Annotated in this window: 48 protein-coding genes and 1 pseudogene (2 of these 49 cut by a window edge); 25 read left to right on the top strand and 24 right to left on the bottom strand. The window is 71.2% G+C overall.

Annotated elements, in window-relative coordinates:
* A protein-coding gene (locus tag Acy02nite_RS15045; RefSeq protein ID WP_203741001.1) for an aminoacyl-tRNA deacylase crosses the window boundary here: on the top strand, positions 1 to 191 show its 3' portion. The gene continues 271 nt to the left of window position 1, outside the view; only the last 191 of its 462 coding nucleotides appear in the window; the start codon falls outside the window, past its left edge; it ends in the stop codon at positions 189 to 191.
* On the opposite strand, the gene Acy02nite_RS15040 is transcribed toward Acy02nite_RS15045, so the two are convergent.
* On the bottom strand, positions 175 to 1,032 hold the full coding sequence (locus Acy02nite_RS15040; protein WP_203740999.1) for an SDR family oxidoreductase: 858 nt from the start codon (positions 1,030 to 1,032) through the stop codon (positions 175 to 177). The genes Acy02nite_RS15045 and Acy02nite_RS15040 overlap by 17 nt on opposite strands.
* A gap of 125 nt (positions 1,033 to 1,157) precedes the next feature.
* On the opposite strand from Acy02nite_RS15040, the gene Acy02nite_RS15035 reads away from it, so the two are divergent.
* From Acy02nite_RS15035 to Acy02nite_RS15025, 3 genes are all read left to right on the top strand, one after another.
* The gene (locus Acy02nite_RS15035; protein WP_203740997.1) at positions 1,158 to 1,538 is read left to right on the top strand and encodes a winged helix-turn-helix transcriptional regulator; all 381 of its coding nucleotides are present in this window, start codon (positions 1,158 to 1,160) and stop codon (positions 1,536 to 1,538) included.
* A 10-nt stretch (positions 1,539 to 1,548) separates the two neighbouring features.
* On the top strand, positions 1,549 to 1,893 hold the full coding sequence (locus Acy02nite_RS15030) for a UBP-type zinc finger domain-containing protein (RefSeq protein WP_203740996.1): 345 nt from the start codon (positions 1,549 to 1,551) through the stop codon (positions 1,891 to 1,893).
* A gap of 116 nt (positions 1,894 to 2,009) precedes the next feature.
* Positions 2,010 to 3,590 carry a methyl-accepting chemotaxis protein gene (locus Acy02nite_RS15025; protein WP_275407296.1) on the top strand — a complete coding sequence of 527 codons (1,581 nt, stop codon included), beginning with the start codon at positions 2,010 to 2,012 and terminating at the stop codon, positions 3,588 to 3,590.
* 351 nt (positions 3,591 to 3,941) lie between these two features.
* On the opposite strand, the gene Acy02nite_RS15020 is transcribed toward Acy02nite_RS15025, so the two are convergent.
* From Acy02nite_RS15020 to Acy02nite_RS15005, 4 genes are read right to left on the bottom strand one after another with little or no spacing between them, the layout of a single operon-like run.
* A complete protein-coding gene (locus Acy02nite_RS15020) occupies positions 3,942 to 5,024 on the bottom strand; it encodes a CaiB/BaiF CoA transferase family protein (protein WP_203740994.1) in 1,083 nt (360 codons plus the stop codon).
* 46 nt (positions 5,025 to 5,070) lie between these two features.
* Positions 5,071 to 7,056: a 3-hydroxyacyl-CoA dehydrogenase NAD-binding domain-containing protein gene (locus Acy02nite_RS15015; RefSeq protein ID WP_239174824.1), complete on the bottom strand. Its 1,986-nt coding sequence runs from the start codon at positions 7,054 to 7,056 to the stop codon at positions 5,071 to 5,073.
* A 41-nt stretch (positions 7,057 to 7,097) separates the two neighbouring features.
* Entirely contained in the window at positions 7,098 to 8,327 is a 1,230-nt protein-coding gene (locus Acy02nite_RS15010) for an acetyl-CoA C-acetyltransferase (protein WP_203740990.1), read from the bottom strand.
* Positions 8,317 to 9,489 carry an acyl-CoA dehydrogenase family protein gene (locus Acy02nite_RS15005; protein ID WP_203740988.1) on the bottom strand — a complete coding sequence of 391 codons (1,173 nt, stop codon included), beginning with the start codon at positions 9,487 to 9,489 and terminating at the stop codon, positions 8,317 to 8,319. Before Acy02nite_RS15005 ends, Acy02nite_RS15010 begins: the two co-directional genes overlap by 11 nt.
* 140 nt (positions 9,490 to 9,629) lie before the next feature.
* On the opposite strand from Acy02nite_RS15005, the gene Acy02nite_RS15000 reads away from it, so the two are divergent.
* Complete coding sequence (locus tag Acy02nite_RS15000; protein ID WP_239174816.1) at positions 9,630 to 10,277, top strand: TetR/AcrR family transcriptional regulator; 648 nt, start codon at positions 9,630 to 9,632, stop codon at positions 10,275 to 10,277.
* Positions 10,278 to 10,296: 19 nt separating this feature from the next.
* On the opposite strand, the gene Acy02nite_RS14995 is transcribed toward Acy02nite_RS15000, so the two are convergent.
* The 3 genes from Acy02nite_RS14995 to Acy02nite_RS14985 all read right to left on the bottom strand — a co-directional run bounded on the left by Acy02nite_RS14995 (position 10,297) and on the right by Acy02nite_RS14985 (position 13,621).
* On the bottom strand, positions 10,297 to 11,766 hold the full coding sequence (locus Acy02nite_RS14995; protein WP_203740986.1) for an AF_0692 family protein: 1,470 nt from the start codon (positions 11,764 to 11,766) through the stop codon (positions 10,297 to 10,299).
* 66 nt (positions 11,767 to 11,832) lie between these two features.
* Positions 11,833 to 12,495 (bottom strand): response regulator, encoded by a 663-nt coding sequence (locus tag Acy02nite_RS14990; protein WP_203740984.1) that lies wholly within the window; start codon positions 12,493 to 12,495, stop codon positions 11,833 to 11,835.
* 16 nt (positions 12,496 to 12,511) lie between these two features.
* The gene (locus tag Acy02nite_RS14985) at positions 12,512 to 13,621 is read right to left on the bottom strand and encodes a sensor histidine kinase (RefSeq protein WP_203740982.1); all 1,110 of its coding nucleotides are present in this window, start codon (positions 13,619 to 13,621) and stop codon (positions 12,512 to 12,514) included.
* A 209-nt stretch (positions 13,622 to 13,830) separates the two neighbouring features.
* On the opposite strand from Acy02nite_RS14985, the gene Acy02nite_RS14980 reads away from it, so the two are divergent.
* Positions 13,831 to 15,816: a propionyl-CoA synthetase gene (locus Acy02nite_RS14980; RefSeq protein WP_203740980.1), complete on the top strand. Its 1,986-nt coding sequence runs from the start codon at positions 13,831 to 13,833 to the stop codon at positions 15,814 to 15,816.
* A 703-nt stretch (positions 15,817 to 16,519) separates the two neighbouring features.
* Here Acy02nite_RS14980 and Acy02nite_RS14975 read toward each other — a convergent pair.
* Positions 16,520 to 18,208: a sulfatase-like hydrolase/transferase gene (locus Acy02nite_RS14975; RefSeq protein WP_239174814.1), complete on the bottom strand. Its 1,689-nt coding sequence runs from the start codon at positions 18,206 to 18,208 to the stop codon at positions 16,520 to 16,522.
* A gap of 114 nt (positions 18,209 to 18,322) precedes the next feature.
* On the opposite strand from Acy02nite_RS14975, the gene Acy02nite_RS14970 reads away from it, so the two are divergent.
* The 9 genes from Acy02nite_RS14970 to Acy02nite_RS14930 all read left to right on the top strand — a co-directional run bounded on the left by Acy02nite_RS14970 (position 18,323) and on the right by Acy02nite_RS14930 (position 29,175).
* A complete protein-coding gene (locus Acy02nite_RS14970; RefSeq protein WP_203740978.1) occupies positions 18,323 to 19,951 on the top strand; it encodes an ABC transporter substrate-binding protein in 1,629 nt (542 codons plus the stop codon).
* Positions 19,948 to 20,847, top strand: a complete 900-nt coding sequence (locus tag Acy02nite_RS14965; protein ID WP_203740976.1) for an ABC transporter permease — start codon at positions 19,948 to 19,950, stop codon at positions 20,845 to 20,847. Before Acy02nite_RS14970 ends, Acy02nite_RS14965 begins: the two co-directional genes overlap by 4 nt.
* A 3-nt stretch (positions 20,848 to 20,850) precedes the next feature.
* On the top strand, positions 20,851 to 21,705 hold the full coding sequence (locus tag Acy02nite_RS14960) for an ABC transporter permease (RefSeq protein ID WP_203740974.1): 855 nt from the start codon (positions 20,851 to 20,853) through the stop codon (positions 21,703 to 21,705).
* Positions 21,702 to 23,246, top strand: coding sequence for a dipeptide ABC transporter ATP-binding protein (locus Acy02nite_RS14955; protein WP_239174812.1), 1,545 nt, complete (start codon positions 21,702 to 21,704; stop codon positions 23,244 to 23,246). The genes Acy02nite_RS14960 and Acy02nite_RS14955 overlap by 4 nt, the downstream gene beginning before the upstream one ends.
* Positions 23,243 to 24,241, top strand: coding sequence for an LLM class flavin-dependent oxidoreductase (locus Acy02nite_RS14950; RefSeq protein ID WP_203740972.1), 999 nt, complete (start codon positions 23,243 to 23,245; stop codon positions 24,239 to 24,241). Before Acy02nite_RS14955 ends, Acy02nite_RS14950 begins: the two co-directional genes overlap by 4 nt.
* Positions 24,234 to 25,502, top strand: coding sequence for an LLM class flavin-dependent oxidoreductase (locus Acy02nite_RS14945; RefSeq protein WP_203740971.1), 1,269 nt, complete (start codon positions 24,234 to 24,236; stop codon positions 25,500 to 25,502). Before Acy02nite_RS14950 ends, Acy02nite_RS14945 begins: the two co-directional genes overlap by 8 nt.
* On the top strand, positions 25,499 to 26,512 hold the full coding sequence (locus Acy02nite_RS14940; RefSeq protein WP_203740969.1) for an LLM class flavin-dependent oxidoreductase: 1,014 nt from the start codon (positions 25,499 to 25,501) through the stop codon (positions 26,510 to 26,512). The genes Acy02nite_RS14945 and Acy02nite_RS14940 overlap by 4 nt, the downstream gene beginning before the upstream one ends.
* A 5-nt stretch (positions 26,513 to 26,517) precedes the next feature.
* On the top strand, positions 26,518 to 27,633 hold the full coding sequence (locus Acy02nite_RS14935) for an LLM class flavin-dependent oxidoreductase (RefSeq protein ID WP_203740968.1): 1,116 nt from the start codon (positions 26,518 to 26,520) through the stop codon (positions 27,631 to 27,633).
* Positions 27,634 to 28,233: 600 nt separating this feature from the next.
* On the top strand, positions 28,234 to 29,175 hold the full coding sequence (locus tag Acy02nite_RS14930) for a LysR family transcriptional regulator (protein WP_203740967.1): 942 nt from the start codon (positions 28,234 to 28,236) through the stop codon (positions 29,173 to 29,175).
* Between the two features lie 130 nt (positions 29,176 to 29,305).
* Here Acy02nite_RS14930 and Acy02nite_RS14925 read toward each other — a convergent pair whose 3' ends face one another.
* The 4 genes from Acy02nite_RS14925 to Acy02nite_RS14910 are packed head-to-tail and all read right to left on the bottom strand — an operon-like array spanning position 29,306 to position 32,665.
* Complete coding sequence (locus Acy02nite_RS14925; RefSeq protein ID WP_203740966.1) at positions 29,306 to 29,998, bottom strand: GNAT family N-acetyltransferase; 693 nt, start codon at positions 29,996 to 29,998, stop codon at positions 29,306 to 29,308.
* Entirely contained in the window at positions 29,995 to 30,975 is a 981-nt protein-coding gene (locus tag Acy02nite_RS14920) for an ABC transporter substrate-binding protein (protein WP_203740965.1), read from the bottom strand. Before Acy02nite_RS14920 ends, Acy02nite_RS14925 begins: the two co-directional genes overlap by 4 nt.
* Before the next feature lie 23 nt (positions 30,976 to 30,998).
* Positions 30,999 to 31,754 carry an amino acid ABC transporter ATP-binding protein gene (locus tag Acy02nite_RS14915; RefSeq protein WP_203740964.1) on the bottom strand — a complete coding sequence of 252 codons (756 nt, stop codon included), beginning with the start codon at positions 31,752 to 31,754 and terminating at the stop codon, positions 30,999 to 31,001.
* Entirely contained in the window at positions 31,751 to 32,665 is a 915-nt protein-coding gene (locus Acy02nite_RS14910) for an amino acid ABC transporter permease (protein WP_203740963.1), read from the bottom strand. Before Acy02nite_RS14910 ends, Acy02nite_RS14915 begins: the two co-directional genes overlap by 4 nt.
* A gap of 166 nt (positions 32,666 to 32,831) precedes the next feature.
* On the opposite strand from Acy02nite_RS14910, the gene Acy02nite_RS14905 reads away from it, so the two are divergent.
* The 4 genes and pseudogenes from Acy02nite_RS14905 to Acy02nite_RS14890 all read left to right on the top strand — a co-directional run.
* Positions 32,832 to 33,686 (top strand): ABC transporter permease, encoded by an 855-nt coding sequence (locus Acy02nite_RS14905; protein WP_203740962.1) that lies wholly within the window; start codon positions 32,832 to 32,834, stop codon positions 33,684 to 33,686.
* Positions 33,687 to 33,697: 11 nt separating this feature from the next.
* Complete coding sequence (locus Acy02nite_RS14900) at positions 33,698 to 34,717, top strand: taurine ABC transporter substrate-binding protein (RefSeq protein WP_203740960.1); 1,020 nt, start codon at positions 33,698 to 33,700, stop codon at positions 34,715 to 34,717.
* Positions 34,704 to 35,462 (top strand): ABC transporter ATP-binding protein, encoded by a 759-nt coding sequence (locus tag Acy02nite_RS14895; RefSeq protein WP_203740958.1) that lies wholly within the window; start codon positions 34,704 to 34,706, stop codon positions 35,460 to 35,462. Before Acy02nite_RS14900 ends, Acy02nite_RS14895 begins: the two co-directional genes overlap by 14 nt.
* Positions 35,463 to 35,665: 203 nt before the next feature.
* Positions 35,666 to 36,913: pseudogene (locus Acy02nite_RS14890) on the top strand (M14 family metallopeptidase); the annotation flags it as partial.
* Here Acy02nite_RS14890 and Acy02nite_RS14885 read toward each other — a convergent pair.
* The 3 genes from Acy02nite_RS14885 to Acy02nite_RS14875 all read right to left on the bottom strand — a co-directional run bounded on the left by Acy02nite_RS14885 (position 36,907) and on the right by Acy02nite_RS14875 (position 42,267).
* Positions 36,907 to 39,180 (bottom strand): putative bifunctional diguanylate cyclase/phosphodiesterase, encoded by a 2,274-nt coding sequence (locus Acy02nite_RS14885; RefSeq protein ID WP_239174810.1) that lies wholly within the window; start codon positions 39,178 to 39,180, stop codon positions 36,907 to 36,909. The pseudogene Acy02nite_RS14890 and the gene Acy02nite_RS14885 sit on opposite strands and share 7 nt — an antisense overlap.
* Positions 39,181 to 39,382: 202 nt before the next feature.
* The gene (locus Acy02nite_RS14880) at positions 39,383 to 41,056 is read right to left on the bottom strand and encodes a glycoside hydrolase family 13 protein (protein ID WP_203740952.1); all 1,674 of its coding nucleotides are present in this window, start codon (positions 41,054 to 41,056) and stop codon (positions 39,383 to 39,385) included.
* An 83-nt stretch (positions 41,057 to 41,139) separates the two neighbouring features.
* Complete coding sequence (locus Acy02nite_RS14875; RefSeq protein WP_203740950.1) at positions 41,140 to 42,267, bottom strand: LacI family DNA-binding transcriptional regulator; 1,128 nt, start codon at positions 42,265 to 42,267, stop codon at positions 41,140 to 41,142.
* Between the two features lie 738 nt (positions 42,268 to 43,005).
* On the opposite strand from Acy02nite_RS14875, the gene Acy02nite_RS14870 reads away from it, so the two are divergent.
* Entirely contained in the window at positions 43,006 to 43,179 is a 174-nt protein-coding gene (locus Acy02nite_RS14870) for a CsbD family protein (protein ID WP_203740948.1), read from the top strand.
* A 46-nt stretch (positions 43,180 to 43,225) separates the two neighbouring features.
* Here the strand turns inward: Acy02nite_RS14870 and Acy02nite_RS14865 are convergent, their stop codons facing one another.
* Entirely contained in the window at positions 43,226 to 44,443 is a 1,218-nt protein-coding gene (locus Acy02nite_RS14865) for a sulfite oxidase (protein WP_203740947.1), read from the bottom strand.
* Between the two features lie 49 nt (positions 44,444 to 44,492).
* On the opposite strand from Acy02nite_RS14865, the gene Acy02nite_RS14860 reads away from it, so the two are divergent.
* Positions 44,493 to 45,638, top strand: a complete 1,146-nt coding sequence (locus Acy02nite_RS14860) for an LLM class flavin-dependent oxidoreductase (protein ID WP_239174806.1) — start codon at positions 44,493 to 44,495, stop codon at positions 45,636 to 45,638.
* Between the two features lie 75 nt (positions 45,639 to 45,713).
* Here the strand turns inward: Acy02nite_RS14860 and Acy02nite_RS14855 are convergent, their stop codons facing one another.
* Positions 45,714 to 47,711, bottom strand: coding sequence for an MMPL family transporter (locus Acy02nite_RS14855; RefSeq protein ID WP_203740943.1), 1,998 nt, complete (start codon positions 47,709 to 47,711; stop codon positions 45,714 to 45,716).
* A 73-nt stretch (positions 47,712 to 47,784) separates the two neighbouring features.
* Here Acy02nite_RS14855 and Acy02nite_RS14850 point away from each other — a divergent pair, with 73 nt between their 5' ends.
* A complete protein-coding gene (locus Acy02nite_RS14850; protein ID WP_203740941.1) occupies positions 47,785 to 48,288 on the top strand; it encodes a MarR family winged helix-turn-helix transcriptional regulator in 504 nt (167 codons plus the stop codon).
* 63 nt (positions 48,289 to 48,351) lie between these two features.
* A complete protein-coding gene (locus Acy02nite_RS14845; RefSeq protein ID WP_203740939.1) occupies positions 48,352 to 49,206 on the top strand; it encodes a tetratricopeptide repeat protein in 855 nt (284 codons plus the stop codon).
* A gap of 270 nt (positions 49,207 to 49,476) precedes the next feature.
* On the opposite strand, the gene Acy02nite_RS14840 is transcribed toward Acy02nite_RS14845, so the two are convergent.
* Positions 49,477 to 49,887, bottom strand: a complete 411-nt coding sequence (locus tag Acy02nite_RS14840) for a MarR family winged helix-turn-helix transcriptional regulator (protein WP_239174804.1) — start codon at positions 49,885 to 49,887, stop codon at positions 49,477 to 49,479.
* Between the two features lie 122 nt (positions 49,888 to 50,009).
* Between Acy02nite_RS14840 and Acy02nite_RS14835 the strand changes: the two genes are divergently transcribed.
* Positions 50,010 to 51,782: an ABC transporter ATP-binding protein gene (locus tag Acy02nite_RS14835; RefSeq protein WP_203741054.1), complete on the top strand. Its 1,773-nt coding sequence runs from the start codon at positions 50,010 to 50,012 to the stop codon at positions 51,780 to 51,782.
* Positions 51,783 to 51,843: 61 nt separating this feature from the next.
* On the opposite strand, the gene Acy02nite_RS14830 is transcribed toward Acy02nite_RS14835, so the two are convergent.
* Positions 51,844 to 52,950: a citrate synthase 2 gene (locus Acy02nite_RS14830; protein ID WP_203740937.1), complete on the bottom strand. Its 1,107-nt coding sequence runs from the start codon at positions 52,948 to 52,950 to the stop codon at positions 51,844 to 51,846.
* A 68-nt stretch (positions 52,951 to 53,018) separates the two neighbouring features.
* On the opposite strand from Acy02nite_RS14830, the gene Acy02nite_RS14825 reads away from it, so the two are divergent.
* Positions 53,019 to 54,299 carry a citrate synthase gene (locus tag Acy02nite_RS14825; protein ID WP_203740935.1) on the top strand — a complete coding sequence of 427 codons (1,281 nt, stop codon included), beginning with the start codon at positions 53,019 to 53,021 and terminating at the stop codon, positions 54,297 to 54,299.
* Positions 54,300 to 54,744: 445 nt separating this feature from the next.
* On the opposite strand, the gene Acy02nite_RS14820 is transcribed toward Acy02nite_RS14825, so the two are convergent.
* From Acy02nite_RS14820 to Acy02nite_RS14805, 4 genes are all read right to left on the bottom strand, one after another.
* Positions 54,745 to 55,383 carry a nitroreductase family protein gene (locus tag Acy02nite_RS14820; protein WP_203740933.1) on the bottom strand — a complete coding sequence of 213 codons (639 nt, stop codon included), beginning with the start codon at positions 55,381 to 55,383 and terminating at the stop codon, positions 54,745 to 54,747.
* 89 nt (positions 55,384 to 55,472) lie between these two features.
* Entirely contained in the window at positions 55,473 to 55,940 is a 468-nt protein-coding gene (locus Acy02nite_RS14815) for a hypothetical protein (RefSeq protein ID WP_203740931.1), read from the bottom strand.
* A 231-nt stretch (positions 55,941 to 56,171) separates the two neighbouring features.
* Complete coding sequence (locus tag Acy02nite_RS14810; RefSeq protein WP_203740929.1) at positions 56,172 to 57,011, bottom strand: alpha/beta fold hydrolase; 840 nt, start codon at positions 57,009 to 57,011, stop codon at positions 56,172 to 56,174.
* Positions 57,008 to 57,458, bottom strand: the 3' portion of a protein-coding gene (locus Acy02nite_RS14805) for an SDR family NAD(P)-dependent oxidoreductase (protein ID WP_203740927.1). The gene runs 416 nt beyond the window's last position; 451 of the gene's 867 nt are visible here — the last part of the coding sequence; the start codon falls outside the window, past its right edge; its stop codon occupies positions 57,008 to 57,010. The genes Acy02nite_RS14810 and Acy02nite_RS14805 overlap by 4 nt, the downstream gene beginning before the upstream one ends.

The following is a 57,458-nucleotide window of genomic DNA, read 5'->3' as shown; positions in this document are numbered from 1 at the left end:
CGGGATATGAGCGGGGCACGATCACCCCGTTCGGCTCGTCGACCGCCTGGCCGGTGATCGCCGACGAGCGCACCAAGGGCCGCACGATCAGCCTCGGCGCGGGCGAGCGCGGCGTCGGCCTGCGGGTCGCCGCCGACGACGCGGTCGCCGCGCTCAACGGCACCTTCGCCGACGTTACCGAGCCTGCTTGACGGCGTCGGCGAGCGAGGTCGTCGGGCGGCCGATCAGGTCGCGCAGGTCGGTGCCCGGGTTGTCGAGCGCGCCGTTCTCCCGCACGTGCACGTCCGTGTCCGCCAGGATCGCGGCGAAGCCCTCGGGCACGCCCGCGCCGGCGAGGATCTCGACCAGCTTCTCGGCCGGCAGGTCGGTGTAACCGATCTCCGTCCCGAGCTGCTTGCCGACCTCGGCGGCGAGCTCGGCCATCGTGAACGGCTGGTCGCCGCCCAGCTCGTACACGGCCCGCGGGTTCTCCAGCAGCAGCACCGCGGCGGCCGCCTCGGCGTAGTCGAGCCGGGTCGCGGCCGCGATCCGCCCCTCGCCGGCGCTGCCGATGAACCCGCCGGTCTGCTTCACGGTCGGGATCTGGCTCGTGTAGTTCTCGACATACCACCCGTTGCGCAGGAATGAGTGCCGCAGGCCGGAGGCCGCGAGCAGCTCCTCGGTCGCCTTGTGGTCGGCGGCGAGCAGGACGGGCGTGGTGCCGGCGCGCAGGATGCTGGTGTAGGCCACGAAGCCGACCCCGGCCGCCTTGGCGGCGTCGATCGCCGCGGTGTGCTGCGCGAGCCGGCTGCCCGGGTCGCTGGTCGAGATCAGGAGCAGCTTGTCGACGCCGGCGAACGCGGCCGGGAGGGTCTCCGGCTTGTCGAAGTCGGCCTCGCGCACCTGCACGCCGCGGGCGAGCAGGCCGGCCGCCTTCTCCGGGCTGCGCACCGCGGCGACGATCGAGCCGGGCTCGACGCCCCGGTCGATCAGGGCGTCCACGACGAGACGGCCGAGGTGTCCGGTGGCGCCGGTGACAGCGATGGTGGTCATGGGAACTCCTTGAAGGTTCAACGGCAAGTGCTGACTCAGAGAATGCACTAACTTTTAGAAAGTGCCAACCGCCAGTGTGCGCCGTCACTCCGGGAAGTACGGCGGAACTGGGTATTCTTCTTCGCATGACAGATCCCGCCGACGACCTGATCCCCAGCGTCTTCGCCCGGGACTGTGCCTCCCGCGGCGTGATGGCCGACGTCACCGGCAAATGGGGCGGTCTCGCCCTGGCCGCGCTGCTCGACGGCGCCTACCGCTTCAACGCCCTGCGCCGCCGCGTCGACGGCGTGAGCGAGAAGATGCTGGCCCAGACCCTGCAGGCGCTGGAGCGCGACGGCCTGGTCCGGCGCGAGGTGCAGGCCACCATCCCGCCAAGGGTGGAGTACAGCTTGACCCCGCTGGGCGAGCGCGTCGCGGGCAAGCTGAAGGAGCTGATCGACCTGCTCGAGAGTGAGATCGGTCAGATGCGGGCCGCGCAGGAGGATTACGACCGGGTCGTGAGGTAGGTTTCCTCGCGTGAGCGCGACGATTCAGCCCGATGTTCCGCCGTCCGGCACCGGTTGTGTGGAGTGCCTCGAGTCCCAGGGTTGGTGGGTCCACCTGCGCCGGTGCGCGCAGTGCGGGCACATCGGCTGCTGTGACACCTCCCCGTCGCAGCACGCCACGGCCCACTTCCGCGAGACCGGGCACCCGGTGATCCAGTCGTTCGAGCCCGGCGAGGACTGGTTCTGGAACTTCGAGACCGAAGAGGGCTTCGACGGCCCGGTCCTCGCCCCGGCGCACAGCCGCCCGGAGAGCCAGCCGACGCCCGGCCCGGCCGGCGCGGTCCCCGACGACTGGCGCTTCAAGATCCACCGCTAGGCCACGCGCGACTTCGGGCCGGCAGCCCGTTTGCAACCAGAAGGAAACCCAGCAAACGGGACGAACGACCTTCGTCCTCCTCAGGTGATCCAGCACACGGCCGAAAGTGTGTGCAGTTGGACAAACTTGGGGGGACGATGCTCGGCCTGGAAAACATCGGAACAGCCAAACGGCTGGGCATCATCGTCGCGACCGGGGCGATCGCCCTCAGCGGCCTGGGCGCGATCGCCCTGATCGGCCAGAACGACGTGGCCGACCAGGCGCGGACGGTCAGCAAGCTGCAGTGTGGCCTGGCCGCGCTGAATCACCTCAACAACCGCCAGAGCGAGCTCAAGGTCGACGGCTACCGCTCGGCGCTCGGCGACGACGTCAACCAGGACGTCGCCGACGACGTGCAGTCCTCGGTCGACGCGATCGCCGACATCTACGCCTGCGACCTGCCGGCCGGCATCGTCACGGAGCTCAACGGCTACAAGGGCGACTTCGACGACTTCAACACGTTCATCACGAACTTCGTCGCGGCGGGTGTCAAGGACCCGGCCTCGGTGAAAGGCAAGACCGACGGGATCGGCGAGGCGAACGGCAAGACCGACGACGAGCTCGACGCGCTCACCGAGTCGGTCACCAAGCAGATCGAGGTCGAGCAGGCCGCGATGGAGAGCACGGTCAAGAGCACCCGCTGGCTCGCCATCATCGTGGTGGTGGCCGGGCTGGTCCTGCTGATCGGCATGGCGGTCCCGATGGTCCGCTCGATCCTCGGCCCGATCCGCAAGATCGGTGCGGTGATCGACGCGCTGGACAAGGGCGACCTGACCGTGCGCAGCGGCATCACCAGCCGCGACGAGCTCGGCACCATGGCCCAGAGCCTCGACCGGACCCTCGACAAGCTGCGCGAGTCGATGAACACCATCGCGAAGGACTCCGACGCGCTGGCCACCGCCTCCACCGAGCTCGCCGCGGTCTCCGGCGAGATCGCCGCCGCCGTCGACAACACCGACCGGCAGAGCTCCTCGGCCGCCGCCGAGGCCGACGAGATCTCCCGCAACGTGCAGAGCGTCGCGGCCGGCTCGGAGGAGATGGGCCTGTCGATCCGGGAGATCTCACGCAACGCGGCCGACGCCGCCCAGGTCGCCTCGATCGCCGTCTCCGAGGCCGCCGCGGCCACCGAGACGATCCGCAAGCTCGGCGAGTCGTCGGCCGAGATCGGCAACGTGATCAAGCTGATCACCAGCATCGCCGAGCAGACCAACCTGCTCGCGCTGAACGCCACCATCGAGGCCGCGCGCGCCGGCGACGCCGGCAAGGGCTTCGCCGTGGTCGCCTCCGAGGTCAAGGACCTGGCCCAGGAGACCGCCCGCGCCACCGAGGACATCGGCGCCCGGGTCCTCGCGATCCAGCAGGACACCGGCGGCGCGGTCGAGGTCATCAACCGCATCTCCGAGGTCATCGCGCAGATCAACGACTTCCAGACCACCATCGCCTCGGCGGTGGAGGAGCAGACCGCCACGACTGGCGAGATGTCGCGCAGCATCGGTGAGGTGGCGGCCGGGTCGAGCCGGATCGCCGCGAACATCAACGACGTCTCGGCGGCCAGCGGCGCCACGGTCAGCGGCGTGAACCAGACCCGCGAGGCGAGCGAGGAGGTCTCCCGGACCGCCGAGGAGCTGCGCACGCTGGTCGGTAACTTCACGTTCTGATCCGACGTCAGGGAAGGGCCGGTCGCCGAGCGCGACCGGCCCTTTCCCCATGTCCGGGCGCCGATCGCGACCGGCCCTTCTCCCGCGTCCGGGCGTTGCGGGCCGACGGCGTGATGCACCATCTGACGTTCCGCGGCCGGGGCGTGCCGTTCCACCCCGGACGGCGTTGAGACCACGTACGCCGGTTGGAGTTCCTTGCGCACTTCGGCATGATTTGACCGAAAGCTGATTCTGACCGGAAACGGACACGCGGCTCGCGGCCGCGGTCAGACGCCGCCCAGTCGGGCCGGTCCGGCAAACAGTCCGGCTGGGCGGCCCCTCACCGAGCGGCCCTTGAACTCAACGCCAAGATCAGGACCACGACGCCAGGATCTCCGGTACGGTCGCGGCCCTGCTCGGTTCCGGGACGCTTGCCGGCGTACGGCCGAAGCGGGGCGCCGGAGCCGGTTGCACCGTCCCGCCCACCTCGACGAAGGTCGACCGCGCCCGGTTGTGCGGATGCCGCGGCGCCTCGGCCGGCGTGAGGACCGGGCTCACACAGGCGTCGAGTCCCGCGAAGATCTCCGCCCAGGCGTCCCGGGTCCTCGACGCGAACCGTTCGGTGAAGATCTGCCGCAGTTCCGGCCAGCGCCGGCGCTCGAACTGCGACGGCAGGTCCGGGTCGCCGTCGAGCCCGAGCCCGGTGAGCAGCGCCGCGTAGAACTGCGGTTCGAGCGCCCCGACCGCGAGGTAGCCGCCGTCCGCCGCCTGGTACGTGTCGTAGAACGGTGCCCCGCCGTCGAGCAGGTTCTCCCCGCGGCCGCCGCGCCACATCCCGTTGCCGATCATCCCGTGCAGGAACGTGGTGAGCAGCGCCGACCCGTCCACCATCGCCGCGTCGACGACCTGGCCGCGCCCGGACCGTTCCCGTTCCAGCAGCGCGGCGAGCACCCCGACGGCGAGCAGCATGCCGCCCCCGGCGAAGTCGGCGAGCAGGTTGATCGGGGCGTGCGGGCGGTCCCCGGCACGGCCCAGCGGCTCCAGCGCCCCGGCGACGGCCAGGTAGTCGATGTCGTGACCCGCCGCCGCGGCGAGCGGACCGTCCTGTCCCCAGCCGGTCATCCGTGCGTACACCAGCCGGGGGTTGATCTTCTCGCAGGTCTCCGGGCCGAAGCCGAGGCGTTCGGCGACCCCGGGACGGAAGCCCTCGACCAGGACGTCCGCCCGCTCGGCCAGCGACAGCAGACCGGCCAGTCCGTCCGGGGTCTTGAGGTCCAGGGCGACCGCCCGCCGGCCACGCTGCAGCGGACCGGGCGGCGGAACGAGCGGTCCCGCCCCGCCGGGCCGGTCGACGAGCACGACGTCGGCGCCGAGGTCGGCCAGCACCATGCAGCCGAACGGGCCGGGAGCGAGCCCGGCCAGCTCGACGACCCGGATGCCGTTCAGCGCGCCCATGCGGTGCCCTCCTCCGGCATGCGCTGCGGGTCCCCGGCGGCGGGGCTCATGCCGGGGCGAACCGCTCGCCGTATCGCGCCGCCAGCTCCGAGGCGCGGCCCTTGAAGTCGGGGTGCTGCTCGACGTACCGGATGACGCCGCCCGTCCAGGCCGGGAAGCCGATGCCGAGGATCGAGCCGATGTTGCCGTCCGCGTCGGTGCGCAGCACCCCCTCGGCCCGGCAGCGCAGCGCGTCCAGAGCCTCGCTGAACAGCAGACGTTCCTGCAGGTCGGCGAAGGGCACGGCGCGACCGGCGTCGGTGGCGAGCCCGGCCAGCCCGCTCCAGAGCCGGCCGCGGCGACCGTTCTCGTACGCGTAGAAGCCCTTCCCCGACGAGCGGCCCGCCCGCCCGTGGTTCTCCAGCAGGTCCTGCACCAGCGCGTGCGCCTTCTCGTAGCCCACGTTCACCCCGGCCGCCACGTACGCCTTGTGGATCTTGCCCATCAGCGTGAGCGTGACCTCGTCGGCCAGCGCGAGCGGCCCGGTCGGGTAGCCGGCCTGCAGCGCCGCCTGCTCGACCGACGCGGCCGGCACCCCCTCGGCGACCATGGTGACCGCCTCGTTGATGAACTGGCCGATCACCCGGCTGGTGAAGAACCCGCGCCCATCGTTGACCACGATCGGTGTCTTGCCGATCCGGCGGCCCAGGTCGAACGCGCGGGCGATCGCGGCGTCCGAGGTCTGCTCGCCGACCACGATCTCCAGCAGGGGCATCTTGCCGACCGGGGAGAAGAAGTGCATGCCGATGAAGTCGGCCGGCCGGGACACGCCGCCGGCGAGCCCGGTGATCGGCAGCGTCGACGTGTTCGAGGCGAGCAGCGCGCCCGGCGCGAGCACCGGCTCGACCTCGGCGAACACCTGGTGCTTGAGCTTCGGGTCCTCGAAGACCGCCTCGATCACCACGTCACAGCCGCGTAGGTCCTCGACGTCGGCGGTCGGCGTGATCCGGGCCAGCACCGCCGGGTCGCCCTCGGCCACCGCACGTGCCGCGGCCTCGGCGGAGACGTCCTTGACCACGACGGGCAGGCCCGCGCGGGCGCACGCGTACGCGATCCCGGCGCCCATCATCCCGGCGCCGAGCACCGCGACCTTCGTGGCCGGGGCGACCTCGGCGTCCGGGCGGGCCGCGCCGCCGTTGACCGCCTTCATGTCGAAGAAGAACGCGCCGATCATGTTCTTCGCGACCCGGCCGGTGAGCAGCGTGATCAGCCGCCGCGTCTCGATGGTGAACGCGGTCTCGAGGTCGACCTGCGCGCCCTCGACCGCCGTCTCCAGGATCGCCTCGGGCGCCGGCATCCGGTTGCCCTTGAGCTGCTTGCGCAGGGTGGCCGGGAACGCCGGCAGCTGCAGGGCGAGCTTCGGGGTGGCCGGGGTGCCGCCGGGCATCCGGTAGCCGGGCCGGTCCCACGGCTGGGCCGCGTCCGGGTTCGCCGCGATCCACTCCCGCGCGCGCGTGATCAGCTCGTCGGGCGTGGCGACGACCTCGTCGATCATGCCGGCGTCCCGGGCCGCGGCCGGCTTGAGCCGTTTGCCGGTGAGCAGCCAGGTCGTCAGTGCCGGGGCGATGCCGAGCATCCGGACCGTCCGGGTCACGCCGCCCGCCCCGGGCAGCAGACCCAGCGTGACCTCCGGGAACCCGACGCGCGTGCCGGGCGCGTCCAGGGCGATGCGGTGGTGGCAGGCGAGCGCGATCTCGAAGCCACCGCCCAGGGCCGCGCCGTTGATCGCGGCGACGACCGGCCGTCCGTACGTCTCCAGCCGTCGCAGATCCCGCTTGATCGTGCCGAGCAGCTCGAACAGCGCGGGCGCGTCCTCCGGCCGGGCCGTGCTCATCGTCGGCAGGTCACCGCCGGCGAAGAACGTGGTCTTGCCGCTCGCCACGATCACGCCGGTGACCTGCTCCTTCTCGGCCTCCAGGCGGTCGAGGGCGGCGGTCATGGCGGCCACGTAGGCGGCATTCATCGTGTTGGCCGATTGGTCCGGGTCATTCATCGTCAGCGTGACGATCCCGGCGTCGTCCTTCGAGTAGTCGATCACGCGAACTCCCCAACACGCTCGATGACGGTGGCGACGCCCATGCCGCCGCCGATGCAGAGGGTGACCACGGCCCGGTGCAGATCGCGGCGTTCCAGCTCGTCGACCACGGTGCCGACCAGCATGGCGCCGGTCGCGCCGAGCGGGTGGCCGAGCGCGATCGCGCCGCCGTTGACGTTGACGCGCTCCGGGTCGAGGCCGAGGTCGCGGATGTACTTGAGGACCACCGCGGCGAACGCCTCGTTGATCTCGAACAGGTCGATGTCGTCAGTGGTGAGGCCGGCCACCTCGAGCGCCTTGACCGTGGCCGGGGTCGGCCCGGTCAGCATCAGCGTCGGGTCGGCGCCGCTCACCGCCGCGCCGACGATCCTGGCGCGCGGGGTGAGGCCGAGCTCCTGGCCCGCCCGCTGCGAGCCGATCATGACGAGCGCCGCGCCGTCCACGATCCCGGACGAGTTCCCGGCGTGGTGGACGTGGTCGATCTCCTCCAGCCAGTGGTACTTCTGCAGCGCCACGGCGTCGAACCCGGCCTGCTCGCCGATCGTCGCGAACGACGGCTTGAGCTTGCCCAGGGCGGCGCGGGTGGTGTCGGGTCGCGGGTGCTCGTCGACGGTCAGCACGTCCAGGCCGTTCGGGTCGCGCACCGGCACGATCGAGCGGCTGAACGCGCCACCGGCGATCGCCTTGGCGGCACGCTCCTGCGACTGGATCGCATACCCGTCGACGTCGTCCCGGCTGAACCCCTCGATCGTCGCGATCAGGTCGGCGCTGATGCCCTGCGGCACGAAACTCGTGGCCAGCGCCGTCTCCGGGTCGAGGAACCAGGCGCCGCCGTCGGAGCCCATCGGGTTGCGCGACATCGACTCGACGCCGCCGGCCAGGATCAGGTGCTCCCACCCCGACCGGATCCGCGACGCGGCCTGGTTCACCGCCTCGAGACCAGAGGCACAGAAACGATTGAGTTGTACGCCGCCGGTGGTGTCCGGGAGCCCCGCGACGAGCGCCGCCGCCCGGGCCAGGTCGCCGCCCTGCTCGCCGATCGGCGTGACGATGCCCAGCACGACGTCCTCGACGCGCCGGGGGTCGAGACCGGGATTCCGTTTCCGCACGGCGTCGATCAGCCCGGTGACCAGGGTGATCGGCTTCGTGCCGTGCAGCGCGCCGTTGTCCTTGCCCCGCCCGCGCGGTGTGCGGACCGCGTCGTAGATGTAGGCCGTCTCAGAGGGCACGGGCGATCAGCTCCTTCATGATCTCGTTGGTGCCGCCGTAGATCTTCTGCACCCGGGCGTCGGCGTACATCCGGGCGATCGGGTACTCGGTGGTGTAGCCGTACCCGCCGAAGATCTGCAGGCAGCGGTCCACCACCTCGCACTGTCCCTCGGTCAGGTGGAGCTTGGCCATCGCGGCCGTCGCCACGTCCAGTTCACCCCGCTGGTGCCGGGCGATGCAATCGTCCAGGAAAACTCGTGACACCCGGGTCCGGGTCGCGCACTCGGCCAGCACCATGCGGGTGTTCTGGTGCCCCACGAGCGGCTTGCCGAAGGCGGTTCGCTCCTTCGCGTACGCCGTGGCGAGCCCGACCGCGCGCTGCATCGCGGCCACCGCGCCGACGCCGATCACCAGCCGTTCCTGCGGGAGCTGCCGCATGAGCTGGTAGAAGCCGGTGTTCTCGGCCTGCTCCCCGCCCAGCAGGTTCGCGGCCGGCACCCGGAACTCGTCGAAGAACAGCTCCGCGGTGTCGTTCGCGTGCAGCCCGATCTTCTCCAGGTTGCGTCCCCGCCGGAAACCGGGCGCGTCGTCGTCCAGCTCGCAGACCAGCAGCGAGATGCCGTGCGCCTTGGCGGACTGATCGGTCTTGACCGCCAGGACCAATAGGTCCGCCAGATACCCATTGGTGATGAAGGTTTTGGAGCCGGTCACGAGGTAGTCCTCGCCGGTCCGGACCGCACGGGTCCGTATCGCCTGGACGTCCGACCCGCCGGCCGGCTCGGTCATCGCGATCGCGCCGATCATCTCACCCGAGCAGAGCTTCGGGAGCCAGCGCCGCTTCTGCTCCTCGGTGCCGTACGCGTTCAGGTAGCCCGTCACGATCCCGCTGTGCACGGCCAGGCCCAGACTGCCCTCACCGGCCAGCTGCTGCTCGTGCAACATCACCGCCTCGTGGGTGAAGTCGCCGCCCCCGCCGCCGTACTCCTCCGGGACGGAAAGACCGAGCAGGCCGAGCTCGCCGGCCTTGAGGTAGTGCGCCCGGTCGGGGTGGCCCTGCTGTTCGAGGCGGGCCGTGTGCGGCACCACCTCCTTCAGGAAGAAGGCGCGGGCCATCTCGGCCAGGTCGTCGTGTTCCGGCTTGCGCCACGGCTCGGCGTAGCCGTCCAGTCCAGGCGTCGACATTGACACACCCTCGATCACTGTTGGCGCTCTGTCAACAAGCTCGCGATGAATTGGCGTCATCCATCTGTTCGCCCGATGAAAACATCGACGCACCACGCATCTCGGAGCCCGATGAATCGACGTGCCGTAAGGTCACGAACGTGTCGTCAGCAGGAACGCCGCCCGCCCCGGCCGCCGGGGCGCTGCGCCCGCCGGTGATCAGGGGACGCCGGCTGGAACCGGACGCCCGGCGCGAACAGATCCTCTCCGTCGCCGTGCGCCTGTTCGGCGAGCGGCCGTACCCGGAGGTCTCCACCACCGACGTGGCCCGTGACGCCGGAGTGGCCCGGGGGCTGGTCAACCACTACTTCGGGACGAAGAAGGAGCTCTACCTCGAAGTCGTACGGGTGATGCTGACCGTGCCCGAGGTGGCCCTCTCGCTCCTGCCCGACGGCGGCCCCGCCGAGCGCGCCGACGCGATCGTCGGCTGGTTCCTCGACGTGGTCTCCCGGCACAGCACCTCCTGGCTGGCCGCGATCACCGCCGGCGGGATGGCCGGGGACCCCGACGTCGACCAGGTCATCGCCGAGGCCGTCGACGTCGCCGCGGACAGCATCCTGACCGCGACCGGGCTCGGCGCCGACCCCGGCGAGGCGCTGCGGGGGATGGCCCGGGCCTACGTCGGGATGGCGACCTGCACGGCCCGGGAATGGTTGCAGCGGGGAGCGCTGACCCGGGAACAGGTGCACACGCTGCTGACCACCACGCTGCTGGCCATGGTCGAGAAGGTCTTCCCTCAGGCCACATGAGCCCGGACCGTTCCGTCCGTTAGCGCCGGTCCGTAACCGCTCGGTCCGTTACCGTCTGGTCCGGTACCGCCTGGTTCGGCACTGCCTGGTCCGGCCTCGTCCGGCGCAGCGCCATCGTTCCCAGAACCACGGTGAGTAGCGTCAACGTTCCCAGGAACAACCGGTCCGCGAGCGTCCCGGCGTTGGCCACCAGACCGAACACGGCGTGGCCGACGGTCGCTCCCAGGACGGCCCCGAACAGGTGGGCACGGGTCCAGGACCGGGCCGCCGTCCACCGGCGCAGGAGGAGACCCGTGCCGGCCGTGATCCCCGCCGCGGCGGCCATCGGGGCGAACGCCCAGGCGCCGTGGGTGAAGAACGACTGCTCGGAACCGGCGAACGGGAACAGCAGCGCGACGAACGCGAACGCGCCGGCGCCGGTCACGACGGCCGTCACGGCGGGGGAGAGGACCCTCGTGGCGGTGGCGGTGCGGCTGGCGGGCTCACGACGTACGCGCAAAGCAATGACCGTGACCAGCAGCGCGACGGCGAGAACGGCAGCGGCAGCGACCACCGGCATCGTGTAGCCGGGGTCCTCCGACGGCAGCACCGCGAACCGCACCAGCAGCGCGCCCAGCACCGCGACGACCCCGGTGGCGATCAGGCCGCCCCGGCGCAGGTACGGCAGCCGGCCGTGCCGCGCGAACAACAGCTCGGTCAGGACAATCGGGATCGTGATGCTGAAGACCGGGTGGTAGACCAGGTTCAGCTCGGTGTAGGCACTGTTCACGCACAGCAGCCGCGGCGCCCACTGCGCCGCGCGGTAGATCGTCGGGCTGGTCAGGCTCTGCAGGACCAGGCCCTCCTCGATCAGGCCGTAGGCGAGACCCAGCAGCAGCATCGTCGCAACGCCGCGTCCGGTGCGGCGGGTGACCTCGCGGATCAGCAGCGCCCCGGCGCCGTAGATCGGGATGAAGGCCGGGAACGCCCAGAGCTGACGCACCGGGATGTTGCCCAGCATGAGCTCGGCCACCACCGGCGCCAGCAGGACCAGGGTCCACGCCGCCCGCCGGTTTCGCGGGCGGGAGTCGGCCGGAATCGGGGCGTCGAACGCGGACCGGACGGCCCGCAGATTCACCGTGATCACCAGCGCGGCCAGGAGCAGCAGCTGGACGCCCTCGACGATCCGGAGCCAGGCCGGGTACTCGCCGCTGAGCAGCAGCCAGCCGACACCGATCAGCCCGGCGGCGGAGACGATCCGGACCCGGCGCAGCGCTCGCGGGTCGCCGGCCAGCAACTGACGGACGAACCGGGCGTAGAGCATGGCCACGCCAAGGATCGGCAACGGCCGGGTCCACAGTGTCCGGGAGAGCGCCGCCGGATCCGCCGAAGGGTCGTGCCCGTGCTGGTAGGCGAGGATCGGGTCGTGCAGGAGCAGCGTGATCAGCGCGAAGAGCACACTCACCGCGAGGTTCGTGACCAGCAGGGCGACAACGGTCTTCTTCGTCATGCCACGACGCTAGGAATTCCGTCGTCGCCGATCCTCCGGCCCGAGACCGGTCTTCCCTCTACGACTTCAGGATGACCTCGGCCGGACGACCCCCAGATCGTAGGCGAGCACGACCGCCTGGACCCGGTCCCGCACGTCGAGTTTGCGCAGCACCGCCGAGACATGGGTCTTCACGGTGGCCTCCGTGACGGTCAACTGCGTGGCGATCTCCGCGTTCGACGCGCCGCGGGCCAGCAACTCCAGGACCTCGCGCTCACGACCGGTCAGCCGGTCCAGGCGGGCGTCGGCGCCGGGCGGGGTCAGGTCCGCGGCGACGAAATGGTCCAGCAGCCGCCGGGTCGCGGTCGGGGCGAGCAGGGCCTCGCCGCGCGCCACGACCCGGATCGCCTCGACCAGATCGCCGGGACGGACATCCTTGAGCAGGAATCCGCTCGCCCCGGCCCGCAACGCGGCGTAGAGCGACTCGTCCAGGTCATAGGTCGTCAGCATGATCACGCGAGGCGGGTCGGGGGCCGCGGTCAGCCGGGCCGTCGCGGTCAGGCCGTCCATCCCGGGCATGCGGACATCCATCAGGACGACGTCGGGCCGCGTCTGCCCGGCGAGCCGCACCGCCTGCTCGCCGTCACCCGCCTCGCCCACCACCTCGAGATCGTCCCGCGCATCGATGATCATGCGGAAGCCGACGCGGACCAGCGCCTGATCGTCCACGATCAACACTCGGACACTCATGCGGCGGTTCCCCTCATCAGGCGTCTCCCTTGCTCAGATGGGCGCTCCCCAGGGGGAGTCGTGCCCGCACCCGGAAGCCGCCGTCCGGGCCCGGCTCGGCGGTGAGGGCGCCGTTGAGCAGCGCGGCCCGTTCCCGCATGCCGCGGATGCCGTTGCCGGGCGTGCTGCCGGCCCCGCCGTTGCCGTCGTCGCACACCTCGACCTCCACCGCCGTGCCGGTGATCCGGACCAGGACGTCCGCTGTGCGTGCGCCCGAGTGCCGCAGCGTGTTGGTCAGCGCCTCCTGCACGATCCGGTACGCCCCGAGCTGCACCCCGGCAGGCGGCTCACCGTCACCCTCCCGGCGCACGGTCACCGCCAGCCCGGCACCACTCATCGTCGCGGCGAGCTGCTCGACACCGGCCAGGCCCGGCTGCGGGGACGCGTCGTGCGCCTCGTCGCCGTCACGCACCGTACGCAGAAAGGTCCGCAATTCGGCCAGCGCCTCGCGCCCCGCCGTCTCGGTGCGCCGGATCGCGGCCCGGGCCTGGGCCGGATTCAGCTCGAAGACATCGTCGGCGGCAGCGGCCTGCACCACCATCACCGACACCGTGTGGGCCAGCACGTCGTGCAGCTCCCGGGCGATCCGCCCGCGCTCCTCCAGCACCGCCCGCCGCCGCTCCCACTCCTGCCGCGCGGCGCGGGCTCGGCCCAGCGCGCCCCAGCTCCACGCCAGCAGCGAAGCGGCCAGCCACCCAGCGGCCAGCAGCCACCGCCCCTGAATCGCGGCCGGCCCGCACACCGCGACGATCGCCGCGCCCAGCGCCCACAGACTCTCGCCGGCCGGTCTCGCCCACGCGAACGTGCACAGCACCACGAACGCCAGCCCCGGCCCGAACCCCGGCACCAGCAACTGCAGTGCCGCCCCGGCCAGCAGGATCCCCGCTGTGACCGGCCGCGGCGCCCGGTCCAGCCACCACAGGGCGGCGACCTGGCCCACGGCCAGCACGATCGCGCAGACCCGGGCCGGAGCGGCGGGCAGACCGGTGGTGCCCAGCCAGAACGCGGGCGAGACCAGCACCGTTGCCAGCAGCAGCAGGGCGCGCCGCCACCGCGGCGACAGCCGGGCCTCGTAGCCGTCCCCCATGCCCCCGAACCCTACTGGCCGGCCCTACTGGCTGTGCTGCCCTACTGGCTGTGCCTTCCCTGCCCTACTGCTGTGCCTTCCCTGCTGGCTGCGCCTTCCTTACTGGCTGTGCCTTTCCTATTGGCTGTGCCTTCCCTGCTGGCTTTGCCGGAACTCCCGTGGAGTGAAGACGGGTGGACAAAAGGGCCACCCCGGCGGAGCGTCAGATCATGGCTGACTACCGGCAGACCTACCAGCGCAGCATCACGGATCCGGAGGCGTTCTGGCGCGAGGCCGCCGCCGGCATCGACTGGCACGTCCCGCCGACCCGGATCCTCGACGACAGCGAGGCGCCGATCTTCCGCTGGTACCCCGACGCGGAGCTGAACACCTGCCACAACGCCCTGGACCGGCACGTCGACCAGGGGCGCGGCGAGCAGACGGCGCTGATCTACGACAGCCCGGTCACGGGCGTGACACGAACCTACTCGTACGCGCAGCTGCGTGACGAAGTCGCGGTCTTCGCAGGAGCACTGAGCCGCCTCGGGGTCACCCGTGGCGACCGGGTCGTGATCTACATGGCGATGGTGCCGGAGACGGTGATCGCGATGCTTGCCTGCGCCCGGCTCGGCGCGGTGCACTCCGTCGTCTTCGGCGGCTTCGGCGCCCGCGAGTTGGCAGCCCGCATCGACGACGCGCGTCCGAAAGTGATCGTTGCGACGTCCTGCGGGATCGAGGCCGGGCGGATCATCCCGTACCAGCCGATGCTCGACGCCGCCCTCGACACGGCCACCCACGTGCCGGCCCGTCGCGTGATCCTGCAACGCCCCGAACACCCGGCGACCCTGCTCGACGACCGCGACCTGACCTGGGCCGAAGCGATCGCGGGCGCGGAACCCGCGGCGTGCGTGCCGGTCCGCGCGACCGACCCGCTCTACATTCTCTACACCTCCGGGACGACCGGCCGGCCCAAAGGCGTGGTCCGCGACAACGGCGGTCACGCAGTCGCGCTGCGATGGTCGATGGAGAACATCTTCGACGTACGGGCCGGGCAGACGTTCTGGGCGGCGTCCGACGTCGGATGGGTGGTCGGGCACTCGTACATCGTCTACGCACCGCTGCTCGCCGGTGCCACGACCGTGCTCCACGAGGGCAAACCCGTCGGCACCCCGGACGCCGGAGCGTTCTGGCGAGTCGCCGCCCAACACCGTGTGACCAGCATGTTCACGGCGCCGACAGCGCTGCGGGCGATCCGCAAGGAAGACCCCGAGGGCAAACACCTTTCCGCGTACGACCTCAGCCCGCTGCGCCTGCTCTTCCTCGCCGGCGAGCGGCTCGACCCGCAGACCTACCGGTGGGCGGGTGACCTGCTCGGCGTGCCGGTGATCGACAACTGGTGGCAGACCGAGACCGGGTGGCCGATCGCGGCGAGCCCCCGCGGCATCGAACCGTTGCCGACCAGACCGGGGTCGCCGTCCCTGCCGATGCCCGGTTACCGCGTCCGAGTCGTCGACGAGTCCGGAAATGATCTGCCGCCCGGTGTAGAAGGCTCGATCGTCCTCGGCCTGCCACTGCCACCCGGCTGCCTGCCGACACTGTGGCAGGACGACGAGCGGTACGTACGTTCGTACCTGTCGTCCCATCAGGGCAACTACCTGACGGGAGACGGCGGGCGGTTCGACGAGGACGGCTACCTGTACGTACTGGGCCGCACCGACGACGTCATCAACGTGGCCGGGCACCGGCTGTCCACCGGCGCGATGGAGGAGGTGCTCGCCGCCCACCCCGCGGTTGCCGAGTGCGCGGTGATCGGCGTCCACGACCCGGTCAAGGGCCAGGTCCCGCGCGCCTTCGTCGTCCTCAAAGCCGGCGCCGTGACCCCCGGCTCGTCGGGCGCTGTTGCCCCCGGCTCGTCAGACGTTGTGACCTCCGATCCGTCAGAGACCGTGTCCTTCGGCTCGTCAGGGCATGACCAGGCCGAACAGTTACGGCAGATCAGGCTGGAACTGGTCGCCCGGGTCCGTGCCGAGATCGGCCCGGTCGCGGCCCTGCGCCGGGTGGACGTCGTCCCCGCGCTCCCGAAGACCCGATCCGGCAAGATCCTCCGGGCGACGATGCGCGGCCTCGCCGACGGCGCTGACACCCCCATCCCGTCGACGATCGAGGACCCCGCCGTGCTCGACGCCCTCCGGCCGCTGCTGCGACCCACCGATTGAACCACGCCCCGAAGATCATTCCCGGTTGTCCACATTGTTGCTCCGTCCACAGGCCACCCGCCGCCCGCCCCGATCCCCCGCAAGGATGGTGAGTGGGCGGTCTGCCCCCTTGGTTGGGGTGGGGACCGGGACTTGGGCGGCGGGTTGGGGTTGGCCGGCCGCGGGCGGCTGGTGCTGGTGGTTGTTCTCCGGCCCGTTTTCGACCGTGAGTGCCAGCTGACTGCGGTCGGCTGGTGGTGGTGGTTGTTTCCCGGCTTGTTTTCGACCCTGAGTACCAGCTGGCTGTGGTCGGCTCGGCTGCCCGCGCTCCGCGCTCGCCGGCTGGTCGCTGGAGGTGTTTCCGAGCGCGGATACACCCTTGGAGTCCAGCTGGGCTGCTTTGGCTGGTCGCTGCGGGTGTTTCCGGGCGCGGATACACCCCTGGGGGCCAGCTGGGCTGCTTCGTGGAACACAGCGCGGGGACTGCGGGGGAGCGGGGGCGTGCGGCACCGGTGGAGGTCGGTGCCGCACGCGGCCTGAGAGAGCTCGCGCTCCGAGAAAGCCCGCCTGGGAAAGCTCGCGCTCCGCGAAAGCCAGCGCCCGATGGGCTCGTGCCGGGCGGGCTCGTGCTCGGCGGGGCTTGCGCCGGGTGGGCTGGGCGGGCTGCGCCGGGCGGGCTGCGCCGGGCGGGCTGCGCCGGGAAGGGGCGACGCCGGGGAGGGCGTCAGTGGCTGTTGCCTCCCGGGCCCATCGCGGTCAGGAACTTGTCGCGGAAGGCGTTCATCGGCCACACCGGCGCGTCCGGCGCGGGCTTGATCCCGTCGGTCCAGCCCCACCCCGCGATGCGGTCGATGACGGCCGGGTCCTTGGCGACGATGGTGATGGGCACGTCGTGGCTGGCATTGTCGCCGGTGACGACGGGGGACGGCTGGTGGTCGCCGAGGAAGACCATCACGAGGTTGTCGTTGCCGTACTTGGCGATCCAGTCGGTGAGGGTCGTCAGCGTGTACTGGACGGATTTGCCGTACTGGGATCGTACTGTCGCGGAGGCTTTCCAGATCTCGTTCTTGGGCGGCTGCTTGGCGACGATCGCGTTGTAGACCGAGCCGTCGCCGACCTGGTCCCAGTCGATGAATTCGGGCAGCGGCGACCACGGGGTGTGGCTGGAGACGAGCGGCATCTCGACGAAGAGCGGCTTGCGCCCGGTCTTGTTGTACTCGACCTGGTCGAACTGCTTGAGCGTGTACTGGTCGGGCATCGGCGCCCAGCTGAACCGGGGCCCGTTGTAGCTGAGGTTCCGGCTGTCCCAGACCCGGTCGAAGCCGTAGAAGTTGCCTTCGGGCCAGGCGCGGGTGGCGCCGGGCATGACGCTGACGGTGTCCCAGCCGGCGGAGCGGAACAGGTTGGGCAGGGTGAGCCGGTTGCTGGCGGTCAGGTTGCGGTACCGGGCCTGGTTGTTGATCCACAGCCCGGACATGGTGGTGGAGTGGGCGAGCCAGCTGCCGCCGCCGAAGGTGGGGGAGGTGAGCCAGCCGCTGCGGCTGGTGAAGCCGGCCGCTTTGAGTTTGGCGGTGCCGGCGTCGAGGACCGGGTCGACGCCGGGGGCCAGGTTGGGCGCTTCGACGGCGTTGCGGCCGTAGCTCTCGACGAAGGTGAGCATGACGTCCTTGCCGGCCAGGCCGGTGAGCAGCTGGTCGGACGGCACGTTCTTGTACGCGTCGACCTGCACCTCGCGGTTGAACTCGGCTTCGCGCTGGACGCCGGCCCGGGCCTGCCCGGCGCGGTCCCAGGCGTACATGACGGAGGTGCGCGCGGCCAGTGGCACGTCGGCGACCAGGCCGGGGACGTTGAGGGTCAGGGTGAGCGCCCAGGCGACAGCGATGGCGGCGCCGCTGAACGCGGATCTGCGCCGGTTCTCGCCGAGCAGCCGGGTGATTCGCAGCATCGCCCAGACGGTCAGGCCGAGCACGCCGGTGACCAGTAGTGCGATGCCGGTGAGCGCGCCGATCAGGCCGGTCGTGCCGTAGGAGTCGCGGACGAAGTCGTACGCGTCGTCGAACAGCACCCAGTCGAGCACCGGGTCGAACGGGCGGGCGAGGACGGCGAAGAAGCCCATGTCGAGGCACTTCTCCAGGACGAGCCAGCCGAGGCCGATGCCGCCGAGGACCGCGGCGATCTTCCGGGGGCGGCGGGGCAGCACGATCAGCACGCCGATGATGATCGCGGCCTCGATCGGGATGCGGACGAAGCTCCCGAGGGTGAGGCGTGCCAGGACGTTCGGGAACAGCAGTTCGGCCAGGACGATCAGGCAGGCGAGGACGGTCACGCCACGCCCGGTCCAGGGGTGCCGCAGGAGGCGGCGTACGCGGCCGGGGGTGGCGGGGGTCTGCTGATCGGCAAGGTCAGGTTGCACGACATGGGGAACGCACGGTGTCGCCGGATGGTTCAAGCCGATGTTGTCGCGGACGTCATAGCCTCTTGCCTTTCTCCTATTCGACCTATAGGAAATAGGGAGAGGAGGTCGTCCATGCGCCGCTTCAGCGCCACGATTCTTACCATCGCCCTGCTCACCGTCGCCGGCTGCTCGGGCGGATCGCCGGGCAGCTCCGCCGACGCCGGCGCCCCGGTCAGCGGCGGCTCCCTGACCTGGGCCGTCGAGACCGAGCCGATCACGTTCAACCCCCATCTGTACTCACAGGCCAAGGCTCGCCTGCTGGTCTGGAACAGCTTCGAGGCCCTGCTCACCCACGACGACAAGGGTGGCTATCTGCCCTGGCTGGCCAGCGGTTACGACGTGTCGCAGGACGGCCGGACGTACACCTTCACGCTGCGCCCCGGCGTCACCTTCTCGGACGGCACCAAGTTCGACGCCGCCGCGGTCAAGACCAACATCGATCAGCTCCTGGTGCCGAACTACGCGCCCAACGTCGCCGCCGTCCAGCTCAAGAACCTCGACCGGGTGGAGGTCAAGGACGACTCCACCGTCGTGTTCCAGCTGACGAAGCCGGACGTCCTGATCCTGGACTTCCTCTCCTCGCCGCAGGGCGCGCAGGTCTCGCCGAAGTCGCTGAAGGAGGCGAAGAACCTCAAGGCGGGCGGCACCGAGCTGGCCGGGACGGGCCCGTTCGTCCTGGACCGCTACACCCCCGGCCAGGAGGTGCACTTCGCCAAGAACCCGGCGTACAACTGGGCGCCGGCCAATGCCGGACACTCCGGTCCGGCGTACCTCGACGGGATCACCTACCGCTTCCTGAAGGAGTCGTCGGTGCGCGTCGGCGCGCTGACCTCCGGCCAGGTCCAGATCATCGAGGGCGTCCCGGCCACCGACGAGTCGCTGATCAGTGCCAACCCCGACCTGTCGCTGGTGCGCGGGCTGAACTCCGGCTCCACGTACTCCTACTACTTCAACACCGCCCACGCGCCGTTCGACGACGTGCTGGTCCGGCAGGCGTTCCGCGAGGCGCTGGACGTGCCCGCGGTGCTCAACGGGGTCTACCGGAACACCGCGACGAGGGCGTGGAGCGTGATCGGACCGACCAGTCCGTTCTACGACAAGTCGCTGGAAGGCAGCTATGGCGGCGACGCCGGCAAGGCCAACCAGCTGCTGGACCAGGCCGGCTGGTCCGCCAAGGACGCCGAGGGCTTCCGGACAAAGGACGGGAAGCGATTGACGGTACGTCTCGTGCAGTCCGCCCCGTACATCCGCGACCGCCGTGACGTGCTGGCACAGGCCGTGCAGGCCGCGGTGAAGCAGAGCGCCGGCATCGACGTGCAGATCCAGCTGGTCGACCAGGGCACCGCCACCAAGGCCCTCGCGGACGGCGAGTACGAGCTGTTCGACAACTCCCGTGCCGACACCGACGCCGGCGCCGCGCTGAACCTGCTGCTCTACTCGACCGGCTCGATCAACCGCACCGGCTACAAGAGCCCCGAGCTGGACAAGCTGCTCGACGCCGCGATCGCCACCACCGACCAGGCCAACCGTGCCGAGACGTACAAGCAGGTCCAGAAGCTGGTGGTCGCCGACCAGGCGCTGGTGCAGCCGCTCTACGCCCCGCAGGACCAGATCGCCGCGTCGAAGTCGGTCGGCGGCACCGGGTTCGAGCCGACCGCCGGTGTCCCGGTCGACGCCTACAACCTCTGGCTGAGCAAGTGATCACGGCCGTCCTGCGCCGGGTGGGCGCGGGCGTGCTGGTCCTCTGGGCCGCCGCGTCCGCCGCCTACCTGGCGCTGCTCGCCGCCCCGGGCAGCACTGTCGACGCGATCATCGGAGACGGCGCCGACACCCCGGGCATCCGCGCGCAGATCATCGACGAATGGCACCTCGACCGCCCGGCCCTGGTGCAGTACCTGGACTTCCTCTGGCGCGCGGCGCACGGCGACCTCGGCCGGTCCTACCTGCTGCAGCGCCCGGTCTCCGCGGTGATCGGCAGCCAACTGGTGCCGACCCTGAAGCTGGCCGTCGCCGCGGCCGTCTTCGGGCTCGTCCTCGCCCTGGTCTTCGCGATCTTCGCCCGCCGCCTCACCTCGGTGATCGGGCTGGTTCTGGTCTCCACCCCGCCGTTCCTGATCGGGATCGTGCTGCTCAGCGTCTTCTCGTTCACCCTGGGCTGGTTCCCGGTCTCCGGCGACCGGAGCTTCGCGGCCCTGGTGCTGCCGGCGATCACGATGGGCCTGCCGATCGCCGGCACCCTCGCGCAGGTGCTGCGCGAGGGTCTGGACCGGGCGCTGGAGGAGCCGTTCGCGGTCACCGCCCGGGCCCGCGGGCTGCGGGAACGAGCGGTCCTGACCCGGCACGCGCTCAAGCACGCGCTGCTGCCGGCGGTGACCATGCTCAGCTGGTCGTTCGGGGTGCTGATCGGCGGCACGGTGATCATCGAGCAGGTCTTCGGCCGCCCCGGGCTCGGGCAGGTCACCGTGCAGGCGGTCAACTCCAGCGACCTGCCGGTGGTGCTCGCCGTCGTCATCCTGGCCGCTGCCGTCTTCGTCGTCATCAACACCGTCACCGACCTCGCGTACCTGCTCATCGACCCACGGTTGCGAAGGAGCTGACCGATGACGATCGCGCTGACCGGCCCCCGGGCCGTCCGTCTCCGCTCGCTGCGCCCGGCCCGCCCGGGCGTCGTCGTGGCCGTCCTGTTCCTGCTGGTGGCCCTGCTGGCGGCCGCGTGGCCGTCGCTGTTCGCCGGCGATCCGCTGCGGGCCGACCCGCTGCACGTGCTCGGAGCGCCGTCCGGGAGCCACTGGTTCGGCACCGATCAGCTCGGGCGCGACGTGTTCGCCCGGGTCGTGCACGGCGCCCGGCACTCGCTGTCGATCGGGGTCTCCGCGACGCTGATCGCGGTCGGCACCGGCATCCTGCTCGGCCTGCTCGCCGGCCTCGGCCACCGGGTCGCCGACGAGGCGCTGAGCCGCTCGTTCGACGCGCTGTCGGCGTTCCCGCTGGTCCTGCTCGCGCTGCTGTTCATCGCGATCGCCGGGACCGGCACCACCAGCCTGATCGTGGCGATCGGCATCGCCCTGGTGCCGCACTTCGCGCGGGTGGTGCGGGCGCAGACGTTCGTGGTGCGCCGGGCCGCGTACGTTACCCACGCCGTCGCGTTCGGCGCCACCCGGCCCCGCCTGGTGCTGCGGCACGTGCTGCCGAACGTGCTGGGCCCGATCCCGGTCCTCGCCGTGATCGGTCTCGGCGAGGCGATCCTGCTCGCCGCGGGCCTCAGCTTCCTCGGCATGGGCCCGCAACCACCCTCGCCGGAATGGGGCGCGATGATCTCCGAAGGCCGTGGATACCTGCACATCGCCTGGTGGGCATCGGTCCTGCCGGGCCTCGTGGTCACCGCCACGATCATCTCCCTGACCGTCGTCGGGCGCTTCTTCCAGCGCCGCTTCGAGGGAAGGGAGCTCGCGTGACGCCGCCACTGGTCCGGGTCGAGGACCTCACGATCACGTTCCACCTGCCCCGGCGCACGGTCGAGGCGGTCCGCGGCGTCAGCTTCACGATCGAGCCGGGCGAGTGCGTCGCGATCGTCGGCGAGTCCGGCTCCGGCAAGAGCGTCACCGCCCGCAGCCTGGTCGGACTGGCCGGTCCGGGCGCGCGGGTGGACGCCGCCACGCTGGAGGTCGACGGTCAGGACGCGCGCCGCTTCGCCCCCCGCGACTGGCGGCGCCTGCGGGGTGGCTTCGCCGGGCTGGTCCTGCAGGACGCCCTGGTCTCGCTCGATCCGCTGCGCACGGTGGGCGCCGAGATCGCCGAGGTGCTGCGGGTCCACTCCTCGAGAAGCCGATCCGAGCGTACGAGGGAAGCCCTCCGACTGCTCGACGAGGTGCACGTCCCCGAGCCGGAGCGCCGCGCCGGGCAGTACCCGCACCAGCTCTCCGGCGGCCTGCGCCAGCGCGCGTTGATCGCCTCCGCGCTGGCCGGCGGCCCGAAACTGCTGATCGCCGACGAGCCCACCACCGCCCTGGACGCCACGGTCCAGGCGCAGATCCTGAAACTGCTCGCCGAGCGCCGCTCGTTGGGCGACACCCTGCTGCTGATCAGCCACGACCTGGCCGTGGTGTCCCGGCTCGCCGACCGGGTGCTGGTGATGAAGGACGGCCGGCTCGTCGAGTCGGGAACCACCAAGCGGCTGTTGTCCGGAGCTGACCACCCGTACACCAGGAAGTTGATCGCCGCGGCGAGCGGCCGCCGGCGCGAGAGCACCGCCGAGCCCGGGCCGGTCGTCGCCGAGGCGACCGCGCTGCGCAAGGTCTACGGCGACCGCGCCGTGGTCCGCGACGTCGGCGTGACGATCCGGCGCGGCGAGATCGTCGGCCTGGTCGGCGAGTCCGGCTCGGGCAAGACGACCGTCGCGCAGCTGCTGTTCGGGCTCGTCGAACCCACCTCCGGCCAGGTCCGATTCGAGGGCCAGCGGTTCAGCGGGGTGCCCGAGCGGGCCCGGCGGCCGCTGCGGCGCCGGTTGCAGTTCATCGCGCAGGACCCGCTGTCGGCGTTCGACCCGCGCTGGACCGTCCGGCGCATCGTCGCCGAGGCCCTGCCCCGCGGCGAATCGGTCACGCCGGTCCTGGAACGGGTCGGGCTCGGCGGGGACGTGCTCGACCGCTATCCACGGCAACTCTCCGGCGGTCAGCGGCAGCGCGTCGCGATCGCCCGGGCCATCGCCCCGCGACCGAGTCTGATCATCTGCGACGAGCCGGTCTCCGCGCTCGACGTCTCGGTGCAGGAGCAGGTGCTCGATCTGCTCGCCGGGATCCGCGAGCGGGACGGGACGGCGCTGCTGTTCATCTCGCACGACCTGGGCGTGGTCCGTGACCTCGCCGACCGGGTGCTGGTCATGCAGGACGGCCAGGTCGTGGAGCAGGGGACGTCGCAGGCCGTCTTCGAGCAGCCCCAGCACGAGTACACGCGCCGGCTGCTGGCGGCCGTGCCCACTTTGGAGGTTTCAGCATGACACTGCAGGTCGCGGTCGCCCTCGACGATCGATCGTTCGCGGCGCAGGACTGGGTCGCGGCGGTGCAGCAGGCCGATGACGCCCGGCTGGACTTCGTGACCTTCGACGACGCGTTCGGGCGACGGGGACCGGACGCGGTGCTGGTCGCCTCCCGGGTCGCGCCGGTCACCCGGCACATCGGGCTCGTTCCGGTGGCGACCACCACCCACACCGAGCCGTTCCACCTGTCGACCGCGCTGGCCACGCTCGACTGGGTCAGCCGGGGACGGGCCGGCTGGCAGGTGCGGGTCTCCGCCGACCCGGCCGAGGCGGACCTGCTCGGGCAGCGGGCGCCGCTCGGCTTCGACGACCTGTTCACCGAGGCGGCCGACGCGGTCGAGGTGGTGCGCCGCCTCTGGGACAGCTGGGAGGACGACGCGATCATCAAGGACGTCGCCACCGGCCGGTTCGTCGACCGGGACAAGCTGCACTACATCGACTTCGCCGGCGAGCACTTCACGGTCAAGGGGCCCTCGATCGTGCCGCGGCCGCCGCAGGGGCAGCCGGTGATCGCCGCGCTCACGCACCAGGCCCGGGTCTGGGAGCGCCTCGACGTCGACGTCTACTTCGTGACACCGGCCGACGTGGACAATGCCGCGACGATCGTCCGTCAGCTCCCGGCGGAGAAGAAGGTCTTCGCCGACGTCGTCGTGTTCCTCGACGCCGACCAGGAGACCGCGATCCGGCGGCGCGGCGCCACCACCTCGGACGCGGCCGTCTTCGCCGGCACTCCCGCCCAGCTCGCGGACCTGATCGCGAGCTGGGAGCCGGCCGGGATCGCGGGCGTGCGGCTGCGCCCGGGCACCCCCGCCGACCTGACCACGATCACCGGTGAGCTGACCGGAGTGCTGCGCGAGCGCGGCCTCTTCGCGCCGTCCACCGCCACCACGCTGCGCGAACGCCTCGGGCTGCCGGTGGCGGTCAACCGCTATTCCCAGGAGGCCGCGAATGCCTAAGCAGATCATCCTCGCCGCCCACTTCCCCGGCGTGAACAACACGACCGTCTGGAGCGACCCACGCTCGGGAAGCCAGATCGAGTTCTCCTCCTTCGAACACCTCGCGCGTACGGCGGAGCGGGGCAAGTTCGACTTCTTCTTCCTCGCGGAGGGCCTGCGCCTGCGCGAGCAGCGCGGACTGATCCACGACCTGGATGTGGTCGGCCGCCCGGACACCCTGACCGTCCTGACCGCGCTGGCCGCCGTCACCACCCATCTCGGGCTGGCCGGCACGCTGAACGCCACCTTCCACGAGCCGTACGAACTGGCCCGCCAACTGGCGACGCTCGACCACCTGTCCGGCGGGCGGGCGGCGTGGAACGTGGTCACCTCGCACGGCGCGTTCTTCGGCGAGAACTTCCGCCGCGGCGGGTTCCTCGACCACGCCGACCGGTACCGGCGGGCCGGCGAGTTCATCGAGGCCGCGCGCACGCTGTGGGACTCCGACGGCGGGGACTTCGCGATCACCAGCTCGCAGTTCGACATCAAGGGCCGGTTCGGGGTGCCGCGCAGCCCGCAGGGGCGGCCCGTCGTCCTGCAGGCCGGGGACTCCTCCGAGGGGCGTGACCTGGCCGCCCGCTACGCGGATGCGATCTTCTCGCGGCATCACAAGCTCGACGACGCCCAGCAGTTCTATCGCGACGTCAAGGACCGGCTCCCCGCGTACGGCAGGAACCGTGATTCTCTGAAGATCATCCCGGGCGTCTCCTACGTGTTGGGGGACACCGACGCCGACGCCCAGGAGAAGGCGCACCACATCCGGCGGCAGCAGGTCACCCCGCAGACCGCGATCCTGCTGCTGGAGCAGCTCTGGAACCAGGATCTGTCCGCCTACGACCCGGAGGGGCCGCTGCCGGCGGTGGACCCGGTGCTCGACGAGGCCGACACGATCATCAAGGGCCGGGCCGGGATGTTCCCCGACCGGCTGAAGACCGCGAACGAGTGGCGCGCGCTCGCCGAGGCCAAGAAACTGTCGATCCGGGACCTGGTCATCGAGGTGACCGGGCGGCAGAACTTCATCGGCACGCCCGACCGGGTCGCTTCTCTTCTGAACGAATACGTACAGACCGATGCCTGTGACGGGTTCATCCTGGTCCCGCACCTGACGCCGGCCGGGCTCGACGACTTCGTCGACCAGGTGGTCCCGCTGCTGCAGGAACGCGGCGTCTTCCGCACTTCCTACGAGTCCTCGACCTTGCGCGCAAACCTGGGGCTGGCATGAAGTTCCTGCTGCTCACCCTGATCACCTACTTCGACAAGGACAAGAGCCCGGCGCAGCGGCTGCGCGAGGTGGTCGACAGTGCTGTGCTCGGCGAGGAGCTCGGCTTCGACGGGTTCGCCGTGGGGGAGCGGCACGAGCGGCCGTTCCTCTCCTCGGCGCCGCCGGTCATCCTCAGCCACATCGCCGCGAAGACGTCGGCCATCCGGCTCTGGACCGGCGTCACCACGCTCAGCCTGCTCGACCCGGTGCGCGCGTTCGAGGATTACAGCACCCTCGACAACCTCTCCGGCGGGCGCCTCGAACTGATCGTCGGCAAGGGCAACGGCACCGCGCAGGCGCAACTGTTCCACGTCACCGTCGAGGACCAGTGGGAACGCCAACGGGAGAGCTACGAGCTGTTCCGGCGGCTCTGGCGCGAACCCAGGGTCACCTGGGAGGGGAAGTTCCGGCCGTCGCTCACCGACGCGGAGACCTGGCCACGACCGTTGCAGCAGCCGGTCACGGTCTGGCACGGCAGCGCCACCAGCAGGGCGTCCGTCGAGCTCGCCGCTCAGTACGGCGACCCGCTGTTCTCCGCCAACGTGACCAACCCCATCGAGCCGTACGCCGAACTCATCGATTTCTATCGCGAACGCTGGGCCTTCCACGGGCATGACCCGGCCGCCATCCGGATCGGCGCCGGTAGTGCCGGTTTCTACGTGGCGCGCACGTCGCAGGAGGCGCTCGACGTCTACCGGCCGATCTGGCAGGCCCGGATCGATCAGTTCCGCAAGGTCGGCGTCGAGCCGGTCTTCCCGACCATCGAGGACGCCGTCGAGCGCAGCTCCGCGCTGATCGGCAGCCCGCAGCAGATCATCGACAAGGTGCACCGCTACCACGAGCGGTTCGGGCACGAGGTCACCCACCTGTCCGCGGACACCGAAGGCCTCACCGAGAAGCAGCAGCGTGCTTCGCTGGAACTGTTCGCGAGCGAGGTCGCCCCCGTGCTACGCCAGTTGAAAGGGCGGTAGAGCCGATGTCCGTACCCCTCTCCATTCTTGACCTCGCCCCACTCGTCTCCGGCGGTGACGTCGGGGATGCGTTGCGCCGCACCCTGGACCTGGCGCGCAGCGCCGAGCACTTCGGCTACCACCGTTACTGGGTGGCCGAGCACCACTTCACGCCCGGCGTCGCCTCCGCCCAGCCGGCCCTGCTGCTCGGGCAGATCGCGGCGGTCACCTCGCGGATCCGGCTCGGCTCCGGCGCGGTGCAGACCGGCCACCAGACCGCGCTCTCCATCGTGGAGCAGTTCGGGCTGCTGGACGCGCTCTACCCCGGCCGCTTCGACCTGGGCCTGGGCCGTTCCGGACAGGCCAAGAAAGAGGCGCTGCGGCAGACTTCGTCCTTCGTGGAAACCGAAGAACGGGTCGTCGACGGGCTGCTGATCCCGAAGCCGTTCTCCTGGGCGCCGATCTTCGCCTCCGACCGGACCGCCCTGGCCGCCAGCCTCCTCGCGCAGCCCGGCGCCGAGCCGCTCGGCCTCGACGAGATCCTCGACCAGATCGGCGGGCTGCTCGCCGGCCCCTACGGCGACGGCAAGGGCAACGAGGTGACCGCGGTCCCCGGCGCCGGCGCCGACCTGCAGATCTGGCTGCTCGGCAGCAGCGGCGGGGAGAGCGCCCGGACAGCCGGTGCCCGCGGCCTGCCCTTCGCCGCGAACTACCACGTGGCGCCCGCGAAAGTCCTGGAAGCGGCCGCCGCGTACAAGGAATCGTTCGTCCCGTCGGCGTCCCTGGCGAAACCACACCTGATGGTCTCCGCCGACGTGGTCGTCGCCGAGGACGACGAGACCGCCCGCCGCCTCGCCGCGCCCTATGCCCACTGGGTCCGCAGCATCCGTACCGGCCTGGGCGCGGTCCCGTTCCCCAGCGAGGCCGAAGCGGCGGCCGCCGAATGGACCGACGAGGACCGCGCGCTCGTCGCCGACCGCGTCGACACGCAGTTCGTGGGCTCCCCGTCCACGGTGGCGGCCAAGCTCGAGACCCTGCGCCGGGTCACCGGTGCCGACGAGCTCCTGATCACCACGATCACGCACGACCACGCCGACCGGGTCCGCTCCTTCGAGCTCCTCGCCAAGGAGTGGGCCGGCTGACACCCGCCAACTCCCCCGCGCTTCCCCGGCTGGTGCTCACGGTCGCCATTCGTTCCTCGTGACCACCCTGAGCACCAGCTCAACACCCGCCGGCTGGCGCTGACGGCTGCAGTTGATCTCCACAACAGCCCTCACCGCCAGCTGGCGGGCGGCGGCTGGCGCTGACGGCTGTAGTTGATCTCCACGGGAGCCGTGAGCACCAGCCGGCGGGTGCTGGGCTGGTTTTGAGGGGTGTGTCAACGGCGGGATGCACCCGTGAGGGCCAGCCCAGGTGCCGGCGGCCTCAGCCCGCGGCGGACCGCGAGCGGCGTGGCGGACGGGACCGGTGCGCAGGTGGCTGGCGGGCGGTGCTCAGCCCGGGGCGGACGGTGAGTGGCGTGGCCGGCGGGGCCGGTGCGGAGGTGGCTGGTGGGCGGTGTCGAGCAGACTCACCCCGTGATCCGGCGCCGTCCGTATGGTGAGGAGGGACTGCTCGTCGCCGGCCGGCCGGTACGCCTGCGAGAAGCCCGTCCCGGTCGCGTCATTGAACATACGGTCCCGCCGGATTGATATGTCCAAGACACGTGCCCGATGGGATTCATCGTGCTGCACGATGAACGCGTGGAGCTTCGACAACTCAGCTACGTGGAGGCGGTCGCCCGTTACGGCGGCTTCACCCGTGCCGCCGAGCGGCTGCATGTCGCCCAGTCGGCGGTCTCCGCGCAGATCAGGGCACTGGAGGCCGAACTCGGGGTGGCGCTGTTCGCGCGGACGACCCGGCGGGTGGCGCTCACCCCGGCCGGGGAGATGTTCGTAGCCCGGGCCCGCCGGGTGCTAGCCGAGCTCGACGGCGCCCGGATCGAGATGGGCGAGATCACCGCTGTCGTCACCGGCCGGGTGACGGTCGGCGCGACGGCGGTGCTCGGCCCCTACGACCTGCCGGCCGCGCTCGCCCGCTTCCACGACCGGTTCCCCGGGCTGGCCTTGCGGTTGAGGTCCGGCCTGATCACGGGCCTGCTCGGCGCGCTCGACAACGGCGAGCTGGACCTCGTCGTCGGGCCGGTCCACGCCGACCTGCCGGCCCGCTTCGAGGCGCTGCCGCTCGCCGACGAACAGCTCGTGCTCGCGCTGCCGGTCGGTCACCCGCTGAGTGGCTCCGGCCGGCTGACGCTCGGGGAGTTCCGCGACGAGCCGTTCGTCTGCCTGCCCGAGGGCAGTGGGCTGCGCTGGATTCTGGAGAACGCGGCGCGTACCGCCGGTTTCGCCCCGAAGGTCCCGTTCGAGACGCACAGCCCGCGGAGCATCCGGGACCTGGTCGCGGCCGGTCTCGGCGTCGGCCTGCTGGCCCGGTCGGTGGCCGAGGACGATCAGGGGCCGGCGATCACGGTACGCAATCTGCACGCCCCGCCGGTCCACCCGCCCATCGGGGTGATCCACCACCGCGACCGGCCGCTGACCCCGGCGGTCCAGGCGTGCCGGCACGTCCTTGTGGAGCAGGCCGCCCACCGCTCGTTCCCGCCGGTGCCGGTGGGCACCCCCGCCGGCGGACACCTCGCCGAATGACCGAAGATCGATCGCTCCGGTGTCGGCGGCGTCACTCGCGTCGCTTGCCCGGCCCCGTGCGGGCCTCGCGGACCGGCCCCGTGCGGGCCTCGCGGACCGGCCCCGTGCGGGCCTCGCGACCGCGCGCCGGTCAGGTGCGGCGGTACGCCGTGAAGTCCACCGTCCGCCGCAGGTGGAATCCGAGCTGCTCGTAGAGGCGGATCGCCGTGACGTTGGCCGCCCCGGTGTGCAGGAACGGGGTCTCGCCCCGCGCCCGGATCCCCGCCGCCACCGCCCGGATCAAGCGCGTCGCCAGGCCCCGGCCCCGGTAGGCGGCGTCGGTGCAGACCGCGCTGATCTCGGTCCACCCCGGCGGGTGCAGCCGTTCGCCGGCCATCGCGATCAGCCTCCCTTCGTCCCGGATGCCCAGGTACGTGCCGAGCTCGACCGTCCGCCGCAGGAACGGCCCGGGCTGGGTGCGCGCGATCAGGTCGAGGATCTCCGGCACGTCGGCGGCGGTCAGCACGACCAGCGACGGGTCGGGTTCGGCGCGCAGGGACACGTCGACGAGTTGCACGCCGGCGATGCTGCGTTCCACCTCCCAGCCGGGGCCGGGCCGGGAGCCGAGGCCGGCCAGCATCACGGGCTGCCCGGGTGGGACGAACGCGTCGAGGTCTTGCCACGCTTGTGGGTCTGCCGGGTCACCGAGCGCGTGGAACGGCGCCACCTCGCTGTGATACCGCGCCGCCAGACCGTTGATCTGGGCGAACCTGGCGTGCTCGCCGTGCAGTGCGAGCCACGCCGGATCGTCCAGCACGCGGCTGTCTTCGACCGAGGTGGTCACTTGCCTTCCTTGGGCAGGCCCTGCGGGTTGATCTCGGAGGAGGGCATCGCCTCGTTGGCGAGGTTCCACCGCTGCAGGATCTTCTGGTAGTCACCGGTCGCGATCAGCTTGTCGACCGCCCCGCCGAGCGCCTTGACCAGTCCGTTGTCCTTCTTGGTGGTCAGCGCGATCTTGCCCTGGAGCGACGCGCCGGCGCCCGAGTAGGTGCCGACGATCTCGAACTTGGGCTCGATCGCCACCTCGTAGGCGACGCTGGGGTTCGGGCCGAGGTAGAGGTCGATCTGGCCGGCGCCCAGAGCGAGGTAGGTGGCCTGGTTGGTCTGGTAGTACTTGATGGTGACCGGCTTGAGGCCCTGCTTCTCGGCCTCCTTGCTCCACTCGACCAGGATCTTCTCCTGGTTGGTTCCGGAGCTGACCGCTACGGTCTTGCCGGCCACGTCCGCCGGGCCGGTCACCTTCCAGCCGCTGCCCTTCTTGGTGACGAAGGCCAGGTTGTCGAGGCGGTAGGTGGCGAAGTCGTACTTCTCCTTGCGCTCCTCGGTGACGGTGATGTTGGAGACGCCGACGTTGAACTTGGCGCTGTCCAGGCCGATGAACAGGTTCTCCCACGAGGTGTTCTCGACGACCGGCTCGAGGCCGAGCAGCCCGGCGACGGCGTAACCGATGTCCGGATCGTTGCCGATCAGCGTCTTGTTGTCGGTGGCGGTGAACGCGATCGGTGGGAAGCCGGAACCGGACGCGCCGACGCCGATGGTGAGCTTGCCGGTGGCCCGGATGTCCGCCGGGACCAGGGCCGCGAGGGCGTCGTCCTTGGCCGGCACGATCCGGTTCTGCTCGGGCGTGAGGTTGAGGGCGGGGCCTGCCGACGCGGCCGGCCCGCCCGCCGCAGCCGCCGGCTTCTCCTCCGGGGCGGCGCAGGCGGCCAGGCTCAGCGACGCGGCTGCAACCAGGGCAAAGACCAATCTTGTGGTACGCACGGAAGACTCCTTGTGGGTGCGGATCAGCTGAGGACCTTGGACAGGAACGTCCGGGTCCGGTCGTGCCGGGGGTTGTCGAGGACCCGGGCGGGAGGTCCCTGCTCGACGATGCGGCCCTCGTCCATGAAGATCACCGTGTCGGCCGCCTCCCGGGCGAAGCCGATCTCGTGCGTCACGACGATCATCGTGGTGCCCGCCGCGGCCAGGTCCCGCAGCACGTCGAGGACCTCGCCGACCAGCTCCGGGTCGAGGGCCGAGGTGGGTTCGTCGAAGAGGATCAGGCGCGGCTCCAGGGCCAGCGCGCGGGCGATCGCGACCCGCTGCTGCTGGCCGCCGGAGAGCTGGCGGGGGTACACGTCCGCCTTGTCCGCGAGACCGACGCGGCCGAGCAGGGCGCGCGCCCGTTCGTACGTCTCGGACTTGTTCTTCCGCAAGGCCGAGATCGGCGCTTCCGCGACGTTCTCCAGGGCCGTGAGGTGCGGGAAGAGGTTGAAGTTCTGGAAGACGAAACCGATCTTGGCGCGCTGCTTGAGGATCTGCCGCTCGCCGAGCTCGTGCAGCTTGTCGCCGGCCTGGCGATAACCGATCAACTCGCCGTCGACGCGGACCCGTCCACGGTCGATCTTCTCCAGGTGGTTGATGCTGCGCAGCAAGGTGGACTTGCCGGAGCCGGACGGGCCGAGGATCACGGTGACTGTGCCGGACTCGACGGTCAGGTCGATGCCGCGCAGCACCTCGAGGGTGCCGAAGGACTTGTGCACCCCGGTCAGTTCGATCATCGCCGGATCGCCGCCTTCAGTCGCTGGAACGGGGTGGGCGGCAGCGTGCGGACGGCGCCGCGGGCGAAGTGCCGCTCCACGTAGTACTGCAGGATCGAGAGCAGGGCGGTGAGGACGACGTACCAGACGGTGGCGACCATCAGCAGGGGCACGACCCGTCCGTTCCGGCCGTAGACCACCTGGACCTGGTAGAAGAGCTCGCCGATCGCCAGGACGTACACGATCGACGTGCTTTTCAGGAGGTTGACCAGCAGGTTCGCGGCGTTCGGCAGGATCGCCCGCATCGCCTGCGGCAGCACGATGCGCAAGAACTGCCGGCGCCGGGGGAGACCGAGCGCGGCGGCCGCCTCGTGCTGGCCCTGGTCGACGCTGAGCAGGCCGGAGCGGATGATCTCGCCGGCGAACGCGGCCTCGTGCAGCGACAGCCCGAGCAGCGCCGCGCCGAACGCGCTGACCAGGCTCGAGGTGCTGAACGACCAGCCCGGCCCGAACGGGATGCCGACCTGGAGCTTGTCGTAGAGGTAGCCGAGGTTGGCCCAGAACAGCAGCTGCACGATCAGCGGCACGGACCGGAACACCCAGATGTAGGTCCAGCTGACCGCCGCGAGGACCGGGTTGCGGGACAGGCGCATCGCGGCGAGCGGGATGCCGCCGAGGAAGCCGAGCACCGCGCCGGCCAGGGTCAGCTCGACGGTCAGCAGGAGGGCCTGCAGCACCGACTTCTCGAAGAAGTAGCCGGTGAACGTGGACCAGTCCCAGCCGGGGTTGGTGGCCAGGCCATGGGCGAACTGGGCGAGCAGGATCAGCACCAGAGCGGTGCCGGCCCAGCGCCAGGGGTGACGGGCGGGCACGACGACGAGCTCGCCGGCCGTGGCGTGGCCGGCCTCTCGGGGTGGGGATATGACGCTCACCCCGCTGACGCTAGGTACCGGGCAGGCTTGCCCACAAGTCCTATCGGTCTAATATGTTTTACGAGAAAGTTACAACCATCCATCAAGCGGGACGGCGATTGCCATTAAGTCCATCGGCACGATAGGAATAGCAGGCATTCCCGCACACCTCTGCCTGGAGTTTCCCGTGACCACCTTGCTTGCCCCCGCTCCGGCGCCGGAGCGCGCCGCGAAGCCGGCAGCGGCGCTCGCGCCCGGCGGCGGCCTGCGCCGCCGCGTCGCTCTCCGGCTGCTCGCGTTACTGGTGCTTTACGTTCTCTGGGAGATCGCCGCCCGGACCCTGAAGAACCCGACGTTCATCCCGGGGCCCGGCGCGGTCTGGCACCAGCTGGTCCTCACCTCGACCGTGCACGACGGCGTCCGCGGGTACAGCGGTCACCTGCTCATCGAGCACCTCGGCGTCAGCCTGCGGCGGATCCTGATCGGCTCGGCCATCGGCGTGGCCGGCGGCCTGCTGATCGGGGTGCTGCTCGGCACGGTCAGCTGGCTGCGCGTGGTTGCCGAGCCGGTGGTCACGTTCGTGCGGGCGCTGCCGCCCCTGGCGTACTTCAGCCTGTTCATCATCTGGTTCGGCATCGACGAGACCCCGAAGCTGTGGCTGCTCTCGATCGCCGCGCTGCCGCCGGTCGCCGTCGCCACCGCCGCCGCGGTCCACAACGCGCCGTCCGGGCTGGTCGAGGCCGCCCGTGCGCTCGGCGCGAACAGGTGGCAGTCGGTCCGGGACGTGGTGCTGCCCAGCGCGCTTCCGGAGATCTTCACCGGGATCCGGCTGGCGGTCGGCGTCGCGTACTCGTCGGTGGTCGCCGCCGAGACGATCAACGGGGTGCCCGGCATCGGCGGCATGGTCCGTGACGCCCAGCGCTACTCCCAGACCGACGTGGTCGTGCTCGGGCTCTTCGCCATCGGCCTCTCCGGCCTGCTCATCGACGCCCTGCTGCGGATCGCCGAGGAACGGCTGATCCCGTGGCGCGGCATTAGTTAAAGGAACTGATCGTGCGTAGATTCGCTGCCCTTGTGTCCGTCCTGTTGATCGCGGCCTGCGGTAACGGTGCCGCCAGCGGTGGGGGCGACGCCTCCAAGAAGTCGATCCGCATCGCCTACCAGGCGTTCCCCAGCGGTGACCTGATCGTCAAGCATCAGGGGCTGCTGGAGAAGGCGCTGCCCGACTACCGGATCACGTGGACCAAGTTCGACTCCGGCGCGTCCATCAACACGGCCTTCGTCGCGAAGAGCCTCGACATCGCGGCCATCGGGTCGTCGCCGGTCGCGCGGGGACTGTCGGCGCCGCTGAACATTCCGTACCAGGTGGCCTTCGTCCTCGATGTCGCCGGGGACAACGAGGCCCTGGTCGCCCGCAACGGCAGCGGCGTCACCGACATAGCCTCGCTCAAGGGCAAGAAGGTCGGCACCCCGTTCGCCTCGACCGCGCACTACAGCCTGCTCGCCGCGATCGATCAGGCCGGCCTGAAGGAGTCCGACCTGACCATCGTCGACCTGGAACCGCAGGACATCCAGGCCGCGTGGACCCGGGGTGACCTGGACGCCGCGTACACCTGGCTGCCCTCGCTCGACGAGCTCAAGAAGACCGGCAAGGTCCTGATCAGCAGCCGCCAGCTGGCTACGGCCGGCAAGCCCACCCTGGACCTGGGCGTCGTCTCCACCGCGTTCGCCGACGCGCACCCGGAGGCGGTCGACGCGTGGCGCAAGGTCGAGGCGCAGGCCCTGGAGGTGATCGCGAACGACCCGGCGGCCGCGTCCCAGGCGGTCGGCGCCGAGCTCAACCTCTCCCCGGACGACGCGCTCAACCAGCTCAAGCAGGGCGTCTTCCTCAAGCCCGCCGACATCTCCTCGGCCGAGTGGCTGGGCACCGAGAACAACGTCGGCAAGCTCGCGGACAACCTGGTCAGCGCCGCCGAGTTCCTCAAGTCCCAGCAGAAGATCGACGCGGTGCCGACGCTCGACGCGGTCAAGAAGTCGATCTACGTGAAGGGGTTGCCCAGTGTCCTCGGCTGACGCTGTCGTCATCGACGGGGTGACCCACTCCTACGGAGACGTCACCGCGGTCGGGCCGATCGACCTGACCGTGCCCGCGGGGGAGTTCCTGGTGCTGGTCGGGGCGTCCGGCTGCGGCAAGAGCACCCTGCTGCGACTGATCGCCGGATTCGAGAAGCCCTCCGCCGGTACGGTCGTGACCGCGGGCTCGCCGCCGGTCCCCGGCCGTGGCGCCGGGCTGGTGTTCCAGCAGCCACGACTCTTCCCGTGGAAGACCGTCGGGGGGAACATCGCGCTGGCCCTGCGCTATGCCGGGCTGCCGGCCACCCCGGACCGCATCGAGGAGCTTCTGACCCGGGTCGGCCTGCACGACGTGGCCTCCCGCCGCACGTGGCAGATCTCCGGTGGTCAGCAGCAGCGGGTCGCGATCGCGCGGGCGCTCGCCGTCGACAATCCACTGTTGCTGCTGGACGAGCCGTTCGCGGCGCTGGACGCGCTCACCCGGGAACGCTTGCAGGCCGACCTCCGGCAGGTCAGCGCGGCCTCCGGGCGTACGTGCGTCTTCGTCACCCACAGCGTCGACGAGGCGGTGTTCCTGGGCAGCCGGGTCGTGGTCCTCACCCCGCGGCCGGGGCAGATCGCGCTGGACCTGCCGATCGGTCTGCCCCGCAGCGGCGCCTCCGCCGACGAGCTGCGCGGCTCACCCGAGTTCGCGGCCCTGCGCGCCGAGGTCGGCCACGCCATCCGCGACCGCGCCACCGTCTGAGCGGCCGGCCGGACCCGCGCGAGGTTCCGGTCGCGGTGCCGGTTCCCGGCTGGTTCTCACCGTCGTTGTTCGTCCCTCATGACGACGGTGAGAACCAGCTGGGAACCCGGCACCGGCCCCGGCGGGTGGGATGGGGTCATCATGCCGGGATCCGGGGCGGGACGGGATTTCCGCGCATCGATCAATGCTGATGTATTGGGAGGATGAGACGACGTGCCCTGGCGGCTCTCGCCGCCATCAGCCTCGCCCTGATCGCCTCGGAACCGGCAACGGCCGCCGTCGACGAGGACGCATCGGGGGCGTACGAGGTCTACGACGTACGCACCTCCGCCCAGCGCAACGCGATCGCCCGCGCCGGCGCCGCGATCGACAGCGTCGAGCACGCGGTCGTGCAGATCACCGCGACCCCCGCCGAGGTGCGGCGACTGCAGCGGCAGGGCTTCACCGTGGAGCCGGTGAACCGGGTGCTGGACTTCCCGCCGAGCGACTCGGCGTACCACAACTACGCGGAGATGATCACCGACATCAACGCGATCGTCGCCAAGTACCCGGCGATCGCCGCGAAGCGGGTGCTCGGCAAGAGCTACGAGGGCCGCGACATCGTCGCCGTGAAGATCTCCGACAACGTGGCGACCGACGAGGCCGAGCCGGAGGTGCTCTACGACGCGAACCACCACGCCCGGGAGCACATCACGATCGAGCAGGCGTTGTACCTGATGCACGAGTTCACCGACGACTACGCGGCCGACAGCCGGGTCAAGAAGATCGTGGACAGTCGCGAGATCTGGATCGTCCCGTCGGTCAACCCGGACGGCTCGGAGTACGACATCGCGTCCGGCAGCTACCGGTCGTGGCGCAAGAACCGGCAGCCGAACTCCGGGTCCACGGCGGTCGGCACCGACCTGAACCGCAACTACTCGTACAACTGGGGATGTTGTGGTGGGTCTTCCAGCAGCAAGTCGTCGGAGACCTATCGGGGGCCGTCGGCGTTCTCCGCGCCGGAGACCAAGGTGGTCCGCGACTTCGTGGCCGGCCGGGTCGTCGGCGGGAAGCAGCAGATCAAAGCGGTGATGGACTTCCACTCGTACAGCGAGCTGGTCCTCTGGCCCTTCGGGTACACGACGTCGAAGACGGCACCTGGGCTGACCACCGACGACAACAACGCGCTGGCCACCCTGGGCAGGCAGATGGCCGCGACCAACAACTACACCGCCGAGCAGTCCAGCGCCCTCTACATCACCGACGGTGACCTGCTCGACTGGCTGTGGGGCACCTACAAGATCTTCGCGTACACCTTCGAGATGTACCCGAAGTCCTCGTCCGGTGGCGGCTTCTACCCGCCGGGCAGTGTGATCACGACGCAGACCGCCCGCAACCGGGAGGCGGCGCTGCGGCTCGCCGAGATCGCCGACTGCCCGTACCGGGTGATCGGCAAGGAGAGCACCTACTGCTGAACGCGGTCCCGGTCCAGCGCCGCGTCGATCAGCGCGGCCGGGCCCGGCTTGGCGAAGTAGTACCCCTGCGCGTACCGGTAGCCGAGGGCCTCGAGCCGCACCGCCTGCTCGTAGGTCTCGACGCCCTCGGCCACCGCGCGCAGCCCGAGCGTCGCCGCGATCGTGCTCAGCGAGGTCGCGATCGCCTCCTGCTCGGCGGTGCCGTTCAGCTCGTCGATGAACGACTTGTCCACCTTCAGCGTGGTCACCGGGCAGGTGCGCAGCAGGGTCAGCGACGACTGGCCGGTGCCGAAGTCGTCCAGGGCCACGCCGACCCCCAGCTCGCGCAGCTCCTTGACGGTGCTCAGCGCCGCCCCGCCGCCGAAGACCGCGGTCTCGGTGATCTCCAGGGTGATCTTGTCGGGATCGAGCCGGTACCGGGCCATCGTCGACGCGACCTGATCCGGCAGCTCCGGGTCGAGCAACTGCCGCGCCGAGACGTTGATGTTGACCCGCGGCGCGCGCGGGCCGTGCTCGCGCTGCCACCGGGCCGCGTCCGCGCACGCCGTCTCGATCACCCAGAGGCCCAGATCGAGGATCAGCCCGGTCCGCTCGGCGACCGGGATGAAGTCGGCCGGCGACACCATCGCGCCGTCCGGGGGCTGCCAGCGGACCAGAGCCTCCACCCCGATGATGCGGCCGTCCGGAAGTTCCACGATCGGCTGGTACGCGAGGTGGAACTCGCCGCGGTCCAAGCCCCGGCGCAGCGCCGCGGCCAGGTCGGCGTCGTGCTGCGCGGTGCTGTCCAGCTCCGCGGTGTGCTCCTGGAACCGGTTGGCCCCGGCGTGCTTGGCCGCCTTGAGTGCCAGCTCGGCCCGCCGCAACAGGTCCGGGACGATGTCGTCGCGGCCGGCCGCCACCCCGGCCGTGACCGTCACCAGCAGGTCGTGCCCGTCCACTCGCAGCGGCTGCCGGAACGCCCGGACCAGCCGCTCGCCCAGGTGCCCGTCCTCGCCCGGGACCAGCACCCCGAACTCGTCGCCGAGCAGCCGCGCGACGAACGCGTCGGGCCCGAACGTCTCGGCGATCCGGCCCGCCGCGGCTCGCAGCAGCGCGTCGCCGCGCTCGTCGCCGAGCCGGTCGTTGAGCGTGCCGAAACCGTCGAGGTCGGCGACCGCGACGGTGGCCGGCTCGGTGCGCTCCTGCAGCACGGCGGCGAACCTCCGCCGGTTCGGCAGGCCCGTCAGGTCGTCGTGGTTGGCCTGCTCCTCGAGGCGGTCCAGCAGCACGGTGTTGTCGGAGAGCGCGGCGATCTGCCGGATCACCACGAGGGTGATCAGCATGACCGAGCCGCCGGCCAGCTCCGGCGGCAGGAACCCGAGGTGCAGGGTGACGAAGATCAGCATGCCGACGGTGACCGCGACCGCGGCGTACGGCACCACGCTGATCCGCCGCCATCGCCGCGTCCACCGGGTGCCGACCGGCCGGGCCGGCCGCTCGGGGGAGCGGATCTGCGAGCGCGCGGCCAGGGCGAACATCAGCCCGATCGGCGCCAGCACGATCGCGGTGACGCTCAGGTGCGGCCACGGCCGGAGCAGCGGAAGGAGCAGCCACGAGAGGGGAGGCAGCAGACCGGCCGGGGCCAGGAACCACAGAGCCGGCCCGTGCACCGGGCCCGCGCCGGTGATCCCGATCCGGATCACGGCCAGCACCCCGGTGATCGCGGTGACCAGCATGATCAGGGTCGTGCCGATGGCCAGCCCGGCCATCGGCGCCCCGTGCATCGGCGGCCCGGCCGGATGCGGCATGTCCGGCGCGCCGGCGGGCAACTGCGGGTAGCTCCGCAGGAAGTGCGTGATGATCAGCATCGCCGCGACCCCGACCACCGCGATGTCCAGGCAGATCGCCAGATTCGCCCGCCAGCTCCGGGGTGGGTGCGGGAGGCGCACCATCGCGTACGCGACGGCGGCCACCGAACCCACGTAACAGACCGCGCTGAACAGGTTCATCGAGGTCAGGTGACCGGCCAGCGCTGTCCGCAGGGCATGGGCGACCGTCCCGGCGGTGAGGACGCCGGCCGCGGCCGCGAGCCGCAACCAGAACAGCCGCGCGCTGCCCGCGCTCGCTCCGGCGGCGATCAGGCCCGCGTACGCCGCGGTCCCGGTCGCACCGATCGCGGACGGCCAGAGCAGCCAGGGCGGCGCGTCCCCGAACAGGCCGGCGACGCCGAGCACGACGGCCAGCACGACCCAGACCGAGGCGAGGAGCACGAGCCGACCGGCCACGAGAGCCGGTCGTTGCGTCAGCCGCATGCTCCACCGCCGTATCCGCGCGTTGCCGATCAGTTGACCTGTCCGATCGGCCGGAACGTGGTGAAGCTGAGGTTTCCGCGCCGCTGACAAGAAGTGCGGGCGTGACGCGTCCCCCCAAGTCCGCGTCACGCCCGCACCCCGCCCACCCGCACCGTCCGCGGGTGGCCGTGTCAGCTCAGCGGGACCACCACACCGTGGTGTCCGGCGGCAGCACGATCCCGTCCGGGCCGGCCTCGACCGGGCCGCTGGCGAGCAGCAGCTCACCGGCCCGGGGCAGGGTCACCGGCTCGTCGCCCATGTTGACCACGCACCGGAACACCGGGGCGCCCGTGACCTCGCGCTCGAACGCGAGCACCCCGGACGGCGCGGCGATCCAGCGCAGGTTGTCGATCGCCTGCAGGGCCGGGTCGGTGCGGCGCACGGTCAGCGCCGTGCGGTACAGCTCCAGCGTCGAGCCGGGCACGTCGGCCTGCGCGGCCACGCTCAGCCGCGCCCAGGACTCCGGCTGCGGCAGCCAGCTCCCGCCGCCCTCCGGGCCGAAGCCGTACGGCGCGGTGTCGCCACTCCACGGGATCGGCACCCGGCAGCCGTCGCGGTAGCCGTCCTGGCCCTCGGCGCGGTGGAACGCCGGGTCCTGACGCACCTCCGGCGGCAGGTCGACGACCTCCGGAAGACCGAGCTCCTCACCCTGGTAGAGGTACGCCGAGCCGGGCAGCGCCAGCATCAGCGCGCTCGCCGCACGGGCGCGGCGCAGGCCGGCCTCCTCGTCGACGGCGACCGCCTTGCGCCCCGCGACCTCCCCGTCCCCGGTCTGCATCAGCCGGGTGGTGTGGCGCACGACGTCGTGGTTCGACAGCGTCCACGTGGTCGGGGCGCCCACGGCGCGCATCGCGTCCAAGGACTCGTCGATCATCTGGCGCTGCTCGTGGACGTTCCACGCCGTACCGAGATAGCTGAAGTTGAAGGCCTGGTGCAGCTCGTCCTCGCGGACGTAGTGGGCGACCCGCGCCAGGTTCGGCGCCCACGCCTCGGCGACCGCGATGCGCTCGCCCGGGTACTCGTCGAGGATCTGCCGCCACGCGCGGTAGATCTCGTGCACGCTGTCGCGGTCGAAGCACGGGCTCTCGCCGACGCCCAGGAGGTGCCACTCGGCGTCCGCGCCGACGTCCGGCAGGCCGTCCTCCTTGATCAGGCCGTGCGCGACGTCGATCCGGAAGCCGTCGACGCCCAGGTCCAGCCAGAACCGCAGGATGGTCTTGAACTCGTCCCGGACGGCCGGGTGCTCCCAGTTGAAGTCGGGCTGCTCGGCGGCGAACAGGTGCAGGTACCACTCGCCGTCCTCGACGCGGGTCCACGCCGGCCCGCCGAAGATCGAGGGCCAGTCGTTCGGCGGCAGCTCGCCGTTCTCGCCCTTGCCGGGGCGGAAGTGGTAGCGGTCGCGGAAGAGCGAGCCGGGGCCCTCGGCGAGCGCCTTCTGGAACCACTCGTGCTGGTCGGAGGAGTGGTTGGGCACGAGGTCGACGATGACGCGCAGGCCCAGCGCGTGGGCGCCGGCGATCAGCTCGGAGGCGTCGGCGACGGTGCCGAAGATCGGGTCGACCGTCCGGTAGTCCGAGACGTCGTAACCCGCGTCCGCCTGCGGCGACGCGTAGAACGGGGAGAGCCAGACGGCGTCGACCCCGAGATCCTTGAGGTACGGCAGGCGGGCGGTGATGCCCGGGAGGTCGCCGATGCCGTCGCCGTTGGAGTCAGCGAAGCTGCGCGGGTAGATCTGGTAGATGACCGCGTTGCGCCACCAGGAAGCCGGCGGCGCCTCGACGGTGGGCGGTGCGATCAGTTGATCCGTCATGGCGAGGAAATCTAGCAGGCAACTAACACGTGTTACATAGCCCGACGGCTGCTTTCTTTCTGCAAGTTCTTGCAGAGGTGGGGTTATAGGCGTTTTGCGGCCGAATCGCGCACTATCAGTGACGTGCCAAGTGTTTGGTGCGGGTGCTGATCCTCGCCGCGGATCGCCGAGATCAGGAAGTCGGCGGCCATCCGGCCCTTGGTGACGATCGGCTGCCGGACCGTGGTGAGCCGGGGACGGAACCACGCGGACTCGGCCAAGTCGTCGAAACCGGTCACCGAGACGTCGTCCGGGACGCTGATGCCCAGCTCCTGCAGAGCGTCCACGGCGCCGTAGGCGAGGACGTCGGAAAGGGCCAGGATCGCCGTGGGCTTCCCGGGCGCGAGAGCCTTCGTCGCCCGGTACCCCTCGGCCCGGGTGGCCGGCACCTCGGCGAGGGTCACGTCGCTCATGGTCAGCCCGGCCTCGGCCAGCGCGTCCCCGATGCCGGCCAGCCGCCTGCCGAGAGGGCCGCGGCCGGTCGCCTCCGGAGCGGGGCCGATGGAGAGCACGGCGATCCGACGGTGGCCGAGTTCCAGCAGGTAGCGAGCCACTTCCCGGGCGCCGCCACGGTCGTCCACCTCGACGTGCGGAGCGCCCTCGTGACGGTCCGAGTCGATCAGCACGAACGGGATGCCGCGCCGGTCCAGCTCGGCCACCTCGCCGCGGTCGATCTCCAGCCCGCAGACGATGAAGCCGTCGACGGCGGCGTACGGAATCGCCTTCAGCACCGAGTCCTGCAGCGGCGGGGTGAGCAGGAGCGTGTAGCCCTCCCGGTCGCAGATCTGGCCGGCACCCATCAGGAACCGTGAGTAGTACGGGTTCTCCAGGATCTGCGCCAGCCGCTGCGGCAACAGCACGCCGATCGAGTTGGTGGTGCCGGCCTGCAGCATCCGCCCGAGCGTGTTCGGCGTGTAGCCGAGCTCCTCGGCGACGGCGAGGATCCGCTCCCGGGTGGCGGTCGAGATCCGTTGCGGATTGTTGAACGCGAACGACACCGCCGACCGTGACACCCCGGCCGCTCTGGCGACGTCGGTGGAGGTGGTTTTGCCGGTTTTGAGCGTCTTGGGTGGTGCTGTTTCTGCTGGGCTGTTGGAAGTTCTGGTGGTTCTTGCAACAGGTCGTCGGGTCCGGCCCCGTGGCACGCCTTCCACGTCCTTCTTCGACGGCATCCACGCTCCCCGGGTCCGGCGCCCACCATAACCCAGCCCCCGCCCCCTCCCCGCCACCCCACAACCGTCACCCCACCACCCCATCCGCCACCCCGCCCAGCCCTGGGCCCACTCCGGTCCCGCCGGGCACTCGCGGCCCGCTTCGCGACGGCCAGCTCTCGCAGTCCAGCTCCGCGACGCCCAGCCCACCCAAGCTCCCCGCGCGGGTCACGCCCGCCTGCTGGTGCTCACGGTTGTATTCGGCCCTTAAAACAACCGTGAGCGCCAGCCGACGGGCGTGACGCGCGTCGCGGGGTGAGTGGGTGCTTCGCTGGCGGGCGCTCGCGAGCGGGACTCAGCTCCGGCTGGGCGGCGCGGGCAGGGGTTTCCGGCTGGTGCTCATGGGCGTTATGCGGGACGCATAACGCCCATGAGCACCAGCCGGAACGGTGCGTCGCGCCTCTGGGGTGAGCGCAGCGGCCTCGCGGCCCCGCGCGCGATGACCGTGCCATCCACTCTGTCGCTCGTGGGCGGGTTTTGTGCTTTGAGCGGGACCAGCCGTGGAGGCCGCCCCGGAGGGGTTCGCGTTCTGGCCGGTCAACGGCCTGCGAACCCCGCAGGGGTCCCCGCGGGAGCAGCGGAGAGCAACCACAGCGGAGATAGGACATGAAGATCTTGATTTGAGGTTGGCGTGGCCCAGGAGGCATGGGGCGGCGTGGTGGGGGGTATAGCAATGGTCAGACAACCTGGAGGTGTGCGATGGCTTTCGACGACAAAGTGGACAACAAGGCCGAGGAAATCGGCGGCAAGGCCAAGGAAGGCGTCGGTAAGGCCACGGACGACGAGCAGCTCGAGGCCGAGGGTAAGGCGGACCAGACCAGCGCCAACCTGAAGCAGGCCGGCGAGAAGATCAAGGATGTCTTCAAGTCCTGATTGAGTGCGTGACCGGGCCGGGGCTGTAATCAGCCCCGGCCCGTTCTCATGCGGCGGTGACGGGCACCCGGACCACCGCGTCGAACAGGTAGCCGAGCGTGTTGTAGCGGGCGACCTCCGGCTGCGTGACGCCGTGCACGTCGGTGGCCCGGGCGAGCAGCTCGTGGGCGCCGGCGGCGGGCTTGAAGTCCAACTCCCAGCGCTGCCACGCGCCGTCCCACGACGGGCCGGTGAAGCGGGCGTGCCGCCAGGTCGTGCCGCCGTCGGTGCTGACCTCGACCTTGCGGATCGGGCCGTTCGCGGACCAGGAGCGCCCGGTCAGCCTGACCCGCCGGCCGGCCGTGAACGTGGTGCCGGGTTCCAGCTCGAAGGCGCTCTTGACGACCTGCTTGTCGAAGGGCCGGCCCTCGGCGGGGAACTCCGGGCCGAACAGCCGGTAGAACTGCGTGTTCCACGGGGAGAAGAGCGGCTCGGCGGACACCTCGATCTTGCCGACCCACTTGATCGAGGCAATGCCGATCCAGTGCGGGACGATCAGCCGGACCGGGTGGCCGTGGTCGGGCGGGAGCGGCTCGCCGTTCATCTCGTAGGCGAGCAGCACGTCGTCGAGTGCCTTGGTGAGCGGCATCGGACGGCGGACCGGGCCGAGATCCACCCCGCCGGTGACGTAGTTCGGGTCGAGGCCGGACGCCTGCACGTCGAGGGCGTCGCGGTGCAGGCCGGCCCGGCGCAGAACGGTCGACAGGCGCACGCCGCGCCAGCGCGCCACGCCGACGGCGCCCAGGCCCCAGGCCGTACCGGAGACGGTTTGTCCCTGTTGTGAGGTGAAGTAGCCGCGGCCGTTCCCGGCGCATTCGACGGTGACCGCGTGGGTTTCCGCCGGGAGCCGGCGAAGATCGTCGAGATCGAGGTGTACGGCGTCGCCGCGCAGCCCCGAGCCGGAGATCTCCAGGTTCCAGGTGGACGCGTCGAGCCGCGGCGTGCTGGTGTGATTGCGGACGAAGAACCGGTCGATCGGGACGAAGTAGCCCTGGTCCTTGAGGGCGGACCACTTCGTCTCGGCGTTCGTGCCGAGCACCCGGAACAGCTCGGGCGGCAGCGGCTTGACGATCGGGGAGTCGGCCGCGCGAGCCGGGCTCGGGATCAGACCGGCGGCGCCGACCGCCGTGGCCAGGGCGAACAGGTTACGCCGGGAGAAGCCGCGGGCCCGCCCGGCCGTCCAGTCGCGCAGGCGTGCCTCGTCGTATGCAACCTCATCGATCATGCTGAGGCATCCTATCGAGTCGATGGGACTTGTGGGTAGGCTCCGGGGCATGGACTTCCACTGGTTTCTTCCCACCAACGGCGACAGCCGGGACATCGTCGGTGGCGGTCACGGCACCCCGGTCGGCTCGGCCGGCGGTGTGCGGCCGCTGACCATCGGATACCTGGGCCAGATCGCGCGCAGCGCCGAGCAGCTCGGATTCGTCGGCGCGCTCACCCCGACCGGCGCCTGGTGCGAGGACGCGTGGCTGACCACGGCCATGCTCACCGAGGTCACCGAGCGGCTGAAGTTCCTGGTCGCGTTCCGGCCCGGGCTGATCTCGCCGACCCTCGCGGCGCAGATGTCGTCGACGTTCCAGCGGCTCTCCGGTGGGCGGCTGCTGCTCAACGTCGTCACCGGCGGGGAGTCCAGCGAACAGCGACAGTTCGGCGACTTCCTGGACAAGGACTCGCGCTACGCGCGGACCGCCGAATTTCTCACCGTGGTCCGTGGGTTGCTGCGGGGAGAGACGATCACGTACGAGGGTGAGCATGTCCGGGTCGAGAACGCCCGGCTCACGCGGGTGCCGGAGGTCGCGCCCGCCATCTACTTCGGCGGCTCCTCGAAAGCGGCCGGCCCGGTCGCGGCCGACCACGCCGACGTCTACCTGACCTGGGGTGAGCCGCCCGCCCAGGTCGCCGAGAAGCTCGCCTGGATCCGGACGCTCAAGCCGGACATGAAGTTCGGGATCCGGCTGCACGTGATCACCCGCGACACTGCCGAGGCGGCCTGGGCGGAAGCGGCCCGGCTCCTGCAGAACGTCTCCGAGTCCGACATCGCCGGAGTGCAGGCCGGGCTGCGCACGAGCGAGTCCGAGGGGCAGCGGCGGATGCTCGACCTGCACGGCGGCAACCGGGACGGCCTGGTCGTGTCGCCGAACCTGTGGGCCGGGGTGGGGCTGGTCCGCGGTGGCGCCGGGACCGCGCTGGTCGGGAGCCACACCGAGGTCGCCGACCGCATCGAGGAGTACGCGGCGCTCGGCATCTCCGAGTTCATCCTCTCCGGGTATCCGCATCTGGAGGAGGCGTACTGGTTCGGCGAGGGCGTGCTCCCGGAGCTGCGCCGTCGCGGCGTGTGGCAGCACCCGGCGGGGGAGAAGAACACGACGCCGGCCGCCATCCCGTTCGCCGGAGTCCCGGCCCCTGCCCCGTCCTGACGTCGCGAGCCGTGAGCGCCGGCTGGCGCTCACGGCTCGCGACGGGCCTTCTACGAACCGTGAGCGCCGGCCGGGTCAGTTCCTGTCGACGGCCTCCCCGTCCGGGGTGCCGCTCTCCTCCGCGGCCGGCGCGTGCGGGCGGCCCGGCCACCAGAAACGGTCCCCGAGAATCGTGGCCAGGGCCGGGACCAGGACGGTACGGACGAGCAGCGTGTCCAGCAGCACCCCGATCATCACGATCACGCCGATCTGGGTCAGCGTGATCACCGGCAGCACCCCGAGGACCGCGAACACGGCCGCCAGCAGGATGCCCGCGCTCGTGATCACCGCGCCGGTGACCGCGACCGCGTGGACCATCCCGTCCCGCGTGCCGCGCTTGCCGGCCTCCTCCCGTGCCCGCGTGACCAGGAAGATGTTGTAGTCCACCCCGAGCGCCACCAGGAACAGGAACGAGAAGAGCGGCACCTGGTTGTCCAGCGCGTGGTCGAACAGGAACGATCCGGCCCCGAGCGCCGCGGCGTAACTGAGGATCACCGTGAGGATCAGGAGCAGGGGCGCGACCAGGGCCCGGAGCAGGACCACCAGCACGAGCAGCACCACGAGCAGGATCACCGGGGCGATCACCTCGAGGTCGTGCCGGGTCGCGTTGCGGGTGTCCAGACTGGTCGCGACACTGCCGCCGACGAGCGCCCGCCCGTCCAGCTCCGAGCGCAGAGCGCGGATCGCGTCGAACGCCTCGGTCGTGTCCGGCGCCGCGTCGAGGATCACCTGGATGCTTGCCTGCGACGCGGTCTGCTCGGCGATCCGGGCCTGCGCGACCCCGGGCGTCCCGGAGACCGCCGACAGCACCGACGGCGCCTGATCCGGGCTGGTCAGCACCACGGTGGGGCTGGCCGCGCCGGCCGGGAAGTACTTCGACAGCGTCTCCAGCCCGGCCACCGACTCGGACTCGACCCGGAACTGCTCGGTCTGTGACAGCCCGAGCCGGGTGCCGAGCGCGCCTGCCGAGAGCACGCCCAGGATGATCACCGAGGCGACGGTGACCGCGACCGGCTTGCGGGAGACGGCCCGGCCGATCCGCGCCCAGACACCCTTCTCCGCCTCGACGCCGGCCTGACCGACCCGTGGCACGAACGGCCAGAACAGTCCACGCCCGCAGATCACCAGCGCGGCCGGCAGCACCAGCAGCGCGAAGAGCGCGGCGACCGCGATGCCGGCCGCGGCCGTGACGCCCAGCGACACGTTGCTCTCCAGGCTGGCCAGCAGCAGGGTGAGCAGGCTCAGGATGACCGTGCCGGCGCTCGCGGCGATGGCCGGCCCGGCGCCGCGCAACGCCCTGGCCATCGCCGTGAACCGGTTCTCGTGGTGGTGCAGCTCCTCGCGGTAGCGCGAGATCAGCAGCAGCGCGTAGTCCGTGCCCGCGCCGAAGACCAGCACCGTCACGATGCCCGTGGTCGAGCCGCTGACCGGCAGGCTGGTGTGCTGCGAGATGAGCGCGACGATCCCGGTCGTGACCCGGTCGGCGAGACCCACCACGAAGAGCGGGACCAGCCAGAGCAGCGGGCTGCGGTACGTCACCAGGAGCAGCAGCGCGACCACCACGACGGTGACCAGCAGCAGGCGCGTGTTCGCCCCGGTGAAGCTGTCCGCCAGGTCGGCGCTGAAGCCGGCTCCGCCGGTGACCTGCGCGGTCACGCCGGCCGGCAGCCCCTCCCCGACCTTGGCGCGCAGGTCGGCGACCTGCTTGATGGTCTCGTCCGACGAGACGCCGGCCGGCAGCGGCACCGAGACGATCGCCGCTTTCCGGTCGTCGCTGAGGATCGGCCGGCCCAGGCTCTGGACGGTGGCCAGGTCGGTGTCGGCGAGCGCCTGACCGCCCTTCGCGACCACGATCAGGGCCGCTGACGTCCGGCCGGAGGGCAGTTCCTTCTGCAGCTGAGCTACCCGGGTGGACTCGGCGGATGACGGCAGCGAGGCGTTCGGATCGTTCGTGGTTCTCGTCGACCCGGAGAGGCCGATCACCAGACCGCCGAGCACCAGGGCCAGGAGCAGCGTCGCCCATGCCCGTCTCATGAAGCCTCCAACCTGAAGAATCTCGATTGCCGAGATTCTTACCCGTCGTGGCAGGATCTGCAACACTGACACCGTGGAGGAAACAGAAACCCTCGCCGGGGAAACGGCCGAACGGCAGCGGCTGCGATCCCGGCTCGTCGATCTGCTCAACGCGTACTCCAGCGAGGCCAACCACATCGGGCACGCCTTCGCCGGCCGCAACAACCTGCACGGCCCCGACCTGCACGCGCTGCTCGCCGTGATGCACGCCGAGCGGGCCGGCGCGCCGCTGACCCCGGGCCGGCTCGGCGAGGCGATGGGACTCTCCTCCGGCGCGACGACCGCGATGATCGACCGGCTCGAACGCGGCGGGCACCTGCGGCGGGCGCGGGAGAGCACCGACCGGCGGGTCGTGCACCTGCGCTACGGCGAGTCCGGGATGTCACTGGCCATGGCGTTCTTCACCCCGCTCGCGCCGCGCACCGACGCCGTGATGGAGAAGTTCGACGTCGCCGAGCTGCAGGTGGTGGAGAGATTCGTACAGGGAATGGTCGACGCCCTTCTGGATTATCGCCACGAGCTGCGTGACCGGGGATAACGCACCCGGGCCGCAACGTGCGGTTCGCCAAGGTCGGGCCTCGCGCCGCCGATCTGCGAACTCGTGCGAACCGAGCCCCTGCTGTCCCAGGCCGACGACCTCCTCGCCCGTGGTCGTGCGGAGAATGCCGCCCACCTGCTCGCGCCGATCGTCGGCCGGCAACCCGAGAACGTCGACGCCTGGCACCGGATGGCCCGGGCGCACCTCGCGATGGGCGACTTCGACGCCGCCCTGCGCGCCGCGAAAGCCGCCTGGCACTTCGACCCGAACGGGCCGGAGACGCTGTACTGGGTCAGCCGGGCCGCGACCGAGCTGGGACGGCACCGCGAGGCTATCGACGCCGCGCTCGACGGCTGCCGCGAGGACCCGGGCAACCCGCTCCTGCACAACCGTCTCGCCGAGGCCCAGCTGGCGGCCGGGCGGGTCGGGGACGCGCTCGACGGACTGAAGATCGCCGTCGAGCTGGCCGGCTACGACGCCGGTCTGCACGTCACCCACGGCCGTGCGCTGTTCGCGGCGGGCCGCCCGCTCAGCGCCCGTGAATCGCTCGGCCGGGCGCTCGCCCTCGAACCCGGGCACGCCGGGGCACACCGGACCCTCGCCCTGTTCGAGATCGCGATGGAGTCCGTCGTCGACGCGTCGTCACTGGCCCAGGCCGCCGACGAGTTCGCACAGTCCCTGCGCGTCGGGCCGGCCGGCCGGGTCGACGAGCGCGCGATCCTTGCCCGGGACGCCATGGGCTACGCCGCGCGCGTCACGCTCACCTGGTGCCTGATCTTCCTGATCGGGCTGGGAGTGCTGGGCGCGACGTCACTGGTCTCCGTGCCGGCCGGGCTCTACCTGGCGATCTTCTGCCTGGGCGCGGTCGCCGGGTGCGGTGCCTTCGTGTTCCGGAACGCTCTGCACCACAAGCTTTGACCCTCTTGCGCGTACGGCGCGAGCCCGTCCCGTCCCCGGCCTTTCGGCGCGCGACGCGGTAGGTACGTGCGGCGCGATCCCCTGCCGTCCCCGGCCTCCCGGCGCGACGCCCTCTTCGGGCCGGCTCCCACGGTGGTTGTTCGTGCCTCATAACCACGGTGAGGGCCAGCTCGGGGCGTGACGCGCGCTGCGTGCTCAGCCCCGTACGGGCCTCGCGCACGTTTCGCGGCGAGCCTTGCGCACGTTTCGGCCGCGCCGGGCTGAGCGGGCCTACGCGGTGGTGAGTTTGCGGAGGATTCGGGCGAGGGCGGCCCGGTCCGACGGGTCCAGGGAGGCGAAGACGCGTTCGCCGGCCGCGGCGCGGGCGGACTTGATGCCGGCGCCGGTCGCCCGGCCGTGGTCGGTGAGGGCGACGAGCGTGGCGCGGCGGTCGGCCGGGTCGGGGTGACGTTCGACCAGGCCGCGGTCCTGCAGGTCGTCGACGACCTCGGTGGCCGAGCGCGGGGCGATCCGGAGTCGCTCGGCGAGCGCGCTGAGCCGCATCGGGCCGCCGGAGAGCAGCACGCTCAGCGCGCGGCCCTGTGACGGCGCGATGCCCCAGGGCTCCATCTCGCGCCGGGTCTGTTCCCGCATGCGCCTGCTGACCGCCCAGAACACCTCGTGCAACGACTCCTCTTCCACGGGAACAAGCTATCAGCGATTACCGTTGTAGCCTCATGTTGAGGTAACCTCAGCTTGTTACCGGCGTACCGAGGAAAGGTCTGCACTTGGCTGACAAACCAGGGCGGGGCGCGGGACGAACCGTGACCCCCGCGGAGAAGGCGCAAGCCCGATCCGTCTCACTGCGCCGCATCGGCGCGTTGTTCATCGGTCACCGCAAGCAGCTCGCGCTCGTGGTGGCGATCATCGTGGTGGCGTCCGTGCTCGGCATGGCGTCGCCGTTCCTGCTCCGTGAGATCATCGACGTCGCCCTGCCGCACAGCGACCTGCGACTGCTGTCGTGGCTGGTCGCCGGCATGATCGTGGTCGCCGCGATCACGTCCGTGCTCGGCGTGGTGCAGACGTGGATCTCCACGACCGTCGGCCAGCGGGTCATGCACCGGCTGCGCGTCGACGTCTTCAGCCACCTGCAGCGGCAGTCGGTCGGCTTCTTCACCAGGACGCGTACCGGCGAGGTGCAGTCCCGGATCACCAACGACATCGGCGGCATGCAGTCGGTGGTCACCTCGACCGCCACCAGCATCGCGGCCAACCTCACCACGGTGGTCGCCACGATCGTCGCGATGGTCGCGCTGACCTGGCAGCTCACCCTGATCTCGCTGCTGGTGCTGCCGCCGGCGATCCTGCTGACCCGCCGCGTGGCCCGGATGCGGCAGAAGATCACCGCGGCCCGTCAGCGCGAGCTCGCCGAGCTGAACGTGATCATCGAGGAGGGCCTGTCGATCAACGGCATCCAGCTCTCCAAGACGATGGGCGCCGGCGCCGCGCAGATCGAGCGCTTCACCGGCTCGTCCGGCCGGCTGATCGACCTGGAGCTGCGCTCGGAGCTGGCCGGCCGCTGGCGGATGGCCGCCATGAACATCATCTTCGCGGTCATCCCGGCAACGATCTACCTGGCCGCCGGCCTGCCGTTCGCGGCCGGCGCGATGAGCATCGGCACGCTCGTGGCGTTCACCGCGCTGCAGGGCAACCTGTTCCGGCCGCTGATGAGCCTGCTCGACGTGAGCGTGACGATGACCAGCTCGCTGGCGCTGTTCGCCCGCATCTTCGAATACCTCGACCTGCCGGTCGAGATCTCCTCTCCCGCGTCGCCCGTGCGGCTGGACCGGGTGCATGGTCACCTGCGGTTCGAGGACGTCTCCTTCGCGTACGACGAGCATGCTCCCGCCCTCGCCGCCATCGATCTGGACGTGCCCGCGGGGAGCTCGCTCGCGCTGGTCGGTGAGACCGGGTCGGGCAAGAGCACGACCGCGGCCCTGATCGCGCGGCTGCACGACCCGACCGCGGGTCGCGTGACGATCGACGGGGTCGACCTGCGGGATCTGGCACTGACCGACCTCGCGGACATCGTCGGCGTGGTGAGTCAGGAGACGTACCTGCTGCACACGACGATCAGAGAGAATCTGCGGTACGCGAAGCCGTCCGCCACGGACGCGGAGATCGAGGCCGCCTGCCGGGCCGCGCAGATCCACTCGCTGATCGCGGCGCTCCCCGACGGGTACGACACGATGGTCGGCTCGCGTGGCCACCGCTTCTCCGGTGGGGAGAAGCAGCGGATCGCGATCGCCCGGACACTGCTCCGCGACCCGCGCATCCTCGTGCTCGACGAGGCCACGAGCGCGCTGGACAACGAGACCGAGCGGGCCGTGCAGCGCGCGTTCGACGAGCTGTCCCGCGGCCGCACCACGGTCACCATCGCCCACCGGCTCTCCACGGTCCGCGACGCCGACCAGATCGTGGTCCTCGACCACGGCCGGGTCCTGGAGTCCGGGGACCACGACAGCCTGATCGCGGCGGGTGGCCGCTACGCCACGCTGGCCCGGGCGGGTCAGCCCGCCACGGCCGACGCCAGGTGATCCGGCTTTCGGCAGCGGCCGCGGCCGGACGCCGTACGTCCGGAATTGATCGTCGCCAGGATCAGCGGTTGCGGCGGAGGGCGTCGGACCAGCCGGTGATCTCCGTGGCCTCGCGCCCGCGCGGGCCCACGTAGTCCGCCGACGGGCGGATGATCTTGCCGAGGCGCTTCTGCTCGAGGAGGTGCGCGCTCCAGCCGGCCGTCCGCGCACAGGTGAACAGCGCGGTGAACAGCTCGGCCGGCACGCCCGCGAAGTCCAGCACCACCGCGGCCCAGAACTCGACGTTCGTCTCCAGGACCCGGTCCGGCTTGCGTTCGCGCAGCTCGGCCAGTGCCGCCAGCTCCAGTTCCCGGGCCACCTCGAAGCGCGGCGCGCCCAGCTCAAACGCGGCCTCCCGCAGGATCCGGGCACGCGGGTCCTCCGCCCGGTAGACCGCATGACCGAAACCCATCAGCCGCTGCCCACTGTCGAGGACGCCGCGCACGTACTGCCGGGCGTCGCCCGACCGCTCGACCGCCTCGATCATGCCGAGCACGCGGGCCGGCGCGCCGCCGTGCAGCGGGCCGGACAGTGCCGCGATCGCCGCCGAGACGCAGGCCGGCACGTCCGCGCCGGTGCTCGCGACGACCCGGGCGGTGAACGTGGACGCGTTCATGCCGTGCTCGGCGGCACACACCCAGTACCGGTCGAGCGCCGCCACGTGCCGCGGATCCGGCTCGCCCTGCCAGCGGATCATGAACTGTTCGGTGGCGTTGCGTCCCGCGTCGACCAGACTCTGCGGGACGGCGGACTGCGCGCCGCGGGCGGCCTGCGCGACGTAGGAGAGGACCATCGCCGACGTACGGGCGACGTCGTCCCGTGCCTGGGCGTCGTCGATGTCGATGAGCTGCCGCAGACCCCACCGCGGGGCGAGCATCGACACCGCGGCCTGCGCGTCGGCGCGGACGTCCCCGGAGCTCACCGGGATCGCGGACGGCTCGGCAGCCGGCAGCGGACGGTCGAAGTCACCGTCGGCGAGCAGGCCCCAGACGTCCGCGAACGACACGTGGCCGGCGAGGGAGCGGATGTCGACCCCGCGATAGCGGAGCGAGCCGCCGTCCCGGTCGGGTTCGGCGATCTCGGTGTCGAACGCGACGACACCGGCAAGTCCTGGCTTGACAGTCAACATGCCCTTCACGATTCGACTTGACGGACAGCCAGTCAATGTTGATCCAGTCAACATGAGAAAATGCGCACATGCGGCAGTTCCTCACCACCGACCAGGTCGCCGAGCGGCTCGGCGTCAAACCGGCGACCGTCTACGCCTACGTCAGCCGCGGCCTGCTGCCCAGCCGGCGTAACGCCGCAGGCAAGGGGAGCCTGTTCGCCAAGGCCGACGTCGACGCGCTGATCGCCGGCCGCAAACGCGCCACCCCGAACATCCAGACCGGCGTCACGCTGATCCGCGACGGCGGGCTGTTCTACCGCGGGCACGACGCGACAGAGCTGGCGCGGGACTCGACGTACGAGGCGGTCGCGAACCTCCTCTGGACCGGCGAACTCGATCATGCGCCGTTCCCGGCGAACCCGGAGTTCGTGACCCTGGCGTCCCGGGTCGGAGCACTGCTCCCGAGCTCGGCGCGGCTCGCCGACCGGCTGCGGGTCACGGTCGCGGCGATCGCGGCGGCGGACCCGCTCCGCTTCGACACCACGCCGGCCGCGGTCCAGGCCACCGGTCGCGCCCTGACCGCGACGATGGTCGCGGCGCTCCCACTCCGTGCCCCGTCCCCGGCCGCCTCACCCTCGACCGGTCCGGCGCCGGTCGCCTCCGACCCCAGCCCCGGCTCCGACCTGGGGCCCGACCCCGATCCCGGCTCCCGCTCCGGCCCTGCGCTGGTTGCCCTCGGCTCCGCACCGATTGCTGAGGTGCTGTGGCCCCGGCTGACCGCGCAGGTGATGTCCGAAAGTGGTCGGCGGACGATGGAGGCCGCGCTGATCCTGCTCGCGGACCACGACATCGCCGCGTCGACGCTGGCCGCGCGGGTCGCGGCGTCGACCCGGGCCCATCCGTACGCGGTGGTCGGCGCGGGACTCGCGGCGCTCGACGGGCCGCTGCACGGTGCGGCGAGCGAACACGTGTACCCGCTGCTCGTGCGAGCGCTCGCGGGGGAGGACCCGGTGCAGGTCGTCTCCGAGCATCTGCGGGTCAGCGGCGGGATTCCCGGGTTCGGCCACCCGCTCTACCCGTCGGGCGATCCCCGGGCCGCGGCGCTCTTCGCGCTCCTGGGTGATCATCCGGTGCACGAGGCCGCGTGTGGGCTGGCCGACGCCGTACGCAGCAGATCCGGAATCATGCCCAACATCGACCTGACGCTGGCGGCCTTCGCACTGCGGTACGGGATGCCCGCGGATGCCGGTGAGGCGGTCTTCGCCGTGGCGCGCACCGCGGGCTGGCTGGCGCACGCCCTCGAGGAGTATGCGAACCGCCCGGCCCGCTTCCGCCCCACCGGCCAGTACTCAGGCCGTCCACCCGCCTGAACCCGATCCCCCAGCACGGACGGCCCGGTTGCCCGCGGTCGGGTGCCGGGCTGGCACTCAGGGTTGTATTAGCCCGCCGATACAACCGTGAGCGCCGGCCGAGCCGCAGCGGCTGGTGCTCAGGGTTGGGAAAGCGGCCCGATACAACCGTGAGTGCCAGCCGAGCCGCCGCGGCTGGTGCTCACGATTGGGAAAGCGGCCCGAAGCAACCGTGAGTGCCAGCCGGGGGCTCGCGCCGCGGCTGGGCGGTGATCACGACGTACCTCCGGAGCAACCCGAACCCGGAACGGCCGCGCGCGGCGGCAGAAACCGCGACCGAAGCGGGGGCCGCCTGGCGAGCACCGCAACCAACAGCGGACCGCGTGTGGCGGCAGCGGCCGTGCCCATCAGCGGGGCCGCCCGGTGAGCACAGCGGACCGCGAGTGACCAGCCGGACGGACGCGAGCTACGCCTGGTAACGGTCGTAGAAGACGACCTCCTCCAGCGGCCGGCGTTTCGGCTGCGCCCACCGGCCCTTGCTCGGGTAGCCGAGCGGGATCAGTGCCATGGTCAGCGCGTTCTCCGGAAGACCCAGGAGGTTGCGTACGTCTTCCTCGTGCCCGATGTGCAGCGTCGTCAGCGTCGCGCCGAGGCCGTGGGCGCGGGCGGCCAGGATCAGTTGCTGCACGGCGCCGTAGATGGAGGAGCCGAGGCGGGGGTTGCTGGATTTCGCCGCGCCGAGGATCGCCGGGATGATCCAGACCGGTGCCTCTTCGAGGTGGGCGGCGAGGTGGTCGGCGGCGAGGAAGCTGCGCTTGCTCATCGGGCCGTCGTCGCCGGCGTTGAGGATCTCGTCGCGCCGGGAACCGTAGTGCCGCTCCCAGCCTTCGCGATACCAGTCGGCGATCGGTTTCTTCAGCTCCGGGTCGCGGACCACGATCCAGACCCAGGGCTGGCTGTTGCCGCCGGACGGGCCACGGATCGCGGCGTCCAGGATGTCGCGGATGACGTCGTCGGCGATCGGCTCGGTCGAAAGGTAGCGGCGGGCCGGGGTGGAGTGCAACGCCTCCAGCAGGCGGAGGTCCTGCGGCGCGGGATTGGTCATGATCCGCAGCCTAGGCGAGGGCGCGACAGCACACCGAGCAGTCCCGTCCGACCCGGAACAGTCCCTGGCGAGGCAGCGGGAAGCACGGCTCAGCGGACGGTCCAGGCGAGGACGTCTCCGGCCGGACCGGCGATCCGGATCTGGGCGCCGTGTCCCGCCGCGCCGTCGAACGTGATCTCCCACCGCTGCGTCACCCCGGCGTGCAGCGTGAACGCGACCGGCGGCACCGCCCTGCCGGCGGCCGGCGTCGTGTCGGGGCCGGTGGCGTGGTGCAGCCGGGCCATCGCCGGCCCGAACTCGTAGGTGCCGCGCAGCACCTGGACGGTCACCCGCACTGCGTAACGGTCGGCGGTCGACAGTGTCCCGGCGACCGTGACCCGGGCGGCCAGCTCCGGCGTACGAACGTCCTGGCCGACGCCGAGGGGCTGGGCCGCGCTGATCGGGGCGGTGAACGTGGGCGGTGAGGCGGTGGGAACCGGTGCCGCCACCGGCTCCGGACCGCAGCCCGCCAGGGATCCCCCGATCAGCGTGGCGATCATCAATGTCGCTCTCCGCATGGGTTCCATCAAACATCGGACTTCTGGTTCCGCAACTCCTCGAACGGGGGACATTCGCGGTCATGACGCCTCTGACCAGGCATTATCGGCCGTCCCATGTCGACATCCCGACTATGAGAAGAAGCCGCATGTCCGAGAAATCGGTCACCTGGCCGCGGATGGCGCACGGCACCGGGCCGGGGCACGGAACAGGAGGCCGGGCGGCGCCCCCTCACGCCGCCCGGCCTCGGCTCACGCCCGTACGGAAGCCAGCATCGGCCGTACCAGCCCCGCGAACTCGTCCGGTCGCTCGATCTGCGGCATGTGTCCGGTGTCCGGGAACATGTGCCATTTCGCATGCGGGAACGCGGCCCGCGCCGCCGCCAGGTGATGACTGGGAAGGATCATGTCCCGCTCACCCCAGACGATCATCGTGGGCTGACTCGACCCGGCCAGCGACGCCAGCAGCGAGGTCCGCCACGCGGCCGCCACCCCGCGGAACCCGCCGAGCTCCTTGGCGATCTCCAGGTAGACCGGCGCGAAGTCCGGCTGCCGCGCGATCCTGATCGCCATCTCGACCCGCTCCGGCGTGACCAGCGCCCGATCCCGGAAGAGCGTCCGCTCCACGCGGGGCGCGGTCCGCGTGTCGATGCGCCGCAGCAACTGCCGGCCGAGCCCGGGGATCGACAGGATCCGCAGCGCCCAGGTCACCTCCTTGCCGAACCCGGCGCTGTTCACCAGCGTCAGCGTCGTGACCCGTGACGGGTCGGCGGCGAGCAGGGTCATCGACACCGCGCCGCCCAGCGAGTTGCCCATCAGGTGCACCGGCCGGGTCTCGCCGAGCGTGTCCAGCGTCGCCCGGACGCCGTCGGCGAACGTGGACAGCGTGGCCGGCTCCGGCATCCGCTGGGAGAGCCCGAACCCGGGCATGTCGATGCTGATCACCCGGTACGCGTCGTCGAACCGCGAGTGCTGCAGCGACCAGTCCTCCAGGCTGCGCCCGATCCCGTGCAGGAGCACCACCGGCGGCGCCTCCGGGTCACCGGTCTCGTGGATGCGGATGCGCGATCCCCGTACGTCCAGGTAGTTCATCGGCCCGCACCGACCCGGGGCCGGGTGGCGGCCTTGACCGAGACGGAGGTCAGCCTCCTGATGATCTCGGCGGAGCCGGCGGGGAGCAGGCGTTGCAACAGGTCGGGGCCCTTGGCGTTGGCGGCGATCAGCAGCCGTGCCTTGCGGCTCCGGACGGCGCGCAGGATCTGCTCGGCGGCCTTGTCCGCGGGGAAGCTGAGCAGCGCGGCGAAGAGCTTGCGGGTCGGCGCGATGTCCGATTCCGGCACGCCGTCGCCGATCAGCGCGCTCTCCGCGATGCGGGTGCGGATGCCACCGGGGTGCACGGTGGTGACGCCGATCCCGTTCTCGATCAGTTCGCCGCGCAGCGACTCGCTGAGGCCGCGCAGCGCGAACTTGCTCGCGCAGTACGCGCTCTGCCCCGGCGGCGCGATCAGCCCGAACAGGCTGGAGACGTTGACCAGGTGG

Origin of the sequence: Actinoplanes cyaneus (genome assembly GCF_016862095.1) — a bacterium.
GTDB classification, from domain to species: Bacteria; Actinomycetota; Actinomycetes; order Mycobacteriales; family Micromonosporaceae; genus Actinoplanes; species Actinoplanes cyaneus.
This window is presented reverse-complemented; position numbering and strand designations above follow the sequence as displayed.

Coding starts and splice junctions, on each gene's coding strand:
- Acy02nite_RS15040 (WP_203740999.1), bottom strand. CDS start 1,032: ATGACCACCATCGCTGTCACCGGCGCCACCGGACACCTCGGCCGTCTC.
- Acy02nite_RS15035 (WP_203740997.1), top strand. CDS start 1,158: ATGACAGATCCCGCCGACGACCTGATCCCCAGCGTCTTCGCCCGGGAC.
- Acy02nite_RS15020 (WP_203740994.1), bottom strand. CDS start 5,024: ATGGGCGCGCTGAACGGCATCCGGGTCGTCGAGCTGGCCGGGCTCGCT.
- Acy02nite_RS15015 (WP_239174824.1), bottom strand. CDS start 7,056: ATGAATGACCCGGACCAATCGGCCAACACGATGAATGCCGCCTACGTG.
- Acy02nite_RS15005 (WP_203740988.1), bottom strand. CDS start 9,489: ATGTCGACGCCTGGACTGGACGGCTACGCCGAGCCGTGGCGCAAGCCG.
- Acy02nite_RS14995 (WP_203740986.1), bottom strand. CDS start 11,766: ATGACGAAGAAGACCGTTGTCGCCCTGCTGGTCACGAACCTCGCGGTG.
- Acy02nite_RS14990 (WP_203740984.1), bottom strand. CDS start 12,495: ATGAGTGTCCGAGTGTTGATCGTGGACGATCAGGCGCTGGTCCGCGTC.
- Acy02nite_RS14985 (WP_203740982.1), bottom strand. CDS start 13,621: ATGGGGGACGGCTACGAGGCCCGGCTGTCGCCGCGGTGGCGGCGCGCC.
- Acy02nite_RS14980 (WP_203740980.1), top strand. CDS start 13,831: ATGGCTGACTACCGGCAGACCTACCAGCGCAGCATCACGGATCCGGAG.
- Acy02nite_RS14970 (WP_203740978.1), top strand. CDS start 18,323: ATGCGCCGCTTCAGCGCCACGATTCTTACCATCGCCCTGCTCACCGTC.
- Acy02nite_RS14960 (WP_203740974.1), top strand. CDS start 20,851: ATGACGATCGCGCTGACCGGCCCCCGGGCCGTCCGTCTCCGCTCGCTG.
- Acy02nite_RS14950 (WP_203740972.1), top strand. CDS start 23,243: ATGACACTGCAGGTCGCGGTCGCCCTCGACGATCGATCGTTCGCGGCG.
- Acy02nite_RS14945 (WP_203740971.1), top strand. CDS start 24,234: ATGCCTAAGCAGATCATCCTCGCCGCCCACTTCCCCGGCGTGAACAAC.
- Acy02nite_RS14940 (WP_203740969.1), top strand. CDS start 25,499: ATGAAGTTCCTGCTGCTCACCCTGATCACCTACTTCGACAAGGACAAG.
- Acy02nite_RS14935 (WP_203740968.1), top strand. CDS start 26,518: ATGTCCGTACCCCTCTCCATTCTTGACCTCGCCCCACTCGTCTCCGGC.
- Acy02nite_RS14915 (WP_203740964.1), bottom strand. CDS start 31,754: ATGATCGAACTGACCGGGGTGCACAAGTCCTTCGGCACCCTCGAGGTG.
- Acy02nite_RS14880 (WP_203740952.1), bottom strand. CDS start 41,056: ATGACGGATCAACTGATCGCACCGCCCACCGTCGAGGCGCCGCCGGCT.
- Acy02nite_RS14875 (WP_203740950.1), bottom strand. CDS start 42,267: ATGCCGTCGAAGAAGGACGTGGAAGGCGTGCCACGGGGCCGGACCCGA.
- Acy02nite_RS14870 (WP_203740948.1), top strand. CDS start 43,006: ATGGCTTTCGACGACAAAGTGGACAACAAGGCCGAGGAAATCGGCGGC.
- Acy02nite_RS14865 (WP_203740947.1), bottom strand. CDS start 44,443: ATGATCGATGAGGTTGCATACGACGAGGCACGCCTGCGCGACTGGACG.
- Acy02nite_RS14860 (WP_239174806.1), top strand. CDS start 44,493: ATGGACTTCCACTGGTTTCTTCCCACCAACGGCGACAGCCGGGACATC.
- Acy02nite_RS14855 (WP_203740943.1), bottom strand. CDS start 47,711: ATGAGACGGGCATGGGCGACGCTGCTCCTGGCCCTGGTGCTCGGCGGT.
- Acy02nite_RS14830 (WP_203740937.1), bottom strand. CDS start 52,950: ATGTTGACTGTCAAGCCAGGACTTGCCGGTGTCGTCGCGTTCGACACC.
- Acy02nite_RS14825 (WP_203740935.1), top strand. CDS start 53,019: ATGCGGCAGTTCCTCACCACCGACCAGGTCGCCGAGCGGCTCGGCGTC.
- Acy02nite_RS14820 (WP_203740933.1), bottom strand. CDS start 55,383: ATGACCAATCCCGCGCCGCAGGACCTCCGCCTGCTGGAGGCGTTGCAC.
- Acy02nite_RS14815 (WP_203740931.1), bottom strand. CDS start 55,940: ATGCGGAGAGCGACATTGATGATCGCCACGCTGATCGGGGGATCCCTG.
- Acy02nite_RS14810 (WP_203740929.1), bottom strand. CDS start 57,011: ATGAACTACCTGGACGTACGGGGATCGCGCATCCGCATCCACGAGACC.